Annotated in this window: 50 protein-coding genes, 1 tRNA gene and 1 riboswitch (2 of these 52 cut by a window edge); of the genes, 24 read left to right on the top strand and 27 right to left on the bottom strand. The window is 62.6% G+C overall.

The features are described 5' to 3' along the window. The 3 genes in view from KJQ96_RS13810 to KJQ96_RS13800 are tightly spaced (at most 12 nt apart) and all read left to right on the top strand, a layout consistent with a single transcriptional unit that may run on beyond the window. On the top strand, positions 1-930 hold the 3' portion of the coding sequence (locus KJQ96_RS13810) for an OpgC domain-containing protein (protein ID WP_213287119.1). It extends 330 nt beyond the left edge of the window; only the last 930 of its 1,260 coding nucleotides appear in the window; the start codon falls outside the window, past its left edge; it ends in the stop codon at positions 928-930. After that, entirely contained in the window at positions 927-1,688 is a 762-nt protein-coding gene (locus KJQ96_RS13805; protein ID WP_213287118.1) for an SGNH/GDSL hydrolase family protein, read from the top strand. Before KJQ96_RS13810 ends, KJQ96_RS13805 begins: the two co-directional genes overlap by 4 nt. Before the next feature lie 12 nt (positions 1,689-1,700). Continuing rightward, complete coding sequence (locus KJQ96_RS13800) at positions 1,701-2,732, top strand: SGNH/GDSL hydrolase family protein (RefSeq protein WP_213287117.1); 1,032 nt, start codon at positions 1,701-1,703, stop codon at positions 2,730-2,732. Positions 2,733-2,902: 170 nt separating this feature from the next. On the opposite strand, the gene KJQ96_RS13795 is transcribed toward KJQ96_RS13800, so the two are convergent. Beyond that, the gene (locus tag KJQ96_RS13795) at positions 2,903-4,096 is read right to left on the bottom strand and encodes an O-succinylhomoserine sulfhydrylase (RefSeq protein WP_213287116.1); all 1,194 of its coding nucleotides are present in this window, start codon (positions 4,094-4,096) and stop codon (positions 2,903-2,905) included. Between the two features lie 70 nt (positions 4,097-4,166). Next, positions 4,167-4,246, bottom strand: a riboswitch (SAM riboswitch). 119 nt (positions 4,247-4,365) lie between these two features. Here KJQ96_RS13795 and KJQ96_RS13790 point away from each other — a divergent pair. Then, the gene (locus KJQ96_RS13790) at positions 4,366-5,472 is read left to right on the top strand and encodes a 2'-deoxycytidine 5'-triphosphate deaminase (RefSeq protein WP_213287115.1); all 1,107 of its coding nucleotides are present in this window, start codon (positions 4,366-4,368) and stop codon (positions 5,470-5,472) included. Between the two features lie 22 nt (positions 5,473-5,494). Here the strand turns inward: KJQ96_RS13790 and KJQ96_RS13785 are convergent, their stop codons facing one another. The 5 genes from KJQ96_RS13785 to KJQ96_RS13765 form a co-directional block, all read right to left on the bottom strand. Then, on the bottom strand, positions 5,495-6,391 hold the full coding sequence (locus tag KJQ96_RS13785) for an alpha/beta hydrolase (protein WP_213287114.1): 897 nt from the start codon (positions 6,389-6,391) through the stop codon (positions 5,495-5,497). A gap of 14 nt (positions 6,392-6,405) precedes the next feature. Beyond that, a complete protein-coding gene (locus KJQ96_RS13780; protein ID WP_213287113.1) occupies positions 6,406-7,131 on the bottom strand; it encodes an ABC transporter ATP-binding protein in 726 nt (241 codons plus the stop codon). Beyond that, positions 7,128-8,261: an ABC transporter permease gene (locus tag KJQ96_RS13775; protein WP_213287112.1), complete on the bottom strand. Its 1,134-nt coding sequence runs from the start codon at positions 8,259-8,261 to the stop codon at positions 7,128-7,130. Before KJQ96_RS13775 ends, KJQ96_RS13780 begins: the two co-directional genes overlap by 4 nt. A gap of 11 nt (positions 8,262-8,272) precedes the next feature. After that, positions 8,273-9,502 carry an acyltransferase gene (locus KJQ96_RS13770; RefSeq protein ID WP_213287111.1) on the bottom strand — a complete coding sequence of 410 codons (1,230 nt, stop codon included), beginning with the start codon at positions 9,500-9,502 and terminating at the stop codon, positions 8,273-8,275. A 144-nt stretch (positions 9,503-9,646) separates the two neighbouring features. Then, positions 9,647-10,984 carry a sorbosone dehydrogenase family protein gene (locus KJQ96_RS13765; RefSeq protein WP_213287110.1) on the bottom strand — a complete coding sequence of 446 codons (1,338 nt, stop codon included), beginning with the start codon at positions 10,982-10,984 and terminating at the stop codon, positions 9,647-9,649. Between the two features lie 208 nt (positions 10,985-11,192). Here KJQ96_RS13765 and KJQ96_RS13760 point away from each other — a divergent pair, with 208 nt between their 5' ends. Continuing rightward, positions 11,193-12,632 (top strand): MATE family efflux transporter, encoded by a 1,440-nt coding sequence (locus KJQ96_RS13760; RefSeq protein WP_213287109.1) that lies wholly within the window; start codon positions 11,193-11,195, stop codon positions 12,630-12,632. 48 nt (positions 12,633-12,680) lie between these two features. Here KJQ96_RS13760 and KJQ96_RS13755 read toward each other — a convergent pair whose 3' ends face one another. From KJQ96_RS13755 to KJQ96_RS13730, 6 genes are all read right to left on the bottom strand, one after another. Next, positions 12,681-13,142, bottom strand: a complete 462-nt coding sequence (locus KJQ96_RS13755) for a hypothetical protein (protein ID WP_213287147.1) — start codon at positions 13,140-13,142, stop codon at positions 12,681-12,683. 103 nt (positions 13,143-13,245) lie between these two features. Next, a complete protein-coding gene (locus tag KJQ96_RS13750) occupies positions 13,246-13,782 on the bottom strand; it encodes a hypothetical protein (protein ID WP_213287108.1) in 537 nt (178 codons plus the stop codon). After that, on the bottom strand, positions 13,779-14,180 hold the full coding sequence (locus KJQ96_RS13745) for an SRPBCC family protein (RefSeq protein ID WP_213287107.1): 402 nt from the start codon (positions 14,178-14,180) through the stop codon (positions 13,779-13,781). The genes KJQ96_RS13750 and KJQ96_RS13745 overlap by 4 nt, the downstream gene beginning before the upstream one ends. Positions 14,181-14,241: 61 nt before the next feature. Then, complete coding sequence (locus KJQ96_RS13740; protein ID WP_213287106.1) at positions 14,242-14,601, bottom strand: VOC family protein; 360 nt, start codon at positions 14,599-14,601, stop codon at positions 14,242-14,244. A gap of 52 nt (positions 14,602-14,653) precedes the next feature. Beyond that, positions 14,654-15,493 (bottom strand): helix-turn-helix transcriptional regulator, encoded by an 840-nt coding sequence (locus tag KJQ96_RS13735; RefSeq protein WP_213287105.1) that lies wholly within the window; start codon positions 15,491-15,493, stop codon positions 14,654-14,656. A gap of 9 nt (positions 15,494-15,502) precedes the next feature. After that, a complete protein-coding gene (locus KJQ96_RS13730; RefSeq protein ID WP_213287146.1) occupies positions 15,503-16,081 on the bottom strand; it encodes a methylated-DNA--[protein]-cysteine S-methyltransferase in 579 nt (192 codons plus the stop codon). A gap of 143 nt (positions 16,082-16,224) precedes the next feature. On the opposite strand from KJQ96_RS13730, the gene KJQ96_RS13725 reads away from it, so the two are divergent. After that, a tRNA-Gly gene (locus tag KJQ96_RS13725) sits at positions 16,225-16,298 on the top strand. 61 nt (positions 16,299-16,359) lie between these two features. Here the strand turns inward: KJQ96_RS13725 and KJQ96_RS13720 are convergent. From KJQ96_RS13720 to KJQ96_RS13695, 6 genes are all read right to left on the bottom strand, one after another. Further along, complete coding sequence (locus KJQ96_RS13720) at positions 16,360-16,830, bottom strand: NUDIX domain-containing protein (protein WP_213287104.1); 471 nt, start codon at positions 16,828-16,830, stop codon at positions 16,360-16,362. Between the two features lie 25 nt (positions 16,831-16,855). Beyond that, positions 16,856-19,258, bottom strand: a complete 2,403-nt coding sequence (gene lon, locus KJQ96_RS13715; protein ID WP_213287103.1) for an endopeptidase La — start codon at positions 19,256-19,258, stop codon at positions 16,856-16,858. 9 nt (positions 19,259-19,267) lie between these two features. After that, positions 19,268-19,675 (bottom strand): Hsp20/alpha crystallin family protein, encoded by a 408-nt coding sequence (locus tag KJQ96_RS13710; protein ID WP_028351811.1) that lies wholly within the window; start codon positions 19,673-19,675, stop codon positions 19,268-19,270. A 420-nt stretch (positions 19,676-20,095) separates the two neighbouring features. Further along, positions 20,096-20,416 carry a cupredoxin domain-containing protein gene (locus KJQ96_RS13705; protein ID WP_213287102.1) on the bottom strand — a complete coding sequence of 107 codons (321 nt, stop codon included), beginning with the start codon at positions 20,414-20,416 and terminating at the stop codon, positions 20,096-20,098. Positions 20,417-20,425: 9 nt separating this feature from the next. Then, on the bottom strand, positions 20,426-20,947 hold the full coding sequence (locus KJQ96_RS13700; RefSeq protein ID WP_213287101.1) for a DUF4142 domain-containing protein: 522 nt from the start codon (positions 20,945-20,947) through the stop codon (positions 20,426-20,428). 90 nt (positions 20,948-21,037) lie between these two features. Next, the gene (locus KJQ96_RS13695; protein WP_213287100.1) at positions 21,038-21,721 is read right to left on the bottom strand and encodes an RNA polymerase sigma factor; all 684 of its coding nucleotides are present in this window, start codon (positions 21,719-21,721) and stop codon (positions 21,038-21,040) included. 244 nt (positions 21,722-21,965) lie between these two features. Here KJQ96_RS13695 and KJQ96_RS13690 point away from each other — a divergent pair, with 244 nt between their 5' ends. Next, positions 21,966-22,532 (top strand): thiamine pyrophosphate-binding protein, encoded by a 567-nt coding sequence (locus tag KJQ96_RS13690; RefSeq protein ID WP_057841186.1) that lies wholly within the window; start codon positions 21,966-21,968, stop codon positions 22,530-22,532. After that, a complete protein-coding gene (locus KJQ96_RS13685; RefSeq protein ID WP_213287099.1) occupies positions 22,529-23,128 on the top strand; it encodes a thiamine pyrophosphate-dependent enzyme in 600 nt (199 codons plus the stop codon). The genes KJQ96_RS13690 and KJQ96_RS13685 overlap by 4 nt, the downstream gene beginning before the upstream one ends. A gap of 7 nt (positions 23,129-23,135) precedes the next feature. Here the strand turns inward: KJQ96_RS13685 and KJQ96_RS13680 are convergent, their stop codons facing one another. Further along, positions 23,136-24,059: a LysR substrate-binding domain-containing protein gene (locus tag KJQ96_RS13680; protein ID WP_213287098.1), complete on the bottom strand. Its 924-nt coding sequence runs from the start codon at positions 24,057-24,059 to the stop codon at positions 23,136-23,138. A gap of 59 nt (positions 24,060-24,118) precedes the next feature. Here KJQ96_RS13680 and KJQ96_RS13675 point away from each other — a divergent pair, with 59 nt between their 5' ends. Beyond that, positions 24,119-25,351 carry a rhodanese-like domain-containing protein gene (locus KJQ96_RS13675; RefSeq protein ID WP_213287097.1) on the top strand — a complete coding sequence of 411 codons (1,233 nt, stop codon included), beginning with the start codon at positions 24,119-24,121 and terminating at the stop codon, positions 25,349-25,351. A gap of 61 nt (positions 25,352-25,412) precedes the next feature. On the opposite strand, the gene KJQ96_RS13670 is transcribed toward KJQ96_RS13675, so the two are convergent. Then, positions 25,413-26,129: a DNA-3-methyladenine glycosylase I gene (locus tag KJQ96_RS13670; RefSeq protein ID WP_213287096.1), complete on the bottom strand. Its 717-nt coding sequence runs from the start codon at positions 26,127-26,129 to the stop codon at positions 25,413-25,415. A gap of 306 nt (positions 26,130-26,435) precedes the next feature. Here KJQ96_RS13670 and KJQ96_RS13665 point away from each other — a divergent pair, with 306 nt between their 5' ends. The 6 genes from KJQ96_RS13665 (at position 26,436) to KJQ96_RS13640 (ending at position 32,778) form a co-directional block, all read left to right on the top strand. Then, entirely contained in the window at positions 26,436-28,334 is a 1,899-nt protein-coding gene (locus tag KJQ96_RS13665; protein WP_213287095.1) for a DEAD/DEAH box helicase, read from the top strand. 120 nt (positions 28,335-28,454) lie between these two features. Next, positions 28,455-28,844 carry a RidA family protein gene (locus tag KJQ96_RS13660; RefSeq protein ID WP_213287094.1) on the top strand — a complete coding sequence of 130 codons (390 nt, stop codon included), beginning with the start codon at positions 28,455-28,457 and terminating at the stop codon, positions 28,842-28,844. 4 nt (positions 28,845-28,848) lie between these two features. Then, positions 28,849-30,180, top strand: coding sequence for a (Fe-S)-binding protein (locus tag KJQ96_RS13655; protein ID WP_213287093.1), 1,332 nt, complete (start codon positions 28,849-28,851; stop codon positions 30,178-30,180). Continuing rightward, a complete protein-coding gene (locus KJQ96_RS13650; RefSeq protein ID WP_213287092.1) occupies positions 30,158-30,886 on the top strand; it encodes a Crp/Fnr family transcriptional regulator in 729 nt (242 codons plus the stop codon). Before KJQ96_RS13655 ends, KJQ96_RS13650 begins: the two co-directional genes overlap by 23 nt. A 50-nt stretch (positions 30,887-30,936) precedes the next feature. Beyond that, on the top strand, positions 30,937-31,224 hold the full coding sequence (locus KJQ96_RS13645; protein WP_213287091.1) for a DUF1330 domain-containing protein: 288 nt from the start codon (positions 30,937-30,939) through the stop codon (positions 31,222-31,224). A gap of 297 nt (positions 31,225-31,521) precedes the next feature. Next, positions 31,522-32,778: an aminopeptidase gene (locus KJQ96_RS13640; RefSeq protein WP_213287090.1), complete on the top strand. Its 1,257-nt coding sequence runs from the start codon at positions 31,522-31,524 to the stop codon at positions 32,776-32,778. Here the strand turns inward: KJQ96_RS13640 and KJQ96_RS13635 are convergent, their stop codons facing one another. Continuing rightward, the gene (locus KJQ96_RS13635; protein WP_213287089.1) at positions 32,779-33,831 is read right to left on the bottom strand and encodes an amidohydrolase; all 1,053 of its coding nucleotides are present in this window, start codon (positions 33,829-33,831) and stop codon (positions 32,779-32,781) included. A 102-nt stretch (positions 33,832-33,933) separates the two neighbouring features. Beyond that, positions 33,934-34,752, bottom strand: coding sequence for an MBL fold metallo-hydrolase (locus tag KJQ96_RS13630; protein WP_213287088.1), 819 nt, complete (start codon positions 34,750-34,752; stop codon positions 33,934-33,936). A gap of 208 nt (positions 34,753-34,960) precedes the next feature. Between KJQ96_RS13630 and KJQ96_RS13625 the strand changes: the two genes are divergently transcribed. Continuing rightward, complete coding sequence (locus KJQ96_RS13625; RefSeq protein WP_213287145.1) at positions 34,961-35,845, top strand: alpha/beta fold hydrolase; 885 nt, start codon at positions 34,961-34,963, stop codon at positions 35,843-35,845. Between the two features lie 118 nt (positions 35,846-35,963). Here the strand turns inward: KJQ96_RS13625 and KJQ96_RS13620 are convergent, their stop codons facing one another. Both KJQ96_RS13620 and KJQ96_RS13615 read right to left on the bottom strand, forming a co-directional pair. After that, positions 35,964-37,487, bottom strand: coding sequence for a permease (locus KJQ96_RS13620; protein ID WP_213287087.1), 1,524 nt, complete (start codon positions 37,485-37,487; stop codon positions 35,964-35,966). Continuing rightward, positions 37,484-38,236: an ABC transporter ATP-binding protein gene (locus KJQ96_RS13615; protein WP_213287086.1), complete on the bottom strand. Its 753-nt coding sequence runs from the start codon at positions 38,234-38,236 to the stop codon at positions 37,484-37,486. Before KJQ96_RS13615 ends, KJQ96_RS13620 begins: the two co-directional genes overlap by 4 nt. A 288-nt stretch (positions 38,237-38,524) precedes the next feature. Between KJQ96_RS13615 and KJQ96_RS13610 the strand changes: the two genes are divergently transcribed. The 6 genes from KJQ96_RS13610 (at position 38,525) to KJQ96_RS13585 (ending at position 45,405) form a co-directional block, all read left to right on the top strand. Further along, positions 38,525-39,400: a branched-chain amino acid ABC transporter permease gene (locus KJQ96_RS13610; RefSeq protein WP_028351790.1), complete on the top strand. Its 876-nt coding sequence runs from the start codon at positions 38,525-38,527 to the stop codon at positions 39,398-39,400. Continuing rightward, positions 39,400-40,551: a branched-chain amino acid ABC transporter permease gene (locus KJQ96_RS13605; RefSeq protein ID WP_213287085.1), complete on the top strand. Its 1,152-nt coding sequence runs from the start codon at positions 39,400-39,402 to the stop codon at positions 40,549-40,551. Before KJQ96_RS13610 ends, KJQ96_RS13605 begins: the two co-directional genes overlap by 1 nt. Further along, on the top strand, positions 40,548-41,306 hold the full coding sequence (locus tag KJQ96_RS13600; RefSeq protein ID WP_028351788.1) for an ABC transporter ATP-binding protein: 759 nt from the start codon (positions 40,548-40,550) through the stop codon (positions 41,304-41,306). The genes KJQ96_RS13605 and KJQ96_RS13600 overlap by 4 nt, the downstream gene beginning before the upstream one ends. 10 nt (positions 41,307-41,316) lie before the next feature. Beyond that, entirely contained in the window at positions 41,317-42,096 is a 780-nt protein-coding gene (locus KJQ96_RS13595; protein WP_213287084.1) for an ABC transporter ATP-binding protein, read from the top strand. Positions 42,097-42,276: 180 nt separating this feature from the next. After that, on the top strand, positions 42,277-44,115 hold the full coding sequence (locus KJQ96_RS13590) for a long-chain fatty acid--CoA ligase (protein WP_213287083.1): 1,839 nt from the start codon (positions 42,277-42,279) through the stop codon (positions 44,113-44,115). Between the two features lie 90 nt (positions 44,116-44,205). Beyond that, a complete protein-coding gene (locus KJQ96_RS13585) occupies positions 44,206-45,405 on the top strand; it encodes an ABC transporter substrate-binding protein (protein WP_213287082.1) in 1,200 nt (399 codons plus the stop codon). A 120-nt stretch (positions 45,406-45,525) separates the two neighbouring features. Here KJQ96_RS13585 and KJQ96_RS13580 read toward each other — a convergent pair whose 3' ends face one another. Beyond that, complete coding sequence (locus KJQ96_RS13580; protein ID WP_213287144.1) at positions 45,526-47,607, bottom strand: PQQ-dependent dehydrogenase, methanol/ethanol family; 2,082 nt, start codon at positions 47,605-47,607, stop codon at positions 45,526-45,528. A 346-nt stretch (positions 47,608-47,953) separates the two neighbouring features. Then, entirely contained in the window at positions 47,954-48,757 is an 804-nt protein-coding gene (locus KJQ96_RS13575) for a transglutaminase-like cysteine peptidase (RefSeq protein ID WP_213287081.1), read from the bottom strand. Positions 48,758-49,429: 672 nt separating this feature from the next. On the opposite strand from KJQ96_RS13575, the gene KJQ96_RS13570 reads away from it, so the two are divergent. Then, positions 49,430-54,235, top strand: coding sequence for a VCBS domain-containing protein (locus tag KJQ96_RS13570; RefSeq protein ID WP_213287080.1), 4,806 nt, complete (start codon positions 49,430-49,432; stop codon positions 54,233-54,235). Positions 54,236-54,335: 100 nt separating this feature from the next. After that, the gene (locus tag KJQ96_RS13565; RefSeq protein ID WP_213287079.1) at positions 54,336-56,564 is read left to right on the top strand and encodes a CHASE2 domain-containing protein; all 2,229 of its coding nucleotides are present in this window, start codon (positions 54,336-54,338) and stop codon (positions 56,562-56,564) included. Between the two features lie 242 nt (positions 56,565-56,806). Here the strand turns inward: KJQ96_RS13565 and KJQ96_RS13560 are convergent, their stop codons facing one another. Next, positions 56,807-57,355, bottom strand: partial view of an ABC transporter substrate-binding protein gene (locus KJQ96_RS13560; protein WP_249734021.1) — the end only. 1,065 nt of this gene lie beyond the right edge of the window; only the last 549 of its 1,614 coding nucleotides appear in the window; its start codon lies off the right edge, out of view — the gene reads right to left on this strand; it ends in the stop codon at positions 56,807-56,809.

Below are 57,355 nucleotides of genomic sequence, written 5' to 3'. Positions count from 1 at the left end.
ATGCGGCGCGTATGGCAGATCTACGTCGCCCACGTGTTCCTGTTCACGATCTTCCTGGCGGAAATATCCTACGTCGCCACCCGTTTCGAGAACCCGCTCTACAGCGAGGAAATGGGCATCATGGATTTCCTCAAGCAGCCTGATGTCACGATTGTCCAGGCGCTGCTGCTCAGATTCCGGCCCGTCAACATGGACGTGCTGCCGCTCTACATCGTGCTGATGCTGTTTCTGCCCGTCATCCTGTGGTTGATGAAGTGGCGGGCCGACGTCGCGCTGGGACTATCGGTGCTGCTCTACGCGCTGACCTGGCACTTCGACTGGTATCTCACGGCCTATCCGAGCGGCTTCTGGATATTCAATCCGTTCTGCTGGCAGTTGCTGTTCGTGTTCGGCGCCTGGTGCGCACTGGGCGGGGCGCAGCGCATGTCCCGTATCCTGTCGTCGCCGGTGACGATGTGGATCTGCATCACCTACCTGGTGGCGGCGTTCTTCGTCACGCTCACTTGGCACATTCCGCAACTCAGCTTCCTGATGCCCAAGCGGATCGAACAGTGGATGTATCCGATCACCAAGACGGATTTGGACGTGCTGCGGTTTGCCCATTTCCTGGCGCTGGCCGCGCTCACCGTGCGCTTCCTGCCCAAGGATTGGTCGGGCCTCAAATCGCGCTGGCTGCGACCATTGATCCTGTGTGGCCAGCACTCGCTTGAGATATTCTGTCTCGGCGTCTTCCTGGCCTTTGCGGGACACTTTGTGCTGGCCGAAGTCGGTGGGGGTGCCCTCACGCACGCCCTGGTCAGTCTTGCCGGTATCCTCATCATGTGGGGCATGGCGTGGGTGATTTCGTGGTACAAGCATTCGGCCGACAAGGGAGCCTCGAAAACGAAAAGCACGGCAATAAACGCCGATATGGCGGGAGGAAGCGCATGAGGCCCGGCTCGGGAACTGTGCTGGTCCTGGCGCTGCTTGCGGGTCTTGCAGCGGCCGGATTGGCTCGTGCCCAGGATGCCGCTCCCCAGGCTTGCGAAGTTCCCTCCTACCTCCTCTCCACCGAGAGCACGCTTCCCAAGGTGGCCGAGGCCGTCAAGAATGCCCGGCCGCTGACCGTCCTGGTGGTGGGGAGCCGCTCATCGACCATCCTGTCCTCCGAAAACAGCGCCTATCCGGCCAGGCTGCAGGCGGCGCTGAAGGAGAAGCTGCCCTCCACCCCAATCAACCTTTCGGTAGAACTGCACACCGGCAAGACCGCCGAGGAGGTGGACGCCGGCCTCGTTAAGCTGGTGGAAGCAAAAAGGCCTACCTTGGTCATCTGGCAGACGGGAACCGTCGATGCTATGCGATCCGTCGATCCCGACGATTTTCGCGGCGCTGTCGACGAGGGCGTTGCTGCGCTGCAAAATGCGGGAGCCGACGTGGTTTTGGTCAATCTGCAATACAGTCCGCGCACGGAAACGATGATTTCGGCACCGCCGTACCTAGATAATATGCGCGTGGTGGCGCAGCAGCATAATGTTCCGCTGTTCGATCGTTTCGCCATCATGCGCCACTGGAACGACGCCGGAGATTTCGATCTGTTCAGTACCTTTCATGGCACCGACATGGCCAAAAGAGTTCATGCCTGCCTCGGCCGCGCGCTGTCGAAATTCGTGCTCGATGCGGCCCGCCTCGATCAGGCGCAGCAGAATTAGGAACTAGCGTTAATGAGTTCTCACTGCCCTTTTCGTTTATCGATATTGCTGACTGTCTTCGCCGCGGGCCTGGCGCTGTTGATGCCTGCCTCGGTGGTGCCGCTGCATGCCCAGACGGCTTCGCAGCAAACCGGTCAGCAGGCGGCGCTGTCCGATGGCGCCAAGGCTGAAAACAACCCGGAAAACAAACCCTCGGCTGAAAGCGCCCCGCCCCAGGCTGCGCCGGCGGCCACCGGCAATCCGGCAGCGCAGAAGGGCGTCACCGGCAAAGCGATCGACAAGGTGAGGGAAGTCGCGAAATCGGCCGGCGACATCTTCAGCCGCGTTCCCTGCCTGCCGCCGAAGGGCGCTTCCAAATCGATGGGATCGCTGCCGCGTGTCGCGAACAAGCTCGTCGCGGGTCAGCCAGTGGTGATCGTCGCTTTCGGATCGTCATCGACCCAGGGGTACGGCTCCAGTTCACCGGAATTCACTTATCCGAACAGGCTCGCAGCGCAGCTACGCCGCAAATATCCGACGGCCGACATCTCCGTCGTCAATGCCGGCAAGGGCGGCGAGGACGCGCCGGAAATGATGAAGCGGCTGCAGACGTCCGTGATCGACTTGCGTCCGGATCTGGTGATCTGGCAGGTCGGCACCAATGCGGTGCTGCGCAACCTCGATCCGGCCGAAACCGCCAAGCTCATCGACGAGGGCATCGCACGCATTCAGGCTGCGGGCTCCGACATCGTGCTGATCGATCCGCAATATTCGCCGCGGGTCAACGAGCACGCCGAAAGCGCCGGCAAGATGATGAAGCTCTTGAACAAGACGGCCGAGCTTCGCAAGGTCGGCGTCTTCCCGCGCTTCGCGGTGATGAAGGACTGGCACGAGCGGCAGGCGATTCCGATCGAGAATTTCGTGATCGCCGACGGCCTGCACATGAGCGACTGGGGCTATGCCTGCTTCGCCCAACTGCTTGGCGACGACATCATCAAGTCGGTCGGCCAGATCAAGCTCGGCGTCGCCGTGCCGTCGGACGTGCGAGCCTATCGGCCGATGTAGCCGAAGCACGATCCACGCCGTCGTCCCTGCGAACGCAGGGACCCATACGCCGCGGCCCATTAGAAGCGGTGGTTGGTTGACGCCTTGCTTAACTCAACACATCCAGTGGTTATGGGTCCCTGCGTTCGCAGGGACGACGCTTGTTGTGCGGCTACGTGCGTAGCGCCACCTCACGCCTTCTCCAGCGCCTGCGCAAAATCCTCGATCAGATCATCCGCATGCTCGAGCCCGGCGGAGAAGCGAATAAAGCCCTCGCTGATGCCGAGCTCGGCGCGCGCCTCCGGCGTCAGCCGTTGATGGGTCGTGGTCGCAGGATGGGTGACGAGGCTCTTGCTATCGCCGAGATTGTTGGAGATCTGCGCAAGCTTCAACGCATTGAGGACGCGGAAGGCGGCGGCCTTGCCGCCCTTCACCTCGAAGCCGATCAGCGTCGAGCCGCCGCGCATCTGCTTCTTCACCAGCTCCGCTTGCGGATGATCGGCGCGGCCAGGATAGATCAATCGCGCAATCTTCGGATGGCTTGCCAACGCCTCGGCGATCTTCGCCGCGTTGTCGGTCTGCGCGCGTACCCGCACGCCCAGCGTCTCCAGTCCCTTGAGCAGGACCCACGCGTTGAAGGGAGAGAGCGATGGCCCGGTCTGGCGCATGAAGTTGTGAATGTGCTCTGCGATGAAGGCTTCGGACGAGAGAATGATGCCGCCGAGGCAGCGCCCTTGACCATCGATATGCTTGGTTGCGGAGTAGACCACGACATCGGCGCCGAGCGAAAGCGGGCTCTGCCAGATCGGCGTGGCAAAGACGTTATCGACGACCAGCCGTGCGCCGCTCTTGTGCGCGATCTCGGCAATCGCCGGAATATCGAGCACATCGAGCGTCGGGTTGGTCGGGCTCTCCAGGAAGAAGGTCTTGGTGTTGGGCCGCAATGCGCGCTGCCATTGGTCGAGATCGAGTCCGTCGACCAGCGTCGTTTCGATCCCGTAGCGCGGCAGGAGGTCCTGCACGACGTAGAGGCACGAGCCGAACAGGGCTTTCGAGGCCACCACATGATCGCCAGCTCTGAGCGGTGCGAGGATCGCGGTCGTCACCGCGGCCATGCCGGTGGCGGTGGAGCGAGCAGCTTCCGCGCCTTCGAGCTCGATCATTCGGCGCTCGAACATTGAAATCGTAGGATTGGAATAGCGCGAATAGATAAAGCCGGGATCCTCGCCCTTGAAGCGCGCCTCGCACTGCTCCGCGCTGTCGTAGACATAGCCTTGGGTGAGGAACAGCGCTTCCGACGTCTCGCCGAATTGCGAGCGCAGCGTGCCGCCATGGACGAGGCGGGTTTCGCGACGAAAACGCTTGGTAGAACCAACTTCAGACATGTGACCTCCGTCGTGACCACCGGAAAATGGTCACAAAAAACCGGCCTGGAAGAATTTCCACAGGCCGGGATCACACGTGTCCCCGGCCTGTTTAGCTACTTGTTTAACGTGGCTGCAAGCCGGCCGGCTCAAATCACCACGGGATAAGTCATGCTGATATTCGCTTGTGCCCTTTCAGTCAAGGCGGCCATCGGATAACCCCTAAAAGCCCATATTTACGAGGTTTGGATGACATTTAGGCATCCAGGGCCACCTCAGAGGACCGCGCCGTGTCGTTCACGCTTCCGCCCGACGGTAACGGAATTCTCCCCGACCGCATGATCGCGGCGATGGCGGATGCGGGCCTGATTCTGCCGGCCTATCCGTTTGTCGAGAGCCAGATCCAGCCCGCAAGCCTCGATTTGCGCCTCGGCGACGTTGCCTACCGGGTGCGCGCGAGCTTCCTGCCTGGTCCCGGCGCGACCGTCGCCGAGCGCATCGACGAATTGAAGCTGCATGAAATAAATCTCTCAGACGGCGCGGTGCTGGAGACCAATTGCGTCTATATCGTGCCGCTGCTGGAAAGCCTCGCGCTGCCGCCGGAGATCGTGGCCGCGGCAAACCCGAAGAGTTCGACCGGACGGCTCGACGTCTTCACCCGCGTGATTGCCGACGGCACCCGCCGCTTCGATATGATCGGCGCGGGCTATCACGGCCCGCTCTATGCCGAGATCAGCCCGAAGACGTTTCCGGTGCTGCTGCGCGAGGGGTCGCGGCTATCACAAGTGCGCTTCCGCACCGGCGACGCCATCCTCAATGCCGACGAACTCGACGCGCTGCATGGCGCCGAGCGCCTGGTCGATATCGATGACGCCGATCTCGCCAATGGCGTGGCGCTGTCGGTCGATCTCTCCGGCGAGAACACCGGCGGCTTCGTCGGCTACCGCGCCAAGCGCCACACGGGTGTGGTCGACGTCGACCGCCGCGGCGGCTATGCGATCGATGAATTCTGGGAGCCGATCCCGGCGCGATCAGACGGCAGCCTCATCCTCGATCCCGGCGAGTTCTACATCCTGGCCTCGAAGGAGGCCGTGCAGGTGCCGCCGGACTACGCCGCCGAAATGGTGCCGTTCGATCCCCTGGTCGGCGAATTCCGCGTGCATTACGCCGGATTCTTCGATCCCGGCTTCGGCTATGCCGGCGCCGGCGGGCAAGGTGCGCGGGCCGTGCTCGAAGTGCGCTCGCGCGAGGTGCCATTCATCCTCGAACACGGCCAGATCGTCGGCCGTCTGGTCTACGAGAAAATGCTGTCACGGCCCGATGCGATGTACGGCCAGCGCATCGGATCGAACTATCAGGCGCAGGGGTTGAAGCTCTCCAAGCATTTCCGGGTCTGACCGCCTGCGCCGCCGGACAGCCTCAGGCGCGCACGTCAGAGATAAACTCGCCGATCTGCACAATCGCCTGATGGGCCTCAGGCAACACCGGCACGAACAATTGCCAGACGTGCGGCATGCGCCGCCAGACCTCGAGTTTGCTGCGCGGATTGTGCGACCGAAGCTTCTCCACCATGCGGACAGCGTCGTCCCTGAGAATTTCATCGCTGCCGACCTGAATAAGCACCGGCGGCAATCCGGCGGGATCGCCGTAGAGCGGCGAAGCGTAGGGCGTACGCGGATCGGCTCCGCCGAGATAGAGCTTCGCCAGATCGGGAAGATCCTCAACATTCAGCATCGGATCGGCCGCTGCATTCGCCTTCAGCGAAGAGCTGGTGAGGGCAAGGTCGGTCCAGGGCGACAAGGCGACCGCCGCTGCCGGAAGCGGCTTGCCATCGTCACGGAGCCTCAACAGCAGGCCCAGCGCAAGGCCGCCGCCAGCCGAATCTCCCACTACGAACAACTGGCGACGATCGGGCGTGTGATCGACGAGCCAACGATAGCCCTCCACGGCATCCTCAAGCGCTGCCGGAAAAGCGTGTTCCGGAGCGAGGCGGTATTCGAGCGCCCAGACACGGGCTTGCAAAGCGTCGGCAATCCGCCAGAGGAAGTGCCGGTAATAGATCGGCGCGCCGGAAACATAGGCGCCGCCATGGAGATAGAGCACGTTACGTTCGGGCCGGGATGCCGGCGTGGTGACCCGGTGAAACCGCACCCGACCGGCCTCGATCTCGACCGTTGCGCTCCGGGCGGGCGGATGCGGCACAAACCGCTCCATCACACGCATGTTCCGCCGCCATTGCTCGACATCGAGACTCCCGCCGCGCCGCTTGAGCAACATGCGAATACCGATGCGCAAAAGTTCGGCTCGCAGGCTCATGGCGGCCCTTGCGCTCAGGCTCTGAACGGCACGGGTGTGGGCATGCGCGGGCGGTCGGCACGCTCTTGCACGATAAGACCGTCCTCGATCTCGACAATGCGATCGGCGTAGGGGACGACGCGCGGATCGTGGGTGACGACCAGCACCGCCCGCTCACGCTCATGGGCGGTCTCGGCGAGAATACGCACGATGCTCTGGCCGTTCTTTCCATCCAGTGCGCCGGTCGGCTCGTCGGCAAGAACGACGGAAGGGTTTGCGACGAGAGCCCGCGCGATGGCGACCCTTTGCTGCTCGCCGCCGCTGAGCTCTCCCGGCAAACTGTCCATCTTTTGCTCGAGCCCGACCATTGCGAGGGCCTCCCGCGACTTCTGCGCCGCGCGCCTGCCGTGCTCGCCACGAATATCCAGCGCCAATTGCACGTTCTGGGTCGCGGTCAGCGTCGGGAATAAATGATAGGACTGGAATACGAAACCAATATGCTCGCGCCGAATCCTGGCGAGCGCTTCCTTGTCGGCGTCAGCTGTCGGCGTCCCGCGTATGGTGACGCTGCCCGAACTCGGCGTCAGCATGCATCCGAGGACCAACAGCAGCGTAGTCTTGCCGCTCCCTGAAGGGCCCATCAGCAACGTCAGCTCGCCCCGCCGCAGCGAGAGGTCGATGCCGCGCAACGCGTGCACCTCGCCGGCGCCGCGACCCAGCTTCTTCTCGACCGACTTGGCTTCGACGACATGGTCATTCATCGCATGAACACCGTGGCTGGATCGATACGAACGACACGGATGATTGCCCCAATGCCGGATGCTACGCACATCACCACCGTCAGCGCGAACAGCGCCGCCATCAGCCATGGCGTGATGACGATCGGCAACGCGCTCTTGGCGGTCATCTGGACGACGATCGAGCCGATCCCGGCGGCGATCGCAAATCCGATCACGGCGTTGATGAGTGCCTGATAGATGATCACGGTATAGATATAGGCGTTCGAGGAACCCATCGCGCGCAGGGTGGCGAATTCGTTCAGATGATCCTTGGTGCTGGAGTAAAGCGTCTGCGCGACGATCACGGTGCCGACGATCACTCCGAGCAATGCGCCGGCAAACAGCGCGGCTCCGGCCCCCGTGCCAAATAGCCAGAACGACCGGCTGCGGCTGCGGAAATCGTCCGAGGTGAGAACCTCTGCCTCGCCGACCTCCGCGCGAATGGCGCTGAGCACCTTCTCCCGATCGGCATCGCCTTTCAGCCGAACCAGAACGCTGCTGGCGCGATCGCGCGGCGTTCCGGTGTAGTTGCGCGCGTTTTTCAAGTCCACGAACACGTACGGCGTCGTGGCGAACGAGCGGATGCCGTCGGTAACCGCGACCACGCGCACCTTGCGGCCACGGATTTCTGCCGTCGAGCCGACGCCGCTGACACCGAGCCGGTCAAAATAGGAGCGGTCGACCGCAACGTTCGCTCCTTGCGTCAACGCCTGCACGTTGCCGTCCGCCACGTTGAACGGTTGCAGGCTGCCGTCGCGCAGGTCGGCGCTCACAATGAAGACCGGCGTCACTTCGCCACTTTCCAGGCGCCAGTCCGAGAAGCCGATCACGAGCGGGACGGCCCAGCTAACGCCTTCCATGGTGGCGACGCGGTCGCGCAGCTTGACGTCGAGCAGGGAAGGATCCTCGAAGCATTTGGCGCCCTTGGGCAGGATCCACAAATCGGCCGAGGCGTGGTCGATCATCGTCGTGACCATTCGGCCGAACCCGAGGAACAGGCCCATCTGGATCATGACGAGGACGACCGAGAAGACGACTCCGACCATGGTCGCGACGAAGCGAAGCCGATCGTGGAACAGGTTGCGGGACGCAAGTGTCAGTACCAGCGACATGTCGGCATCCGTTATCGCGGTTGATTGGCGATGGCTCTCTCGTCTCGTGGCTCGGAATGACGCGAAACCAGCGCTCTCCCGCCGATCTTCATTCCGGCGCTTGCAGCCAGACTTATGGTGAGCGCAGCGGCAAAAACGATCGTCGCCTTGCCGATCGCGTTGAGATCGACATCAAGCAACGCGTATTGCAACCACACGACCACGGCGTAATGCAGCAGATAGATGCTGTAGGCATTGCTGGACAGGCTATCGAGCAGGCGGTCGCGCGATTGCAGCAGCCGAAGGCAGATCGCGAGCAGACACAGAGCGGCGGCCGCGGAAGCAACTGGAAACGCCAGCGCCGAAGCCAGTCGAAAGAGCGGCGCGCTCGCCTGCCACTCCGGTAAGGTCAGCGATGTGAGCCCGCCCCATACGGACATGCTAGCGATGGCGGCCGCCAGCCAGGCCAGCCAATGACGTGCAAGCGGACCATCGGGACGCAGTATGCTGTGCTCGGGGCCGTGGCTGCCAATCGCAAATCCGGCGAAGAAATAGACCACGTGGTGCAGCGGCCGGCTGAGCTGAAATGAAAATGGGCCGAGAAAAGTCCACTCCCACGGTGTGAAGGCCATCGCCAGCGGCACATAGGCCAGCGCAGAGAGCGCCGCCAGCCCAATGAAGAACATTAGCGGGCGATCGGCAACCCGGGCGACGAGCGCGCTCAATGCCCGAAGCCAATGCGGGGCGAACGCGTGGACGGCGGCCGCAACGGCGCCCAGCAGAAAGATCTGCCACAGAAACCATTGCGGCCCGGCAGGCCACATCGGAAGCGCGCGCCAATGTTGCCAAAAGGCGCTGAAGGAGGGATCGGCCGCGGTCAGCCGATAGGACGCGAAGTAGGCGAGAGGGCTGAGAATACCGACGGCAAAAACGAATGGCAGGCCGATCCGCCACGAGCGCTCCAGGGTGTAGGTGCGAGGCCCTTTGCGGCCAAGGCTGGACGGCGTGAACAGACCGGCCAGCAAGAACATCAGCGACATCAGGCTTACATCCTGCCATGCGCAGAACAGGTCGAAGCCGAACCAGCGCTGGCTATCGAGGATTGGGAATGCAATCCAGCGATAGGGCGGTGCGTCGAACGGAAAGGGGGCGGCCGGTTGAGATGCGAGATACGGCAGCACGGAGTGAAACGCGACCACGATGATGATGGTAATCGCGCGCAAGTTGCTGAGGGGCACGTTGACCTGCGATGACACGGCCATTCGTCCACGCTGCCATCCCACTGATTTGGGAACCGGCAGGGGGTCAACGTGGAGCCGGCGCGCTCGTTCCCGCTAACGTGCGGAACTCGCCCCTTCGGGAGCGTTGTCCCCCAACCGGGTCGGCCGTGGGAGACCGTGTGGCCTTTACCGCGATGCCGACCTCGCAGCCGGCGTCACGCGCCAGATCGTGTTGCCGACATCGTCAGCCACCAGCAGCGCGCCCTGCTTGTCGAGCCGCACCCCGACCGGGCGGCCCTGCGCCTGGCCCTTGTCGTTGAGGAAACCGGTAAGCACGTCCTGCGGCGGTCCGGATGGCTTGCCGTCCTTGAAGGGGACAAAGATCACCTTGTAGCCGGAGGGCGGCTTGCGATTCCAGGAGCCGTGCTGGCCGATGAAAGCGCCGCCCTCCATCTCGGCAGGAAACAGCTTGCCGGTGTTAAACGTCAGCCCGAGGCAGGCCGTGTGCGCGCCCAACGCATAATCCGGCGCCATCGCCTTCTGCACGAGATCAGGCCGCGGCGGCTCGACGCGGGTGTCGACATGCTCGCCAAAATAGCTGTATGGCCAGCCGTAGAACGCGCCGTCCTTCACCGACGTCATGTAGTCCGGCACCAGATCGTTGCCGATCTCGTCGCGCTCGTTGACGGCGACCCAAAGTTCGCCGGTGTGCGGATTCCATGCGGGACCGTTCGGATTGCGCAGGCCCGAGGCGAACACGCGCCATTGACCGCTGGCTCGATCGACTTCCAGTACGGCCGCGCGATCCTTCTCGGCATCCATGCCGTTTTCACCGACATTGCTGTTGGAGCCGACCGTTGCATAGAGCTTGGTGCCGTCGGGGCTGGCGGTGAGATCCTTCGTCCAGTGATGATTGCGGGTGCCGGCGGGCAGGTCCGCAAGCTTGACGCCGGGCCCGCCGATCTTGGTGTCGCCTTCGCGATAAGGGAATTTCATGATCGCGTCGGTATTGGCGACATAGAGCTCGTCGCCGACCAGCACCATGCCGAAGGGCGAATTCAGCCCGCTGATGAAGGTGCTTCTCAGCTCGGCAACGCCGTCGCCGTCGGCATCGCGCAGCAGCGTAATGCGATTGGCGCTGGGAACGCCGGCGCCCGCCCAGTTCTGCGCCTGCTTGTAGATGAAGCCCTTGATGCTCATGCCGCTGCCCTGCTTCGGCGGCGCGTTGCTCTCGGCGACCAGCACGTCGCCGTTCGGCAGCGTGTAGACGGTACGCGGATGTTCGAGGTCGAGGGCAAAGGCGCTGACCGTCATGCCGTTTGCGGCGGTCGGCGTGGCGCCGTTCGGCCAGCGCTTGACGGTTGCGATGTCCACCGTCGGAATCCAGGAATGTTCCGGTGGCGGCAGGTTGGGTGAGGGACCATAGGTCTGCGCCACGGTCGCGGTCTCCTTGGGTTCGCTACAGGCGGCCAGCGGCAGCGTCAACGCGCCGACGCAGATGGCCAGGAGGTGGGGCTTGCGCATGACAGGGTTCTCCGGGATATCGCCCGTACAATGCAGCGCCGGCCCGAACGTTCGTGTTCCAGCATGAATTCCCTGTGAAACGGCCGGCCGAAGGCCCGCCACGCAATCCCGCAGGCCCCCATTGCGCCGCGTGCACGTGGAATCAGGCTTCGCCATGCTAGGAAGCAGCGCGCCGCGGTTTGCCCAAGTCCGCGCGCTGGGAGCAGAAATGTCCGATCTCGGCGTCGCCGAAATTCCCGTAGACAAGGATGAGCGTCCGCTTCCGCGACCGGCGGCGCCGGCGAAAAACGCGCTGCTCGACGGCCCGATCCTGCGCACGCTGTTGTGGCTGGCCTGGCCGAACGTGATCGCGCTTACCGCAGGTACCTGCGTCGTCATCGCCGAGACCTCCTATATCGGCCGTCTGGGCGTGGAAGCGCTGGCCGCGATGGCGCTGGTGTTTCCAACGGTGATCCTGACCATGACCATGTCGGGTGGCGCCATGGGTGGCGGCGTGGCATCCGCGATCGCGCGAGCGCTCGGCGCCGGTGACCTCGACCGCGCCTCGACCCTTGCCGCGCACGCGCTGCTGATCGGCCTCTGCTTCGGGCTGGGCTTCATGCTGGGCATGCTGATCTTCGGCCCCAAACTGCTCGAACTGCTTGGCGGCCGCGGCGATGTGCTGAGCCAGGCGATCGCTTACACGCAAATCTTCTTCGGCGCCGCCGTGGTGCCGTGGCTGATGAACACGATGTCCGGCATTCTGCGCGGCACCGGAAACATGAAGCTGCCGTCGCTGCTGATGCTGTCGTCGGCGATTTGCCAGATCATTCTCGGCGGCGCGCTGGGCCTGGGTCTCGGCCCGATCCCGCAGTTCGGCATGCGCGGCGTCGCGGCCGGTTCGCTGATCGCTTACCTGATCAGCATCTCCGTGATGTCCTGGTATCTGTTTTCCGGCCGCGCGCGCGTCGTTCCCAAGGTCAGGGGCCTTCATATTCAGTGGTCGATGTTCATCGACATCCTGAAGGTCGGGGCCATCGCCTGCTTCTCGCCGCTTCAGTCGGTGCTGACGATCAGTATCTTCACCCACATGCTGGCGAGCTTTGGCACCGAAGTCCTCGCCGGCTACGGCATCGGCGCGCGGCTCGAATTCATGCTGACCTCGATCTCATTTGCGGTCGGCATCGCCTCGGTCCCGATGGTCGGCATGGCCGTCGGCGCGCAGCGCATCGCGCGGGCCCGCAAGATTGCCTGGACGGCGGGGCTCGTCGCATTCGCCTCGGTCGGCACATTTGCGACCTTCATCGCAATCTTCCCCGACATCTGGGTCAATCTCTTCACATCAGATGCGGCCGTGCGAGCCGCGAGCCGTCAATATCTTTCGACGGCGGCGCCGATGTACGCCTTCCTCGGCCTTGCCACCGCGATGTATTTCTCCTCGCAGGGCGCGGCCAAGGTGATTGGCCCGGTGATGGCGCAGACCGCGCGGCTGTTGTTCATCGGCGCCGGTGGCTGGTGGCTGTTGACGCACGACGCCACCGCGCAGAACTTCTTCATGCTGGCGGCAGTCTCCATGGTGCTGCTCGGCGTGCTCTCATGCGCGAGCGTGGTGCTGACGCGCTGGGGGCCGAAGCAGCGGGTGCCCGCGGTTAGCCCGGCGCTGTCGTAACGATCGTCATTGCTTCGTCGCTTGCGCTCCTCGCAATGACGGTGACGACTACCGCCGCGCGCGCCGCCGGCCATGACGGCCGCTGCCGACATTGGCCGTGCGCATCAGTTGCGGGACCATGCTCATCAGCTCGCCGCCGCCAGCGCCGCCGAGCATGCCCATGAAATCGCCGCCGCCGAAATTCATGCCACCAGCGTTCACGCCGTAACCCTCGGGAACGTAGCCGCCGCCAAAGCCGCCGGGGATACCACCGCCCATCATGCCGCCGAGCCCACCGCCGCCGCCTTCCATCATGCGGCCCATCGGGCCCATGGTCTGCATCATCATGGCAAAGCGGCGCTTGCCCATCTTTGCCTTCATCATTTCTAGCATCGGCGCCATCTGCGTCATCATGTCTGAGCCGTCGCCGCCGCCGAAGCCGGCAAATTGTGCCTTTGCCGGCATCAACGTCAGGGCGAACAGCAACGGCAGCGTGGCCGCCTGGCACACCACCTTGTCAGCTCCCGTCAGGTTCTACTCCTCATGCGCCGGCGGCCGCAGGCGCGGCGCCATTCGGACGCATAGGGGGAGGCTAGGAGCGAGACGGCTGTGCCATCTGTGCGAACGATCACATTCAATCCGATTGAGACCTGCGCCGGGCCGTGAACTCGGTGTTGATCCGCCAGCTCTCGCCATCGTCGGCCGAGACTTCGCCCTGCCAGAGGAAGGAGTCGTCGGTGATGTCCCTAAAACTCCACCGGGCTAGCTGGCCATCCGGCCGGGTGCCCAGTTGCACGATGTCGGTGCCCTCGGCGCGCCCGATCATCTGCAGAAAAGTCCGCGTCACCGGGTCGGTCCACTGGATGCGCCAGGCGTCGATATCGGGATCGTAGACCCGCAGCGTGGTGCCATAAGAATTGAATTTGGCCGCGGCATCGCCATGACGCAGTTCTCCGCGCGGCGGCACGATCCAGACGTCCTGGATCGCGCGCCCCTCCAGCGCCCAGCCGAAATGCCATTCGCCGGCGCGGCGCCGCTCGCGGCCATCTTCGGAAAACTGTCTGACATCGAGATCCCAGGAGCCGACGAAGCGCCCATAAAGATCCATCTTGCCAGCACGGTCGGCGGAGGGGCCATTCGCGCCGAGGGCATCGAGAAATGGCGAGGTCATGCCGCGCTCCGTCCCAGCGCTTTCTGGATGGCGCGCATGCCCAGATCCATCTGCGCGTCCATATAGGGTGCGATCTCGTTCGGCAGCACGTCGGCGATCCACACGAAGCGGGTGCGCCCGTTGGCATCATCGAACACCTGTGCCGAGGCGCTGTGCTGCTTGATACGTTCGCTGATGATGGCATAGACCAGCCGCCGCTTGCTGTCGTCGCAATCGACCAGGACTTCGCGCGCCACGGTGCCGTTCGAGAATGTCACGATGCGCGCGTCGCCGTCGAGCTTGGTGTCGGTGACGAAGCCCGGCACTAGCCGCGTATGCAGCGCACCGAAATCGCGCAGTGCGTCCCAGACGTCGGCAGGGTTCGCGTCGATGAGGATTTCCTTGTGAATGGAAGCCATGGTGATGAGTCCGTCCGTTGTTGGTTCGTGATTGTTGGATTCGTCCTTGCGAGGATCGGCGCTACGTACAAACCGCCTCGACATTGTTGCCGTCGGGGTCGATCAAAAACGCAGCGTAGTAGGTTGGGCTGTAATCCGCGCGCAGTCCGGCGCCGCCATTGTCGCGGCCGCCGGCCTTCAGGCCCTCGGCGTGGAATTTCTGGATCGCCGCATGATCCTTGGCGCGGAACGCGACATGCGCGGCGGAGCCTGAAGATCCCTTGTGCAGATGCAGCCAGAGCGCGGGCGCGCCCTTCGGGCCGAAGCCTGCGCCGGAATCATCCCGCGAGCACAGCACGAAGCCTAAGGGCGCGAGCACTGCCGTATAGAAGCGCACGCTGGCGTCGAGATCGCCGACGCGTAATCCGATGTGGTCGTACATGACATTCTCCAGCAAAAAATTGCCGCGAGCGCGCGGCCTGGAGAAAGCCTAGTCAGTGGAGGGCCAGCCGTTCTTGGAAAATCTTGCGCATGCCCCGCGAGGCCTGGCGGAATTTCAGCGGCGAGGCGCCGGCGGCGCGATGGAAGGTGCGCACGAAATTGGAGAGGTCGGCAAAACCGACATCATAGGCGATGTCGGTGATCGCGCTGTCGTCGTCAGCCAAGCGCCGCGCGGCATGGCGCAGCCGCGAGCGCACCAGATATTGGTGCGGGGTGACGCCGAGCGCTTGCGAGAACAGCCGCAGGAAATGGAACGGGCTAATCCCGGCCTCAGCCGCGGCGTCCTCCAGATTGATCTGACGGTGCGAATTGGCATCGATCCACAGCGCGGTTTCCACCGCACGGCGGCGGTCGCGCGCCGCATCAGGGCCGGATTTGCGCGGCCTGCCGGAAACCACCTCGACAAAGCGGCTCGCCAGCACCTGACCGATCTCATCGAGGCCGATGTCACTGCTGCCATCTGCTGCCGCTTGCGCCAGTTCGCCGAGCACGACGAGTTCCGGCAGCGGCGGCGCGGAGCCGATCTGCCATGGCGACCGGCTGTCGCCAATGGTTTCCACCAGCTCGGGCGCTAGGAAGAACGACAGGCACTCGTCGCCGCAGACATGCTCGTGGGTGCAGGTATATTCATCGCCGGGATGGCCGATCAGCACCGATCCCACCACCAGTTCGCTGCACTTGCCGCGGCTGCGCAGGCCGAAACTGCCTTTGCGCACATAGGAAATCGAATGTCCGCCATGCTGCTCCGCGAACGGCTTGTCGCCCGGTCCCGCGGTGCAGCGAAAGTCGAAGACGGATATGGATTTGCGTTCAAGAAGCGTGGTCGCGATCATCCCGCCTACTTAAGGATGCGGGCGCGGCGGTGCAACCGGCAGCAGCACGTCGAACAATGTCTTGCCGGAGGTCTGGCTGGCGCCCTCGATCGAGAGCAGCCGCCGCTTGGAGATCGCCCCGCCAAAGGCTGAGATCTTGTCGGCATAATTGCCGGCTTCGAGCACGCGATGACAGGGCACGATGATCATGAAGGGGTTGCGGCCGATCGCCCGCGCCACCGAATGGACCGCGCCTGAAGCGCGAAGGCTGGCGGCCACTTCCGCATAGGTCCGCGTCTCGCCGCGCGGGATCGCGCGCGTATAGGCATAGACGCGCTGGTTGAAGGCGGGAATGCCGGTCATATCGAGCGCAACATCGGACAGATCGCACGCTGCCCCGCGCGACAGCGCGATGATGCCCTCAATGGCGACCTGTACATTCGCCGGCGGGCGAAGCTCGCGGGCATCAGGATAGAGCTGATAGAGCCGCCGCCGCGTGTCGATTTCACGGACTTCCGGGAGCTGCACGCCGATAATGCCCGCCGGGCTCCATGCGATCCCGCAGCGGCCGATCGCCGTGTCGAAAATGCTGTACCCACGCCCCGTCATACGCCACCAGCCCCAGACGCGAATCATACCACCGGCCGCACGAATCGTATCTGGAATTTTTGGGGAAGTTGACAGCGAGCGAGACGGCTCAATGGAAGAGCTTGGCGGATCGCGCAAGGTCGGCTAATCATGGGGCAAGACCCGCGGGCGTAGTTCAATGGTAGAACGGCAGCTTCCCAAGCTGCATACGAGGGTTCGATTCCCTTCGCCCGCTCCAGATCCCTTGCCAGAACCTATGATAAGCGGTCGGCCTTCCAAAGAAGGTCGGCAAGAAGCGATTATTTTTCGGCTGCTTTTCCGCAAAGCCGTTCCAATCGATCGAGAAACGGCTGCTGGCTTGCGAGGATCTTCTGCCTAGCGGTGGACAGGGTAAACCACGCTGCCCGGTCAATCTCGGGAAAGTTGATGATTCGACCGCTTTGGGGAGGCCATTCCATCGCGACCTCGTTGCACTTGATGGAGCTGACATCGAGATCGCCTTCAAGCGCATAGCCCCAGACGATCTTGCCGGCACGCTGGCGTACCTGACCCAAGGACTGCAGGGGGCCGGAGGCTTCGATCCCGAGCTCTTCTGCGAACTCGCGCCGCGCTGCTGTCTCCGGGGGCTCTTCGCCATCCAATTCTCCCTTCGGGAGCGACCAAGCGCCCAAATCGCGGGTGCGCCAGAACGGTCCGCCGGGATGAACGAGAAGAACCTTGATACCGCCTCTGCGGCGGTACATCAGGATGCCAGCACTGGTGGCCGCCATCGAACGTAACCTACGAATATCCAAATCATTCCGCCGCTGCACTGGCCGTCTTGGCCTTTTCCTCCAGAACCGCCGCGATCGCGTCGTCGACCCGCTCGAGCCAGATGAATTCCAGTTTCGAGCGGGCGCTCGTCGGGATGTCATCGAAATCGCGGCGGTTTCTTGCAGGCAGCATCACGCGGGTCAGGCCAGCAGCCGCAGCGGCGACGACTTTCTCCTTGATGCCGCCAACAGGCAGCACCAGGCCGCGCAATGAAATCTCGCCGGTCATGGCGGTATCGCTTCGCACTGTGCGATTGGTCAGCAGGGACGCAAGCGCGGTGAACATCGCGACACCCGCGCTTGGTCCGTCTTTCGGTGTAGCGCCGGCGGGGACGTGAACGTGAATGTCGGACTTTCCAAGCTGCGCGGTATCGATGCCAAGCTGAGATGCGCGGTTCTTGACCAGGGTCAGAGCCGCCTGCGCACTTTCGCGCATGACCTCGCCGAGCTGACCCGTCAGGATCAGCGTTCCCTTGCCCGGCATTCGCGAGGCCTCTATAAAGAGAATATCGCCTCCGACCGGCGTCCATGCCAATCCGGTCGCCACACCGGGAATGCTGGTACGCATGGCGATCTCATTCTCGAACCGGGGCGCGCCTAAAATGGTGGCGATGTCGCTCGATGAGAGACGAACCCGATCGGTACTGCCTTCGGCGATCTGGACGGCCACGTTGCGAAGCGCCTTGCCAATCTCCCGCTCCAGATTGCGAACGCCGGCCTCCCTGGTATAGCTGCGGATAATCAATCTCAGCGCCTCCGGATCGATCTCGGCCTGCTCTGCCTTGAGCCCGTTAGCCTCCAATTGACGACGAACGAGATAGCGCCGGGCGATCTCGAGTTTTTCATCCTCAGTGTAGCCGGCGAGACTGATGATCTCCATCCGATCCAGAAGCGGGCCGGGAACAGTATCGAGCATGTTGGCGGTGGTCAGAAAAACAACGCGCGAAAGATCGAAGGGAACGCCGAGATAGTTGTCGCGGAACGTCGCGTTCTGCTCGGGGTCGAGCACTTCGAGCATCGCGGCGGAGGGATCGCCCTGAATGCCACGGCCCATCTTGTCGATCTCGTCGAGCATCATCACGCAATTGCGAGCGCCCGTCTTCTTGATCGCCTGGATGATGTTACCGGGCAGTGAGCCGATATAGGTGCGCCGATGGCCACGGATCTCTGCCTCGTCCTGAACGCCACCGAGGCTGACACGCACGAAGGGACGCTCCATGGCGCGCGCAATGGATTGGCCTAATGATGTCTTGCCGACGCCCGGTGGACCGGCAAAGCAGAGAATCGGCGCTTTGCCGCCAGGCGCGAGCTTTCTGACGGCGAGATATTCGATGATTCGGCTCTTGATCTTTTCCAGGCCGTAATGATCCTCATCGAGAATCCGTCTTGCCTCGGCGATGTCGATCGGCTTCTCCTCCGGCAGGCTCCACGGCAGTTCGATCAACCAGTCGAGATAGCTTCGCACCATCCCGGCCTCTGCAGCTCCGTCCGGCATCCGCTCGTAGCGGCGGAGCTCCTTTCGCGCCTGGTTTTCCGCCTCGGGTGGCATGTTGGCCTTGGCAATGGCCTCAGTCAGTTCCGCTATCTCCTGCGCCTTTCCATCGCCCTCGCCGAGCTGGCGCTGAATGGTTGCCATCTGCTCGCGCAGGATCGCTTCTCTCTGACGCTGATCGAACGTGGCCTTGGTTTGCTGGCCGATCTCGTTGCTCAGCCTGAGTACTTCGATGCGTTCTGCCAAATGGCGTGAGACCTTTTCCATGCGAAGGCCGAGGTCGACCGTCTCAAGAATTTCCTGTTTCTCCTGCGGTTTGATGTCCATGTATGAGGTCGCGAGGTCGGCGAGTGTCGACGGCGAGGTGGTGCCTTGCAGGACTGCAATCAATTCTTGCGGCGTCTGCGGCAGCAGTTGTATCGCCTCGATAGCCTGGCGCTGCAGATTGAGGAAACGAGCTTCGATCTCGGGTGAATCGGTCGTCGGCTCCGGTATTTGAAGTACGCGAGCTACCGGATACGGGGTGCCTGGAAGGAAATCCAGCACGCGCATTCGCTGCACGCCTTGGCAGACGATATGGTGGCTGTCATCGGGTCCTGTGATGTAGCGAACGATATTGGCGACCGTGCCTACGCGGTGCAGATCGTCAGATCCGGGATCCCCCAATTCCGGATCGCGCTGAAGCAGGATTCCGATCTGCCGCTGTTCGCGGATAGCCTGCTGTGCCGCCGCGATCGATTTCGGGCGCCCTATGGTGATCGGAACAACTACGCCGGGAAACAGAACCGTGTTTCGCACGGGCACGATGATGAGTGCGTCACTGGGGATAGGGAACGCCTGATCGGACGATGCAGGCGACGGATTGGGGCTGGTCGCTTCATTGTCTTGGGGCATGGCCAACTCTCAGGAGGATTTGGCAAGGCGCAGGCCAATGCAACCGTGGGCGGCGAAGCGGGTGATGGCGTAGCGGCCTGCCGGCAGCCGAATGCGGCGTTCGAACCGCCCTTGAGGCAGCTCAAGGCGTAGAATACGAGCGTTGCGCAGTTCTGCGGGAAGCGTGCGGCGTCCGCTCACTACCAGCATCCCGTTTTCGAGCAGTGCTTCGACTTCATTCGGATCGACCCCCGGCAATGCGATTAGAATGAGAATCTCGCGATCGGTCTCCAGCACATCGATGGGCGGCTCCCAACTTGGCTCTCGAACGCCAGCTAATGGCTGCAAATTTAGGAACTGCTGGTGAAGGCGTTCGGCCCGGGCGAGCGTCTCGATGGCGTCGGACAGCATCCAATTGATTGGATCTTTCTCCGGCATGGCGCTCCTCCGCTACATCGATTCAAAGATGACACTACATGCTGCTTTCAATCGGAAACAAGATAGTTGGCACCGCGCAAGCACGACGAAATAAGTCTCTGTCGCGGCTGCGGTTCCGAAATCGATGAAATGCCATCATCAAATGATTGCTGCACCCAAACCACAGCATGCCAGAACGGCCCGGATTCTGTATTTGCTTCTCCACCGCAAGCCCTCGACCGTCAGGGCACATGATCGCCTGTCCGCAAGACAAGCCGATGTGATCGCGATCGGTCGCGAGGCGCTGTTTTTGCCGGCGATGACGGCGAGGTGTTCGGCGGCTGGCCAAAGCAACATGGTGGTGGCTGGAACGGCGCGAGCTTGGGTTGCGCAGGCTCGAAGGCCCGGCGCTGCCGTTCCGGAAATTGTGAGACGCCCGTGTTACGGCGCAATCGTCAGCACCGCCTTCATGTTGGGATGATATCGGCAGTAATATTCGACGCTGCCGGCCTTCGTCAGCACCGAGGTCACCGTCTGCTTCGGCGGCGTGGCGACATCGAAATCGCCGTTGCGCGCGGTCGCGGTGTGGGCGAACACGTCCTTGTTGATCCATTCGACGGTGTCGCCGACCTTGGCAGACACCTCGGCCGGCGCGAACACCAGATTGTCAATCGTGATCTGGATCGTCGCTGCAGGCGCCGGGACGACCGCCGCGCCGAGCAGCAGGGCGGCGACGAGGAGCCGGTATCGTCCCGGACGCATGGCGGCCTCCTATTTCAGCTTGGCGGCGACTTGTTCGGCGTGCTGCTGGTGGCCTTGAAAAATCTTTAGGCCGGTTTGCAGCAGGCTCTTCAGCTCGGCATTGCTGGCTGACGGAATCAATTGCGTCTCCAGCGCGCTGTTGACGGTCTTGTGGTAGGCGACCTCGTTGGCGAGATAGGCCTTGTCGTATTCGGCGCCCTTCAACTTGTCGAGCTCCGCGAGCTTCTCGGTGGCCTGCTTCGACAGCGTCTTGCTGGTGTCGTTGTCCTCCGGCGTCACCTTCAGCTTCTTGACCAGGTCGAGCGCCTGCTTGTTCACGGCCTCATGGTCGCGCACCATGTCTTGCGCGAATGCCTTGACGTCCTTGTTGCTGGCTTTTGAGATCGCCTGTTTGGCTGCGTTGATGTCGATCACGCCAGCCGTGTAGGCGATATGTGCGATCTGGGGATCGGTGGGTTTTGCGCCTTGCGCCAGCGCGGCGCTGCCAAGAAGGCTCAATGCGGCGATCGCCGCGCTCAATCGTATGAACATGGTTTGACACTCCTGTGGCGCGCGGAACCAATGCCGCGCGTTGATGAACAGGAGTTGGATGGGCGTGGAGTGCAGAGGTTCCCGGAAAAGTTAATCGAAGCCCAGCCGCTTCAGCACAGCGTCCGTCAGGCGCTCGCAGCGCCGGCCGGCAAAGGGGAACGCCTCCATCACCACGGGACCGATCTTGTTCTCGACGATGTCGCGCAGCATGGTGCGGGCGCGGTGCAGTCGGGTCTTTACCGTCTCCGGCTTCAGCCCAAGAATTCCGGCGGTCTCTTCCACATTCATCCCCTCGATGACGCGGGTGATGAAGACGAGACGGAACGCTTCCGGCAATTCGTCGATGGCGTGTTCGACGACATGCTGAATTTCACGCTGGGCCATGGATTTTTCCGGATCGTCGGCGGCACGAGGAAACTGGATGATCTGGGCCTCCAGCGCGCCCTGCGGCAATGAGTCCAGTTCGACGGCGGGCCGCTGGCGGCGCAGCCGGCCGAGCGCCTCATTCATGGTGATCCGCGACAACCACGTCGACAGGCTGGAATCACCGCGAAAGCTTTCCAGATGGGTGAAGGCACGGACATAGGCCTCCTGCACGACGTCTTCGGCCTCGCCATCGTTGCGCAGAATGCCGCGGGCGAGCCGGTACAGCCTGCGATTATTCGCCTGCATGATCGCGCGCACCGCCGCCTCGTCGCGGGCCAGCGCGCGGCGCACCAATTCGGCGTCGTCGGTATTGAGGCGCGCGGTGTCCGGTATGTGGGCCTGGTGCATGATATCCACCAATAACAGGGTATTGGGATTGGATGCTGCGGGAGCCAGCAGGTTCCCGAAATAATTTCGGCTGCGTGGACGGGCCAAACGTCAGCGTACCAGTTATTCGATATGACGCTTTGGCTCCACCGAGCCTTTCAATTTTGCGATAGAAGCCATGTCCACATTCAAATTCCTCGAACCCTCGCCGCGATCTATTCTGCACGTCAATCAACCCTTGGAATCGCGGAGGAAATTGAGCCCGATGGCGGAAGCAGCAAAATCACGCGCCGAGGCCGCACCGGCGCTGCCGACGTGGCCGGACGAGATCTACCGCGTGCTCAAGGACGCCGGCATTCGCCAGGTCGCGATGGTTCCGGACGCCGGCCACAGCCGCCTGATCCGCTCCTTCGAGGCCGATCCCGAGACTCGCGTCGTGACGCTGACGACGGAGGAAGAGGGCGTAGCGATGCTGGCGGGTGCGTGGCTCGGCGGCGAGCGCGGCGTGCTGCTGTTGCAGTCGAGCGGCGTCGGCAATTGCATCAACATGCTGTCGCTGCCCGTCATCTGTCATATGCCGTTACTGATGATCGTCACCATGCGCGGCGACTGGGGCGAGTTCAATCCGTGGCAGATCCCGATGGGGCAGGGCACGCGTCCCTCGCTGGAGGCCATGGGCGTGATCGTGAATAAAGTGGACGAGCCTGATCTCGTCGCCTCGACGGTGCAGGGCGCGGCCAACCTCGCCTTCAACACCTGGAAGCCGGTGGCGGTCCTGATCGGCCAGCGCGTGCTTGGCGCCAAGAATTTCAAGGAGCTTGCCCGCAAATGAGCAATCCGAACGCGCTTCTGCATCGCCGCGACGTCGTCAACGAACTGTTGCGCGACCGCGCCGATCTCCTCGTCATCGCCGGGCTCGGCGCGCCGAACTGGGACGTCTCCGCCGCCGGCGACCATCGGAACAATTTTCCGCTCTGGGGCGCGATGGGCGCCGCCTCGATGATCGGGCTTGGGCTGGCGCTGGCGCAGCCCAAGCGCAAGGTGCTCGTCGTCACCGGAGACGGCGAGATGCTGATGAATATCGGCTCGCTCGCCACGATCGCGGTGGAGGCGCCGAAGAATCTCACGATCGCCGTTCTCGACAACGAGCGCTTCGGCGAGACCGGCATGCAGAAAACCCCGACCGCGTCGGGAGTCGACCTCGCCGCGATCGCGACCGCCTGCGGCATCCGTACCTCGCGCATTGTTCGCACGATGGCCGAGGTGACCGAACTGCGCGACCTCGCGCATGATGGGCGAGGAACGGTTTTCGCGCAGATCAAGATCAACCCCGAGGCGCTGGTGTTCGTGATGCCGCCTGCCGACGGCGTCATCCTGACGACGCGCTTCCGGCAATCGGTGTTGGGAGACGAGGCGCTGTATAATTGAGGCGCAGCTACGCCGTCATGCTGATCTTCCAAAGCCCTTCACGGGAAAGCTGTTGAATCTCCGAGACGATCAGGGTGGCGATCGTCGTCGTTGCGATCGACGGCGGGTGGGCGATCGGCGAGGCCAGAATCAATTCGCGCGACACGGCGGGACTGACGGCCGCCATCTCCAGCCGTTTCGCCGCCACCTCGGTGCGGATGGCGGAAGGCGGCAGCAGCGTGTAGCCGAGCCCTTCCTCCATCAGGCTGATCTGGGCGCGGTAGGAATCGACCTCGATCATGGCCTCTAACTTCAGTTTTTCGCGCGCCAGCGCTTTCTCCAAGAGCGCCCGCAGACCATGTGAGATGCTCGGCAGGATCAGCTTCTGCTTCACCAGCCACTTCAGATCGACCTGCTTGCGCTTGTTCAGCCCCGATCCCGGCGGCCCGACAGCGACGATATCCTCGCGGCCGATCGACTGGACCTGAAGATGGAGATCGACCGCCGGACCATAGATGATCGCGAGATCCATCTCGCCGCGGTGCAGCCATTCGACCAGGTGCCCGCCATAGCTCTCCACGATGCGCAGCGAGACGTCGGGAAATTCGTTGAGGACGCGGCGGGCAAACCGTCCGGACAGGACAGCGCTGACCGTTGGCACCAGCCCGAGGATGACCCGGCCCGACGGATTGCCGTTCGCCGATTTGAGGTCGTCGCTGACCTGCTCGATCTGGCGGATCAGGCCGGTGGTGCGGTCGAGCAGCATCCGGCCCGCGCTGGTCAAGAGCATGCCGCGCCCGTTGCGGACGAACAGCTCGACGCGAAGCTCATGCTCGAGCAGCTTGATGTGGCGGCTCAGCGCCGGCTGCGCGGCACGTAGCCGGTCCGCGGCCTTGCTCAGGCTTCCACGTTCGGCTACGGCCCGGAAAGTCCGCAATTGTTTGAGATCCATCGAGTGCCCAGAGTGCCTGTTATGCAAGCGATCATATGCCGTTTTCGGAATCTCCGTCCATGACCGTACCCTCGGTTGCCCCCTCGCTAGTCCGCGCCGCGCTGCTGCTGCGCGAGGAAATCGCACTGCTCGATGTCAGGCACGAGGCCGTGTTCGCCACCGGTCATCCGCTGTTTGCCGCCAACATGGCGGCCGACCGGATCGCACTCGAAGCCGAGACGCGGCTGCCGCGCAAGGACGTGCCGATCGTGATTTATGACGCCGGTGAAGGCCTCGTCACCGTAGCGGCGGACCGCCTGAAAGCGTTGGGCTACACCAATGTCCGCCAGCTTGACGGCGGGCTGCAGGGCTGGAAGTCGGCGGGCTATGAGGTGTTCGAGGACGTCAACTCCTACGCCAAGGCCTTCGGCGAACTGGTCGAGTCGCGCCGCCACACGCCGTCGCTCGCCGCGGAGGAAGTCGACGCCCTGATTGCGAGCGGCGCCAACATCCAGATCCTCGATGTCCGCCGCTTCGATGAATACGCCACCATGAACATCCCGGGCTCCATCAGCGTGCCCGGCGCCGAACTGGTGCTGCGCGCCGGCCGCGCCGCGCCGGATCCCGAGACCACCATCATCGTCAATTGCGCAGGCCGCACCCGCTCGATCATCGGCACCCAGTCGCTGATCAATGCCGGCGTCGCGAACAAGGTGCGGGCGCTGCGCAACGGTACCATCGGCTGGACGCTGGCCAAACAACATCTCGAACATGGCAGTGACAGGCGCGGCGAAGTCGGTGCCATCAAAGGCGGCGAGGCCAATGCTTGCGACGTCGCCTATCGCGCCGGCGTCCGGCACATCGGATCAGAGGAAATGGTGGCATTGCGGGCGCAGGCCAACCGCACGCTCTACTGCTTCGACGTCCGCTCGGAGGAGGAATACACGGCTGGCCATATCACGGGCTTCCGCCATTACGCCGGCGGGCAATTGGTGCAGGAAATCGACATGGCGGCGCCGGTGCGCGGCGCCCGGATCGTGCTGACGGACCATATGAGCGTGCGCGCCGACATGACGGCGTCCTGGCTGGCGCAAATGGGCTGGGAAACTTACGTGCTTGAAGGGGGCTACGACGCCTCGCTGGAAATCGGGCCACCGCGCGTGATCCCAAAACCCGATCCGTCACATCGCTATCGCCGGCCCTACGAGGGCACCGATGTCAAGGAAAGCGCGATGCAGGCTTATCTCGACTGGGAATACGGCCTCGTCGAGCAGCTCCGCCGCGACGGCACGCACGGATTCTTCGTGATTTGAGATCGCGCAGGCGGAGCGGACTTGTCTCGCCGCAGCTCGAAGAGCGAGGGGGCGATACCCATCATTCATCCGCGCCGAAACTGGCCAGCTTCTCCGCCGAATAATTCTCGCCGATCGACATCGCGCAAATCCGCGAAAGCTGTACATAAGGAAGGCCGGTCTCCTCCGCCCATTCGTTGAACTGCGCCTGCACCTTGGCGAGATCGCGCTTGGAGGTAACCGTCTCCGCAATGTCGAGCCCGGCATCGCGCAGGCACAGGACGACGTCTCTGGAGGTGACGAATCCGTCCCAGCCGAGGAAACGCAGCATCATCTGCCCGGTATTGCCGCCGAGCCGGCTGCCGCGCTTGGCCAGCAGTTCCAGCAATCCGGCCTGGTCCGACGACGGCCAGTTCGCAAGGAACTTGCCGAAACTGCCGTGCTCCTTCGCAACGTCGCGGACGAAACCGGCATTGGCGCGCACCGACATGATCTTGGCGCCGTTGCGCACGATGCGGGTGTCTTTCATCAGGCTGTCCCAGAAATCATCCGGCTGAAGCGTCAGCGGCCCGGGCTTGAAGCCGAGAAACGCTTCCTCGAAGCCCGGCCATTTGCTCTCGATCACGCTCCAGGCAAAGCCCGCGCAGAACACCCGCTTGGTCATTTCTGCGAGAATGCGGTCGTCGCCAAGCTTGGCGAGCGCCTTCGGGTCCGGCTTGGCCGGCAGCAGCTTGGCGAGGGTCTTCGGTCCGCCCTTGCGCTTCTCGGCGCGGGCGCGGATGGTCTTGAACGCGGTCACGGTGCATGGCCCCATATGCTTAAGTTGAAAACCGCGGCTGAAATACCCGGAAAGCGCTAGTGTAGCGGATCATCCGGGAATTCCCAGCGGGCAGCCTGGAAGGTTAACCGTCGCAGAAGTGATCGGCTGACCTGCAAAGAATGGATGGCGTCCTGGCTGGATTTCGCCTAAAGCATCCCCACCTCATTCAAATCCGTCAGGCCGTGCGGCTGCGCGTCGTCAATGCGCAGCTTTTTAAGTCATTTCGGTTCGAGGCGCCCTTTTTCATATTCCCGGCCGACAACACCAACCAAGGTCTGACATCTCGTGACATTACTGCCCGCAAATGCGCCGCTCGCCCGAGCTTTGGCGGAACGCAATTATGATCGGCTGACGCCGGTGCAGACGGCGGTACTGGCCGACGATGCCGATGGCCGTGACCTGCTCGTTTCTGCGCAAACCGGTTCCGGCAAAACGGTCGCCTATGGTCTGGCGATTGGAACGAACCTGCTGGATGGCGCCGAACGATTCGAGCGGGCTGCCGCGCCCCTTGCATTGATTGTCGCGCCGACCCGCGAGCTTGCGCTTCAGGTGCACCGCGAACTCGGCTGGCTCTATCAGCATGCGGACGCCCGCGTGGTTTCCTGCGTCGGCGGCATGGATCCGCGCCGCGAGCAGCGCGAACTGGCCGCGGGCGCCCATATCGTGGTCGGCACGCCGGGGCGGCTCTGCGATCACTTGCGGCGCGGTCGGCTCGACGTCTCGGAATTGAAGGCGATCGTGCTCGACGAGGCTGACGAGATGCTCGATCTCGGTTTTCGCGAGGACATGGAATTCATCCTGCAGGCCACGCCGGAGAGCCGCCGCACGCTATTGTTCTCGGCCACCCTTCCTCGCGGCATCATTGCGCTGGCGAAGGAATATCAGCAAGACGCCTTCCGCGTCGAAGTCGCCGGCGACGAAGGCGGTCATGCCGATATCGAGTATCGCGCGATCCGGATTGCCGCCGGCGATGTCGAGCACGCCGTCGTCAATCTCCTCCGCTATTTCGAATCGCCTGGCACCCTGGTGTTTTGCAACACGCGCGAGGCCGTGCGGCATCTGCAGGCAACGCTGCTGGAGCGCGGCTTCTCCGTGGTGGCGCTGTCAGGCGAGTTGACCCAGAACGAGCGAACGTTGGCGCTGCAGGCCTTGCGCGACGGCCGCGCCCGCGTTTGCGTTGCGACCGACGTTGCCGCGCGCGGCATCGATTTGCCGAACCTCGACCTCGTCATCCACGCCGATCTGCCGAACGATCCGGAAGTCATGCAGCATCGTTCGGGTCGTACCGGGCGGGCCGGTCGCAAGGGCGTCAGCATCTTGCTGGTGCCGCCGGCGCGGCGGCGTCGCGCGGATATGCTGCTCAAGCTCGCCCGCATCGACGCGGTCTGGGGCTTGGCGCCGCAGCCGGATGAAATCCGCAAGCTCGATCAGGAGCGGCTGTTGCGCGATGATGTGTTCGCAGGCGAAATAACTACAGAAGATGAGGCACTCGCACAAACCTTGCTTGCGGAACGGTCGTCGCAGGAGATCGCCACCGCGCTGGCACGGCTCTATCGCGCGCGATTGCCCTCTCCCGAGGACATCGTCGATCCCGGCGAGGAGCGCGTCAAATCTCGTGCCGAGCGCGCACGCGAGCGGACCGATCGCGAGGCTGGAAGGGGAGTGAAGCCAACGAAATCCTCGACGCGCCACCGCATGGCGGAGGACACCATGTGGTTCAGCGCCGCGATCGGTCGCCGGAAGAACGCGGAAGCGCGTTGGCTGCTGCCGATGTTGTGCCGCCGCGGCAGCATCAAGAAGGAAGATATCGGCGCCATCCGTATTCTCGACAGTGTCACCGAGTTCGAGATTTCCGCGCGCGTCGCCGACCGCTTCGCCGCGCGCATCCGCCGTCCCGACAAGGAAGACAGCATTCGCATCGAGGCGATGACGAGTGCCCCGCCGCGCGAAGAGGCGCGACCCTCGAAGCCGCATGGCAAAGCGCACAGCGGCAAGCCTCATCGCGAAACCAACAATGGATATGATACGCGACCCGACAAACCCGAGGCCGCTGACCGGGCGAATTTCGCCACCAGGGGTCAGCGTCGGGACAAGCCGGCCTACGCCAGAAAGCCACGGCAGGAAGGGGAAGCGCCCGTCAAGTCCGCCTTCGCGAAGAACAAAAAGAAGAAATTTCGCGGCTAACGGCCGCCATCGAGGGGCCGGACAAGTTTCCGCAGCGCGAATGCCGACTACTTAGCAGAGGTTTTTGCCCACCTGGACTAACCTTGCATCCATGTTTTGAAATGGATGCTGGGAGATTGCATGGCCAGGACAGCCCTGACGTTGGGAAAGCATTTTGAACGCACCGTGCCGTTTTCGCTGGGCGTGATTTCGTCCGGGCGCCTGCTGCACACCGCCGGGATTACCGCGCGCGACGCCGACGGTGGGGTCGTCGGCGAAGGCGACATGCGTGCGCAGGTCGCGAAGTGCTTTGCCAATCTGGCCGATATTCTCGAGCACGCCGCGACCTCGTTCGACAACGTGGTCAAATTCACCATCTTCACGACCGACATCGACCGCTTCAACCACGAGACCCGCGAGATCCGGTTTCCCCATTTTAGCGGCCGTCCTGCCGCGACGCTGGTCGAGGTGAGCAGGCTCGTCGATCCGCGCATGCTGGTCGAAATCGAAGCCATCGTTTGCCTGGATTGATGCGATGGAACGCTCTGCACCGCAGTCCCTGGCGAATTTCCTCACGGCCGAGGCGCAGGCCATCGCGGACCGCTGCACGAAATGCGGCCAATGCGTCAGCGTATGCCCGGTCATTCCGTATGGCGCCGCGGTGAATACGCCGTCAGGTCAGGTGGTCGGCGGCATCGTAGACTTCCTCGGCGGGCAGGAACAACTCGATCCGGCTTCGGACACGTGGGCGTCGACCTGCAACGGTTGTGGGCTCTGTATCCCCGTTTGTCCCGAGGAAATCAATCCGCGCAAGATGCTCGCACTCGCCAGTGCGAGATCGGCGTCGCGCGGGTCGAAAACCCCCGAGCTTTTCCGCCGCATGTCGCGCGCTATCAAGGTCATGGCCGCCATGCAGCTTATCCCAGAGGAATTCCGCCGCGTATTCGTGCCGCCTCGCAAGAGGCGCGCGCCGATCGTGTTCTATCTCGGCTGCAACGCGCTGCGAACGCCCCATCTGCTGTTCAACTCGATGGCCGTGCTCGACGCGCTGGATGCCGACTATGAAGTCGTCGGCGGTCCGTCCTCCTGTTGCGGCGTCATCGCCACCAAATGGGAGGGCGAAATCAGCACGGGTGAACGCGTCACCGCCAACGCGATCGATCGTTTCGAAGGGTTCAGTCCGGAACGGGTGCTGAACTGGTGCCCGACGTGCCAGTTGCACCTTGGCGAAACCCTCGAAGGCTATCGCAAGACCAGCTACGACTTCGACCATCTGACGGAGTATCTCGTCAGTCGGATTGACGAACTGCGGAAAAAATTCGTGATCCCGATTGCACGCCGCGTCATCGTTCATGCGCATGTCGGCCGCGCCGATATCTGCCGCAATGTCGATTTGCTGTTGCGCGCGATTCCGGGCCTCGAGATCATCGAAACCGTTTTTGAATCGGGCTACACCTGCGGCGGCTCCGGCTGCAGCAAGTCGCCGGAATTGGCCGCACAGGAACACAACGAGCTTCTTGCGCGCGCAGACGCGACGGGCGCCGATATTCTGGTTACGCTCTACCATGGCTGCCACGCGGTTTTCATCGGCGCGGAGGCTCAAGGAAAATTCCGCGTGCTCAATTACACCGATCTGCTGGTCGAAGCGCTTGGCGGCGTGCCTCATGCCGATCGGCTGAAGGAGTTTCGCCTGCTCGATGACTGGCGGATGATCGCCGAAGAAGGTCGTCCCTATTTGCAAGCCAATGGCCTGGACATCGATCCGGAATGGCTCAAGCAGCATGGACCTGCCATCTTCGCGTCGCTGGAATTCAAGGGGCAGCTTGATTGTTTCGAGAAAGGACATGCGCATGCAAACCCTGCCTGATGTGCAGGTTCCCGCCGGAACGCTGTCGCCGAAATGGAATATCGCGACCGAAGGATTGAGCGCGGCACAGCGTCAGACGATCCTCGATCGCATGAAGGCCGTGTCGTTCGATCCGAAGGAAATACTGTTCGATCAGGGCGAGCCGAGCGATACGCTGCTGCTCGTCACCGAGGGCCGTGTCAGGCTGTTCCAGACGTTGGAGAACGGCGAACAATTCACCTTCGGCATCTGCCTGCCCGGCACGATCCTCGGGCTGGCGGCAACCGTCACCGGACAGGGCCGCATCTTATCGGCCGAAGCGCTGGAATCGGCCACCGCGTCCATCATGACGCGCTCCGATTTCCTGCATTGCCTCGCGGAAATTCCGCCGTTCCACTGGAACATCACCCGGCTGCTCGCCATCCTCTCGATTGAGAGCATCGAACGCAGCGGGCCGATGGTGCTGGATCGCGCCTCGGTGCGGCTCGGCACGGTGCTCAAATCGCTGGCGCGGCCGGAGCCGGGTCATACGGCGCAGCAATGCCTCTCCGTGGTCGACCTGACGCAGCAGGAACTCGCCAGGATGATCGGCGTGAGCCGAAGCTGGGTCGCGATCGCGCTGTCCGAATTCGAGCGGCTCGGGCTGATCTCCAAGAGCCGCGGCAAGATCGTGATCCGCAATACTAAGCGCCTCGACGGCTTCATCGCCGAGGAACGCAATCACTAGCGCCGATCTCGCGCGGATACCTCAAACGGAAGTCCAATACAGGATAGTTCATGAGCGTCTACATCATCGCCCAGTTGAAGTTCACCCGCCGCGAACTCTACGATCGCTATCAGGCGCGCTTTATGGGCGTATTCCAGAAATTCCGTGGCAAGCTGCTGGTAGCGGACGCACATCCGGTCGTGCTGGAGGGCGAGTGGCCGCGCGACAAGGTGGTAATCATGGAATTTCCCGATGACGCCGCGGCAAAGGAATTTCAAAATTCGCCGGAGTATCAGGAGATCGCGGTCGATCGCAAAGCCGGCGCCGATGCCATCGTGCTGGCGGTGAGGGGTTTGTGACATGGCGCGGCGTTGAGTTGATCGCCCGGCGGTAACAAGCCGCGGCTGCCCACGGAAATAACGCGCCCGTCCGCGCCGGTCGCAAGGTATCTCGGGACACCCGGAATCAAGCCTGCCGGCGCCGGTTGCAGGTTCCGTACTCGCATTATTGCATTCCGGAACATCAACGAGGTTGGCTTTCGCCGGACCATTCTTGTGCTATTGCTGTCAGGCGCTTCGCTCGCTTTGACATGATTGCGCCATCATGGCCGAAGCTTGCGAAGCTCTAAAAATCCTTCAGCATTGGCCGAAAGAATCATGACCGCACCTGAGCGAAACGCTTCCGTCTCGATTGATCCCGTAAAGCTCGACCGCCTCGCCGAAGTCGCGGTCAAGGTCGGCTTGCGGCTACAGCCGGGGCAGGATCTGCTGCTGACCGCGCCCTCGGTCGCGCTGCCGCTGGTGCGCCGGATTGCCGTACATGCGTACAAGGCCGGCGCGGGTTTGGTGACCCCGTTACTGTCGGACGAGGCGATCACGCTGGCGCGCTACCGCTACGGCCACGAGGCCGGTTTCGATCGTGCCGCCGACTGGCTCTACGAGGGCATGGCGAAGGCGTTCGGCGCCAACACCGCGCGCTTGGCCATCGTCGGCGACAATCCGATGCTGCTGTCGGGCGAGGATCCCGTGAAAGTGGCGCGCGCCAGCAAGGCCAATTCGATCGCCTATCAGCCAGCGCTGGAGAAGATCGTCAATTTCGATACCAACTGGAACATCATCGCCTATCCGAGTCCGTCCTGGGCCAAACAGGTTTTCCCTGACGTCCCCGAGGACGTCGCGGTGGCAAAACTGGCGGATGCGATTTTTGCGGCGTCCCGCGTCGATCAGGATGGCGCCGTCGCCGCCTGGGAAAAACACAACGCCGTGCTGCGCGAGCGCACCGAATGGCTGAACGGCCAGCGCTTCCACGCGCTGAAATACTCCGGCCCGGGCACCGATCTGACGATCGGCCTTGCCGACGGCCATGAATGGGAAGGCGGCGCCTCGACCGCGAAGAACGGCATTACCTGTAACGCCAATATCCCCACCGAGGAAGTCTTCACCACGCCGCATTGCCGGCGCGTCAGCGGCCATGTCGTCTCCTCCAAGCCGCTGTCCTATCAGGGCACGCTGATCGACAACATTGCGGTCAGGTTCGAGGAAGGCCGCATCGTCGAGGCAAAGGCCTCGCGCGGCGAGGAGGTGCTCAAGAAGGTGCTCGACACCGACGAGGGCGCGGCGCGTCTTGGCGAAGTGGCGCTGGTGCCGCATTCCTCGCCGATCTCGAAAAGCGGGCTATTGTTCTTCAACACGCTGTTCGACGAGAACGCGGCCTCCCATATCGCGCTCGGCCAGTGCTATTCGAAATGCTTCGTTGGCGGCGACAAGCTGACGCCAGAACAGATTGCGGCACAGGGCGGCAACAAGAGCCTCATTCACATCGACTGGATGATCGGATCGGCCGAAACCGACATCGACGGCATTCATGCCGACGGAAGCCGCGTCCCGGTGTTCCGCAAGGGCGAGTGGGCGTAATTAGCTCAGCGTGAGCCTGTAGAAATCGGTCGCCGTCTTCAAAAACAGCGCCGTCTTCTCGGCCTCGCTGTATTGCGCGGCGATACGCTTGAACGCGTTGAATATCACCTGGTAGCTGCACTGCCCTTTGTCGGGCGGAAAATTGCTTTCGAACATGCATCGATCGGGTCCAAAGGCCTCGATGCAAGTTTCGACATAGGAACGCCAGGCCGTCGCGGCCTCCTCGGAAGACGGTGGCTTCGGCCGCAGGTGAAACTCGTAACCGAGCAGGCACATCGCGAGCCAGCCGAGTTTCACCGCGACGTTCGGGCATCGCGCGATTTCCTGGATCGAGGCCTTCCATTGCGGAAAGACTTCGTCGCGGCGGCCGGCAAAGCGGCCGATGCCGACCGGGCCGCCGCAATGATCGAGCACGATTTTGGTGTCAGGGAAAGCTCGGGCGAGATCGGTGAGTTCGCCGATCTGCGGATGAAACAGCCAGGCGTCGAAGCTCAGGCCCAATGGCGCTAGGCAGGCAAAGCCCCTGCGGAACGTGCTGTCGAGCAACAGCCCTTTCGGCCGTGTCGCATACATGCCGGCGACGTTGGGATCGGCATCCCACGCCGAGGAATGCCGGATGCCGCGGAAGCGGCCGTTGCCGGCAGCGATCTCCGCTTCCAGTACGGCCTTCGCGCCCTCGCCGAGCAGCAGGTTGACGTGGCTGACGATGCTGGCACAGATCGCGGCCTTGCCATAGCCGCCGCTCGCCGCCATCGCCGCAACGCCATTGGCGAACTCGACTTCGCCGACCGGGCGAAACGCTTCCGGCCCCTGCGCGCGATACATCGAGCGGCAATCGACATATACGGTCGCGACGATGTTGTGGCCGGAGGCGATGTCGGCAGCCATCTCCTCCATCATGTAGCGCAGACCGCCTCGGTCCCAGAGATGGTGATGCGGATCAACGATCGGGCGCGCAGGATCGATGATCTCTTCAGTGTGCTGCGCCAGCCAGTCTTCGCGCGGATCGGCGTAGAGCCCGCTTCTGGAGGCGGGTGCAGTGCTGGCCGCCATGAGTTTCGCTCCCCGTGATTGTTATTGTTCGTCATTGCGAGCCAACGGATCGCGCGAATGCGCGCCCGTTGGCTCGCAATGACGGCGTTACTAGCGATGCGCTTACACCCCCTCCAGAATGATCACCGTCGGCGTGCCCGGCAGCGTGTCGCGCGAAATCTTCAAGGTTCGCTCGCTCCGCTGATCAATCTGGAACTGCTGCCCAATCAGACGCATGAATTCATCGAGAGGAGTGGCGAAGCGGTGCATCGGCAGCACGATGGAGGAACGTAGCCGCCGGGTGATCTCCGAAACGCCGTCGAGCGACATCGTATAGGTGCCGTCGATCGGCACCATCACGATGTCGAGCCGGCCGATCGCCGCAAAATGCGTCTCGTCGAGTTTGTGGTGCAGATGTCCGAGATGGCCGATGCAGAGGCCGGCGACTTCAAAGATGAAGATCGAGTTGCCGTCCTTGATCATGCCTCCGCTGGAGCCCTCGCCATAGTAGCGGCGGATGTCGGTCGGCACGTTGCGGATATAGACGTCGCCGACGCGCGTTGAGATATGCGCCGCCTGTCCATTCTCGCCCCAGCCATGCAGGACGTGCGGAATTTTTGGATCAGGAAATAATGTGTAGTGGGTTGAATGCGCGCGATTCATGGTGACGACGTCGGGAAGTCGTCCGGTCCGGTAGGTGCCGTTGAAGTCAGTCCCGATCCGCACGCCGTCGGGCGTGTCGATGTAATAGGTGGAATGTCCGACATAGGTAATCGCGACCTCTTCCACCTTGGCGGCGGTGCGGCGCAGGCTGACCGGAACGGCGCGTGGCGGCGCATTCGCCATCGCGAGGCATTCGCTGCGTAAAGGCTGCTGTTGGGCGGCCGCAGGCTCAATCAGCGAACCGAGGAAGGCGAGGGCGACAGCAAGGGATCGCAACATGGCATGACCCGTCAGCGGTGAAGGCCGTGGGCGACACTGTATCGCCGAATTCGGGAGACGTCATGGCATTCGCGCACGGCAGCGCGCCGGATTTGCTTCATCGGGGCCGGGCTATGACATATTGTAAGAAACAACCTGGGAGTTCGCCGTGACTGAAGAAACCGCCGCCCCGGCCTCGCGTGCCCCGTCATCGAAGCGGCTGGAGCCGCTGCGGCACGTCGATGCCGGCCCGCTCAGCATCGCCTATTACGAGGCGGGTCCGGCGGATGGCCCCGCCGTGATGCTGATGCATGGCTTTCCCTATGACATTCATTCCTATGTCGACGTCGCGCCGCAACTGGCTGCCCAGGGCTGCCGTGTCATCGTTCCCTATTTGCGTGGCTACGGCCCGACCCGGTTTCGCCATGCCGCGACGCCACGCTCGGGCGAGCAGGCGGCGGTCGGCGCCGACATGATGGCGCTGATGGATGCACTTCATATCCGCCGCGCAGTGTTCGCAGGCTATGACTGGGGCGGACGGGCGGCCTGCGTCGGCGCCGCACTATGGCCGGAGCGCTGCCTCGGGCTCGTCTGCGTCAATTCCTATCTGATCCAGGATATTGCCAACGCTATGGTGCCGATGCGCCCCGAACGCGAGGTGGCGCTGTGGTATCAGTACTACTTCCAGCTCGAGCGCGGCCGCGCCGGCCTTGCCGCCAACCGGCGCGAGATCGCCCGAATATTGTGGACGCAGTGGTCGCCGAACTGGTCGTTCGACGATGCCTGCTTCGAGCGGACTGCAGTGGCCCACGACAATCCCGATTACGTCGATGTAGTGATCCACAGCTATCGCCACCGCTTCGGTCTGGCCGAAGGCGATCCGCAATATGCCGACATCCAGCGCAGGCTGGCGGCACTTCCTCGCATCACCGTGCCGTCAATCACGCTGGACGGCGCTGGAGATGGCGTGGCGCCCGCGAGCGATGGCACCGCCAGCGCGTCGAAATTCACCGGCCGCCGCGTCCATCGCGTGGTGCCGCGCGTCGGGCACAATCTGCCGCAGGAAGCGCCGGAGGCGTTTGCGGCGGCGGTGATGGAGCTGGTTCGCGGATAAGTCGAGGGAGATCAAACGCTGGGCTGACCTGAGCAGGCGGGGTTGGCGAGGCAGTAGGGAAGCAGCCTATGGTTTCCGTTTCCCGAAGACAGCTAGCACAAACGACCAACGTTGTCAGCTAATCCCGCCGTGGGCTGATCTTCCACGTCGCAGCCAAAATCGCCGTCGTGAGCGCGCCGCTGATCGCGGCGGCAACCGGGATGGTGACGGCGAGAACTGACGTCGCGGCCCAGCCGATCGAGCAGAAGGCTTCCGCGAAGGTCGCCAGGCGCGACGAAGTCTGGCGGCGACGGAACTGGGTGCGTTTGGCCTGCACGCGGAACCAAAGCTGGATCGCGGCGGCAGAGACGGTCGCGATAATGACGCCGAGCGCGGTGACGATCGCCTGCGTCAAGGAGGCAAACGCAAGGGCTGCGATCAGCGGCGTGAAGATGGCGCCGATGGCGATCAGCACCACTTCGACCTTAGCGCGGATCACGCGCGAGGGCGGCAGCGGTGCGGTTGCGACCAGGTCGGCGGCATCTTCTCCTGAGATCGTCAGCCAGGCGAGACCGCCGGCAAGCTGGCCCGCCGCCATCACGATCACCGGCGTGATCAGCACGATCGCGTCAGAGCTTTCCGAAAAACTTCGCCACAGCAACAGGGCCGGCGGCACCAGATACAGCAGTTGCATCAGGCTTTGCGACAGCAGCCACGGGTCGCGCTTCAGCAGCAGGAACTCCTTGGTGCGTAGCGCCCGTTGCCGCGAGCCGCCGCGAAACGCCGTGGCGCGCGGCCCGCGACGGACAGCGCGCGTGGTAGCGGCGACACGGACGACGGTACCGGCAAATCGCGGCGAAAAGACCGCCATCACGGCGCCGAGCAGCAGGAGCCCGCCGGCCAAGAGCCATGATAGCACCATGCCGTCGCCGATCGCCGCACGCGCCGGCCACCACAGCGGACTGTCGAGACCAGGCGCATAGGCTGAAGCGGCATCGGAGGTCAGCACGGCGAAGCGAGACAACGTACCGTAGGAAAGGATGGCCGCGACCTGTAGCGTGATGACGAAGCCCGCGCCGATGACGGCGGCCACGATCTGTGCGACGAGGCGGGTGCGGCTCGGGCCGATCAGCCTGAACAGCAGCAGGGTGATCGCGATCGCTACCGCTGCAGCCGAAAGGCCGATGGCGACGACGACGCCGAACGCCGAGAGCCAGCGCGCGCCGCCGCCGATCACGAGAACGTCGACAAAAGGCGTCGACAGCAGCAGCGCCATTCCGATGACGGATAGCGCGATCGCCGCGATCCGCACCGAGAACACGTTGGCGAGGTTCGCCGGCGACGACATCAGGAGGTCGAGATCGGCGCGGGCGTAAAACACCCGCGTCACTGACTCGATCGCCTGCGACAACATCAAGGCCCAGGCAAGAAAGATGGTCGCGGTGATGACGATCAGTTCCGGCTTGCCTAGCGGCGCCTGCAAATCCGCAAAGCGGCCGATCACCGCATAGGCTGGCAAGTGCATAATGGCAGCGAACACGACCAGGGCGATGATCGCGCGCTTTCGTTTTCCCCGGCTGCCGGTGATCATGGCCAGCCATTCGCGCCAGGCCAGCCGGATTTCGTGCCGGGCAAACCAGGTGAGCGCCGCGGCCGAACTCATGCGGCTGCCGCCCCGGCGTCGACGAGCGCGATGAACATGTCTTCGAGGCTGGTGTCGCCACGGCCGTTCTGCTGGCGCAGCTCGCTGAGCGTACCCTCGGCCACCAGCCGTCCCGCGGCGATGACACCGATCCGGTCGGCCATCCGCTCGGCGACTTCGAGAATATGCGTCGTCATGATCACGGTGCAGCCGGAGCGGACGCGCTCCTGCAGCAATCCCTTGACGTGACGCGCCGACAGCGCGTCGAGCCCGGTCAGCGGCTCGTCCAGGATGATCAGCCGGGGATCGTGAACCAGTGCGCCGGCGAGCGCCACCTTCTGCCGCATGCCCTTGGAAAATCCCTCGCAGCGTTCGTGCAGATGCGGCTCCAGTCCGAGCGACGCCAGAAGCTGGTGAGCGGAAGTTTCGGAAGTTGTGCGATCGATGCCCCACAGGCCGGCGACGAATTCGAGATATTCCAGCGGCGTCAGCTTGTCGTAGATCATGGGCTCGTCGGAAACCCAGGCCATGATCTGCTTCGCGGCGACGGGATCGGCAAGCGCATCGATGCCCAATGTCGCGACAGAGCCGGCGTCGGGCTTGAGCAGACCGGCGACCATGCGCAAGGTCGTGGTCTTGCCGGCGCCGTTGGGGCCGAGCAGGGCATAGAACTCGCCGGTGCGAACGGTGAGGTCGAGCGCATCGACCGCCGGGCGGTCAAAACGCTTCGTTAACCCTCGCACCTCGAGCGCCGATACATCCGCTTTCATGATTTCGGAACGATCCAGTTGTTCGTCGCGGACCATGAACCGAAGAACTTTCGGCGCGGTGAATCTGGTGGACCAAATCGCGCCGACCCCCGCAACTTCCCGGGCTGCGGCATTTCTCCGCAATTGTTAACGGCGCTGCTCGCAGCGCTTTGTTGACAGCGGTCGGCGCTTTGGGCTCAATGCAGCGGGACATATGCGGCTGCAGGCATCGTGGATGCGGGGCAGCGTGTAGACACAAGATGCGAAAGAGGCGATCGACAGAATCGCCCGGCATCGGGGAGGGAAATGATGCTGGACTTCGTTCAGCAGCTCGTGAGTGGCATCGCGCTCGGCTGCGTCTATGGCCTGATCGCGCTCGGTTTTGTGCTCATTTACAAGGCAACCGAGGTCGTCAATTTCGCCCAGGGCGATTTGATGATGCTGGGCGGATTCTTCGCCTTCACATTCATCGGCATGCTTGGTCTCAATTACTGGCTCGGATTCGCCGGTGCCGTCATCGCCATGGCCCTGTTCGGCATGTTGGCCGAACGCGTCGTCGTGCGCCCGATTCTCGGCTATCCGCAGTTTTCCATCATCATGGCGACGATCGGGCTCGGATATTTCCTGCGCTCCGTGGTCGGCATGATCTGGGGCACCGACGATTTCAAGATCGAGACGCCGTTCAGCGACGGCGTGCTGCGAATCGGCTCGCTGGTGCTGGCATACGACAAGCTGTCGGTGATCGCCGCCACCATCATCCTCTGCGCGCTGTTGTACCTATTCTTCAACCGTACCACGCTCGGCACCGCGATGCGCGCCAGTTCGGAGAATATGCTGGCTGCCTACTACATGGGCATTCCGGTCAAGCGCGTGGTGTCGATCGTGTGGGCGATCGCTGCGGCGGTCGCGACCGCAGCCGGCGTGCTGCTGGCGCCGATCACCTTCATTCACTCCAATGTCGGACTGGTGCTGGGTCTGAAAGCATTTCCCGCCGCCGTGCTCGGCGGCTTCGGCTCGATTCCGGGTGCCGTGGTCGGAGGCGTGCTGATCGGCGTGATCGAGAGCATGGCCGGCTTCTACCTGCCGCAGGGCTGGAAAGACGTCGCGCCCTACATCGTCCTTCTGGTGGTGCTGCTGCTCAAGCCCGAAGGCCTGTTCGGTGTTCACATGCGGAAGAAGGTCTAATGCGTTTTCTCTTCAAGACGGATTACGAAGACGACATCAAACTGTTTCCGCACAGCGGCTACGTCGTTTCCTACGGTATCCTGCTGGCGTTTCTCCTGATCGCGCCCTTCGTGCTTTCCAGCTACCTCGTCAGCCAACTGGTGTTCGTCTGCATCTATGCAACGGTCGGCGTGGGACTGATGATTCTCACCGGCTTCACCGGGCAGGCCTCACTCGGGCACGCCGCCTTTCTGGCGATCGGCGCTTACACGGCGGCCTATCTGCAGCAGTTCAACGTGCCGTTTCCGGTCTATTTCCTGGCCGGCGGCCTGTTGACCGGCGTGGTCGGCGCGCTGGTCGGATTCCCGGCGCTGCGGCTGACGGGCATCTATCTCGTCATCGCGACAATTTCCTTCGCCTTCATCGTTGAAGAGGTGCTGGCGCGTTGGGAAAGCGTAACCCACGGCAATGAGGGCATGCGGGTCAAGACGCTGAGCCTGTTCGGGCAGGCGGTGCCGCAAAACGGCCCGACCTTCTACTATCTCTGTCTTGCCGTACTGATCCTCACCATCGTGGGCACGCTCAATCTGCTGCGCTCGCCGACAGGACGCGCCTTCGTCGCGATCCGCGACAGCGAAACCGCGGCGCGCAGCATGGGCGTCAATGTGTCGCTCTACAAGGTGAAGTCGTTTGCGATCAGCGCGGCGATCACAGGTCTCGCCGGCGTGCTGTTCGCGCACAAGCTCTCCTTCATCTCGCCGGAAATGTTCACGCTGCAGCTCTCGATCGAGTTCATCATCGTGATCCTGATCGGCGGCGCCTTCAGCCTGCATGGCGCGGTGTTAGGCGCAATCTTTCTGGTCATGATCGATCCGTTCCTGACATACCTGAAGGACGACCTGCCCGGCATCATCGCCGGAATCGCAGCGACCTTTGGCGCCGACAGCATCACGGCCGGGAAAATTCACGGCAACGTCGCCGCCATTGCGTCCGCCAACGGCCTGAAGGGCGCCATCTACGGGGTGATCATCGTGCTGTTCGTGCTGTTCGAGCCGCTCGGTCTCTACGGCCGCTGGCTGAAGATAAAACTCTTCTTCCAGCTCTTCCCGCTCTACAAGCGCGCTACCTTCAAACGCCAGAAGATCTACGTGAAATCGGAGCGGAACCGATGAGCTATTTCCGTGCCGAAAACCTGTCTCTGCACTTCGGCGGCCTCAAAGCTGTCGATTCCGTCAGCTTCGCTGTGGAGAAGGGCGAGATACTCTCGATCATCGGCCCGAACGGCGCCGGCAAGAGTTCAATCTTCAACCTGATCTCGCGGATTTATCCGCCGACCTCGGGCAGGATCTTCTTCGAGGACCAGGATATTACCAATCAGCCGGCCTACGATATCGCAGGCCTCGGCATCGCCCGCACCTTCCAGAACATCGAATTGTTCGAGAATGCGACCATGCTGAGCAATCTGTTGGTCGGCCGGCACCGCCACTCCACCACGCGGCTCTGGCAGGAATTGCTGTTCCTGCCGAGCGTGCGCGCCGGCGAAAAGATGCATCGCCGCCGCGTCGAGCAGGTGATCGAATTCCTCGATCTCGAAGCCTATCGCGACAAGCTGATCTCGGGGCTGCCTTACGGCGTCCGCAAGGTGATCGAGCTGGCGCGCGCGCTGTGCTCCGAGCCGAAGCTGATCCTGCTCGACGAGCCGTCCTCCGGGCTCAATGTCGAGGAGACCGAGGACATGTCGTTCTGGATCCGCGATATGAAGACCGAGCTTGGCATCACCGTCTTGATGGTCGAGCACGACATGACGCTGGTCAACCGCGTCTCCGACCGTGTGATTGCGCTCAACTACGGTCGCGTGCTCGCGATGGGCTCGCCGTCTGAGGTGCAGCGCCATCCCGACGTCGTCGCCGCCTATCTCGGCGCATGAGGATGATGCCATGAGCGCTTCCGACATCATCCTCAAGCTCAGCAATATCGAGAGCTATTACGGGCCGATCATGGCCATCCGCGGCATCAGCCTGGAGGTGCCGCGCGGCCGCATCGTTACCCTGCTCGGCGCCAACGGCGCCGGCAAGACCACCGTGCTCAAGACCATCTCCGGTATTCTCGATCCGCAAAAAGGCTCGATCGAGTTTCTGGGCAAGCCGATCCAGCGCATGGAAGCCGACAAGATCGTTCGGCTGGGCTTGAGCCACGTGCCGGAGGGGCGCGAGGTGTTTCCGTTCCTCTCGGTACGCGAAAATCTGATGATGGGCGCCTACCCGCGCAAGGACCGGGCCGGCGTCGCCGAAGACCTCGAGCGCGTCTACGGCTATTTCCCGCGACTGAAGGAACGCATCAACCAGCCGGCCGGGCAGCTTTCCGGCGGCGAGCAGCAGATGCTGGCGATCGGGCGGGCGCTGATGAACCGGCCGACCCTACTACTTTTGGACGAGCCCTCGCTCGGCCTGTCGCCGATCCTGGTGAAGGAGATCTTCGCCATCATCAAGCGCGTCAACGAGGAGCAGGGCATGTCGATCCTGTTGGTCGAGCAGAATGCCAAGGTAGCGCTGGAGACCGCGCATTACGGCTACGTGCTGGAAATTGGTCGAGTCGTGATGAACGACACCTGCGAGCGGCTGATGAATTCAAAGGATATCCAGGAATTCTATCTCGGCGCCAAGGAAGAGGGCGCCCGCGGCGAACGGCGCTGGAAGAAGAAGAAGACGTGGCGTTAGAAGACTTGGCGTTAGAAGACTTGGCGTCAGAAGACCTGGCGTTAGAATATCTGGCGTTAACCGTCGCAGTCAAAAGCATGGCGTTAAGAACGAGTTAGAGCTAAATTCGAGCCTGCTTCGAAAACCAAGACCGGTTTGAACACCGGCACCGGAGGCAGGCGACAGAGGGAGGAGATGCGGATGGCCAGACCGGCAGTGCTGACGGTCGCCGACACGATCGCGAAGAGCTTCTTGCTGTCCGTGGAAACACGCGGCGACCGGCCGGCGATCCGCGAGAAGAAGTTCGGCATCTGGCAGCCGACCAGTTGGCGCGAATGGCTGCAGATATCCAAGGACGTGGCCTATGGTCTGCATGCCAGCGGGTTCCGGCCCGGGGACGTCGCCTCGATCATCGCCAACGCCGTGCCGGAATGGGTCTATGCCGACATGGGCATCCTCTGCGCCGGCGGCGTTTCATCCGGCATCTACCCAACCGACTCCTCGTCGCAGGTTGAATACTTGATCAAAGATTCCTCGACCAAGGTGATCTTCGCTGAGGACGAGGAACAGCTCGACAAGATACTCGCCTGCCGTTCGCGTTGCCCGACGCTGCAGAAGATCGTCGTGTTCGACATGGAAGGCCTGACCGGTTTCAGCGACCCGATGGTGTTGTCGCTGGCCGAATTCATGGCGCTCGGTCGCAACCACGCGCAGGGCAACGAGGCGCTGTGGGACGAGATGATCGCAAGCCGCAGCACAGGCGATCTCGCTATCCTTGTCTACACCTCGGGCACCACCGGCCCACCCAAGGGCGCCATGCATTCCAACCGCAGCGTGACGCACCAGATGCGCCACGCCAACGACCTGTTTCCGTCGACTGATTCCGAGGAACGGCTGGTGTTCTTGCCGCTCTGCCACGTCGCCGAGCGGATCGGCGGCTATTACGTCTCGCTGGCGCTGGGATCGGTGATGAATTTCGCCGAAAGCCCGGAGACCGTGCCGGACAATCTGCGCGAGGTGCAGCCGACCGCCTTCCTTGCGGTGCCGAGAATTTGGGAAAAGTTTTATTCCGGAATCACGATCGCGCTGAAGGATGCGACCACGTTCCAGAACTGGATGTACCGCAACGCGCTCGCCATCGGCAATCGGATGACCGAATACAAGCTGCAGGGCGATACGCCGCCACTGTCCTTGCGGCTGGCCAACCGCGTCGCCTATTGGCTGGTGTTCCGCAACATCCGCCGCATGCTCGGGCTCGACCGGTGCCGGCTGGCCTTTACCGGCGCGGCCCCGATCGCGCCGGACCTGATCCGCTGGTATCTCGCGCTCGGCCTCGACATGCGCGAAGTCTACGGCCAGACCGAGAATTGCGGTGTCGCGACCATCATGCCGCCCGATCGCATCAAGCTCGGGTCGGTCGGCAAGGCCGCGCCGTGGGGCGAGGTTGCGATCTCGCCGCAGGGCGAAATCCTGATCCGCGGCGACTTCCTGTTCATGGGCTATCTGAACCAGCCCGAGAAGACCGCCGAGACCATCGACGCCAAGGGATGGCTGCACACCGGCGACGTCGGTTCGATCGACAATGAAGGCTTCGTCAAGATCACCGACCGGATGAAGGACATCATCATCACCTCGGGCGGCAAGAACATCACGCCGTCGGAGATCGAGAACCAGCTAAAATTCTCGCCTTACGTTTCGGACGCCGTGGTGATCGGCGACAAGCGGCCGTATTTGACCTGCCTCGTCATGATCGACCAGGAGAATGTCGAGAAATACGCGCAGGACCACGATATTCCCTTCACTAATTATGCCAGCCTGTGCCGTGCGCAGGAGATCCAGGACTTGATCCAGCGTGAGATCGAGGCGGTCAACGCCAACTTCGCGCGCGTCGAAACCATCAAGAAGTTCTACCTCATCGAGCGTCAGTTGACTCCCGAGGACGAGGAACTGACGCCGACCATGAAGCTGAAGCGCAGCTTCGTGAATAAGCGCTACGCCGCCGAGATCGACGCCATGTATCGCGAACGGGCGGTGGCGTAGGCGGAGATTTGGAACCAAGTATTTGAAAACGGCGAAGGACTGAGAAGGCCCACCCTTCGCGCAACACGGGCCAAGGAAGAGGAGACTGCAATGTCGAAATCGTTCAAGGTGCTGGGCCTTGCGGTGAGCGCCCTTGCGCTGACCCAATTGCCGGCCGCAGCCCAAACCAAGGTTACCGATCAAGGCATCTCGGCCAATGAGATCGTCATCGGTACCCATCAGGACCTGTCCGGGCCGATCAAGTTCTGGGGCGTGCCGGTATCCAACGGCATGAAGATGGCCGTGGAGGAGATCAACGCCGCGGGCGGCATCCACGGCCGCAAGATCAAGCTGGTCATTGAAGACAGCGGCTACGATCCGAAACGCGCCGTGCTGGCGTCGCAAAAGATGGTCGAGCGCGACAAGGTGTTCGCCATGGTCGGTCCGATGGGCTCGCCCACCGTGCTCGCCGCGCAGGACATCCTGTTCGACGCCGGTGTCATGCAGCTCTTCCCGCTGACGGCGGCCGAATTCACCTTCAAGTTCGATCCGGCGAAGCCGCAGGAAAGGTTGAAGTTCAACAACCTGCTGCCTTACGTCGAGAGCACCCGCGCCGCCGTCAAGTACATGCTGGAGACCAAGGGTTTCAAGAAGCCCTGCATCCTGCATCAGGACGACGAGTACGGGAAGAACGTGCTTGATGGCTTCACGCAGCAGGTCAAGGCGATGAAGCTGGAGCCGGCTTCTGTCACGAGCTACAAGCGCGGCGCTTCCGACTTCAGCGCGCAGATCGCCAAGATGAAATCCGACGGCTGCGACATGGTCGTGCTCGGCACCGTCATCCGCGAGACCATCGGCGCGATGAGCGAAGCCAAGAAGCTCGGATGGGACGTGACCTTCCTCGGCGCCACGCCTGTCAACGTGCTTGAAGTGCCGGCCCTCGGCAAGGAAGCGGTCGAAGGTCTCTATGCAGCCTCCGGCTTCGAAATCCCGTACGAGGACACCGCCAAGGGCAAGGTCAAGGAGTGGCTGACCAACTATAAGAAGATGTTTGGCACCGACGCCAACACCCAGGCGATCATCGGCTACAACGCCGTCCAGACCTTTGCCTTCTATGCCAACAAGGCGGGCAAGGATCTGAGCGGGCAGAAGATGCTCGACGCACTGGAGTCAGGCGAGCAGTTCCGTGACATCTTCAATTCGCCGCCGACCAAGTTCTCCAAGACTGATCATCTCGCCACCACGATCACCCAGGTCCAGCAGATCAAGAACGGCCGCTGGGTGCTGATCAAGGAAGGCCTGATGTTCTGAGGGGCGCTTCGCTCTAACGGCAGGGCTTCAACGACAGAGGGCTGCGCGATCATCTCGCGCAGCCCTCCCTATTTGCGCATCTGAGGTCTGGTGCTTGCGCACCATCCCGGGATCACTTCGTCACTTCGGCCTTATCGCGTCCGCAGTGCCTTGGATGAAGGCCTGGATCTTCACTACGTCGGCTTCGGTCAGCTTGCCGGTGAAGTCGGGCATGCCCTGATCGCGGAACGGACCCTTGAACACAAAGTTCTTCAGGTTCTCGATGGTCTCCTTGGAAACGTAGCCGAGGTTCCTGACATTGCCGCCCTTGTCGACGCCCGGCACGCCATGGCATTGCGCGCAGGCGGTGACATAGAGCGCAGTGCCTTCGGGAACGTCCTTCGGATCGTACTTGACGCCGGCGAGCAGGCCTTCGGTCTGGTACTTCACGAAGGCCGGCGGTGGCGCTTTGCCGTCGAGCGCGAACGTGTAGACGGTACCCGGGCTCTGCAACTCGGTGGCGCGGGCGGCAATTCCGAACACGCCGCCCCAGCCGACCGCGATCGAGACATACTGCTTGCCGTCGACCAGATAGGTCGAGGCGGCCGCGACCACGCCGGTACCGACCGGCGTCTCCCAGAGCTTTTCGCCCGTCGTGGCGTTGTAGGCGATGAAGCGGCCGTCCGCAGTGCCCTGGAAAACGAGGTTGCCCGCAGTGGTGAGGGTGCCGCCGTTCCACGGCGCCACATACTCCGCGCGCCAGGCTTCCTTCTGCTTCACCGGATCCCAGGCGAGCAGGCGGCCGAATGGCGCGCTCTTCGGCGGTGTCGCGTTGAGCATGAAGCCGACGTTCCAGCCCGCCGCGGAAGCGAATTTGCCGGGCTCCTGTGCGTTGTGCTTGAACGCTGTTTCCGGCGTGAGGTTCACCGGAATGTTCTGCGCCGGCAGATAGACGAGGCCGGTCTGCGGGTTGAACGACATCGGATGCCAGTTATGGGCGCCGTATGGGCCCGGGATGCTGTCATACTGTTCCCTCCCGCGCGCCTCCTTCACCTCGATCGGCCGGCCGTTGGCGTCGTAGCCAGTCGCCCAGTTCACATCGACGAAGTTCTTGGCCGAGATGAACTTGCCATTGGTGCGGTCGACGACGAAGAAGAAGCCATTCTTCGGCGCATGCAGGATCACCTTGCGCGGCGTGCCATCGATGGTGAGATCGGCGAGGATCATCGGTTGGGTGGAGGTGTAGTCCCAGTGGTCGCCGGGCGTCTCCTGATAGTGCCAGACGTATTTTCCGGTGTCGGCGTTCAGCGCGACGAGCGAGGCCAGATAGAGGTTGTCGCCGCCGGACGGGCTGCGCACATCCCGATTCCACGGTGAGCCGTTGCCGGTGCCGATATAGACGAGGTTGAGGTCTGGATCGAAGGTGATGGTATCCCACGCCGTTCCGCCGCCGCCGTTGATCCAGTATTTGCCGGCGGGGTCCCAAGTCTTGGCGGCAGCCGCCATTGATTCATCTTCGAACGGTTTTGACGGATCGCCCGGCACCGTGAACCAGCGCCAGGCCTGGTTGCCGGTTTCGGCGTCGTAAGCGGTGACGTAGCCGCGGGCGCCGTATTCCGCGCCGCCATTGCCGATCACGACCTTGCCGTTGAACACGCGCGGCGCGCCGGTGATGGTGTAGGAATGCTCCTTGTCGATCAGCGTGTCCTTTTCCCAAACCACTGTGCCGGTGACGGCATCGAGCGCGATCAGCCGCCCGTCATAGACGCCGACGAACACCTTGCCTTTCCAGAGCGCGACGCCGCGATTGACCACGTCGCAGCAGCCTTTGTAACCCTTTGTGCGATCGACCTTCGGATCGTACGTCCAGAGCCGCTTGCCGGTGCGGGCATCGATGGCGTGCACCACGCTCCAGGACGCGGTCTGATACATGACGCCGTCGACAACGACCGGCGTCGCCTCGACGCCGCGGGAGGATTCCAGCGGATAGCTCCACACCAGTCCGAGCTTCTTCACGTTGTCGGCGTTGATCTGGTTGAGTTTGGAAAAGCGCGTCTCGGCGTAGTCGAGGCCGATGGTCGGCCAGTCGTTCGAGGTCGCGGTGTTGGCCTTGATCGATGCGCCGTCGACCGCCGAAGTAACCGCTTTGATATGCTCGGGCGATCCCTTGGCGGGTGTCTGCGCAAGGGCTGTGCTGCAGCCCAGCGTCAGGCCCAGCCCCATTGCGATCACGGCCTGCGCAAGGCGCGCCGGCCGACGGGAAGTAACGGCAATTTCAGAAAATAAAAGGCAAGCGGAATCAACGCGCGGCAAACGTGTCATCTCATTCCCTCCCAGTGATCTCTAGCGGATCTGGTGGAATGCTATGCCGGTGAGAAGGATCGCGTCAATCAACGCGATGCGCGAAACCAAAAGAGAAAACTTGTCTCGCGTGTTTTGAGCGAGCGCTTTCACTGAACGAATGCAAGCTGGCACGCCGGCTGCAGCGCACCATTGGCCGTGAGGCAGGAAAGATCAGATAAGGAAAGCAGATTGTTGCCTGCCGTCGCCGCGCAACAATTGCGCGCCGTCATTCCATTGGCACGTTCGAATGACCGGTCGGCGGAGCGGCCAGAGAGCTCACGACAAGCGGAGCCGCAAGCGTACTGCCAGAGGCATCGGCGAGCAGCGGAGCATCGGCATATCGCATCACGCCGTGCTGGCCGATGACGAATGTCGGCCGAAAGTTTCTGACGTCGACGTCCTCGATCATCGCCATGCCGCGGTTATCGAGCGTCAGCCAGCGCCCCTCCAGCCGCGCGGCAGCCACCGCATGGTCCTCGCCGCGGATGGTATCGTGCAGCACCACGATCCTGAGATCGTCGGGCGCGAGGCCGGCGCGGCGCAAGGCTATGAATTTCGCAATCGCATAATCCTCGCAGTCGCCGCCGCCGCGCGCGAACGTTGCGAGCGGCGGCGTCCAGACGTCGATCTGGCCGTGCTGGGCGAGATCGCGCATCGGCCGGATGGCGAGATTGACGGCTCGGTTGATTTCGCCGAGCCGCGCGCGGCCTTCGCGCAAGCGCGCGGCGTCGACAATATCGAGGAATTTCAGCGCGGCCGGAGACACGCAGCCGTCACGGTCGCCTTCGCAGAGCGCAAGCTGCACCATTTCGTCGTCGAGCCGGCGCTGCACGCCAAGCCATTTGTCGCGCAGTCCGCCGCCGGTGAGGGAAGATGCGGCAAGTCCGAACGGTTCGGCCGATCGCTGGATCATCTCCACCGGCGCGGATAGCTCGCCCGTCTCCGCGCGCAGGCCGGCTGGCCCGAACCAGGCCAGGCCGCACGCGACGATGCCCGCACGCCATGCGCGTGCATAGACTGCCAACCCCATCTGACACCCCTTGTCCGGGCATCGGCGGGCCTGCTCTGCCTGCTCGTACCCGGATCATTTCAGAACGGGCAGGATGCGCAACGGTGCTTTTGATCCGTTTAAATCTAGGGGAGGCCTATCGGAAGTTTGCCAAGCAGCGTGAACGCGGCCTTGCCGGTTTGCAGAGGATTTTATCGATCCACTCAGATCGGCGCTCATCGGGGCCGCTTGGCCATCCGAGACAGGAGGCGGACACGGCGCAAAAGTTTACGGGTTGCGGAAGGGTCACAGGTCACCGAATTAACCTTACCCACGGGATCGCTCGGTGCGCGATTGTAACCCGTCTCGGACGTCTTGAAGGCGATGACGGCTTCGAATGCATCCGCGAGGTGATCGGTCTTAAGACGACTAGGAAGCGGCATTCGCAGCGCCGCGGCAGCGATAAATGATTATGACTGCTTATCTTTATGCCGTGGGAGGCCGTGCCCATTTTTCGATCAGTCCGAGTAAGTTCCGGCCTTTTCCTTGCCATACTTTCGCCGGACACTTTTTCCGGACCTTTTCGGTCCTGTTGCCGACATACCCCATATCGAGGGTATTCGCGGCATGCCTGCTTTTGTGTTCCTTACCTGCGTGGTATGAAAACCCCGCAGGGAAATTTCATACTTCTTAACCATTTAGATTGGTGTTCCATTGAACTACGCCGGCAAATTCGGATCGGGCGACCTCGCCCCTTTTTCCGGCGCGGATATTGGCTCTGGGCCTCTGCTGTCATCGCACGGCCATCTTCCTTCCCACGGCAAGCTCCATGTCGACAAAGTTTCGACACATGCGCCGTCCGACGCCATAATTGTTCCTGATGCCCATCTGCTCTTCAGCGGCCATTTCAAGCGGTCGGGCGTCGACCTGATCCTCAGTAGCAGCGACCGCGAGGTCGTGCTGCGCGATTACTTCAAGGGCGAGAAGCGCGCTGCGCTGGCCTCGCCCGATGGCGCCCATCTCACCGGCGACATCGTCAACGCGCTGAGCGGGTACACCCAGTTCGCGCAAGCGGACGGCAGTCCCAGCGTCGCGCCGCCTGTGATCGGGCATGTTACCAAGCTGACGGGGAATGCGACCGCGATCCGCAACGGCGTCTCGATCATCCTGAACCAGGGCGAAACCGTCCATAAAGGCGACGTCGTCCAGTCCGGCTCCGATTCGACGCTCGGCATCACCTTCATCGACGGCACCGTGTTCGGTCTCGCATCGAACGCCCGGATGGTGCTGAACGAGATGGTCTACGACCCCGACGGGTCGGACAACAAGTCGCTGCTCAGCCTGGTGCAGGGCACGATCTCGTTCGTCGCCGGCGCCACCGCCAAGAAAGGCGACATGAAGGTCGACACCCCGGTCGCGACCATGGGCATCCGCGGCACCGCGGTGCTGGTCGAGATCGACTTCGAAGTGCCCGGCTCGGGTATCGCGCCGCCCGCGAAATTCCAGGTGCTGGTCGAGCCCGACGGCACCACCGGCTCCTACATCCTGTTCGACAAAACCACGCTGACGCCGATCGCGACCGTCAACCGGGCCGGCACGCAGACGATCATCAATGGGCAGGGCACGGTCAGCTTTCAATCGTCGGTGCAGCTATCGCCCGACGCGCAGAAGATCATCAGCGACGTGTTCTCGCTGAAGTTCACCGACCTGAACAACCCGAACACCAAGCTCACTACCAATTTTACCGATTCGATCATTCCGGAAACATTGTTCGTCAAGCTGGCCGGCGGGGAGTTCATTCCCGTGACGCTTCAGCTACTCAACATCCCGAGCGGGGCTACTCCCCCCGTGGATCCGGGACCGCCCCCCAGGCTCGTGCACATTCCCGGGCCGCCGCAGGCCGCGGCGTTCGGCGGTACGGTCAGCGAACGGATCGATGTGACCGCCAGCTCCGCGCTTGACAGCATCTCCGGCAGCGTCAACTACCTTGACATCAATCCCGGCGATACTCCGAGCGTCAGTACGCAGTTTTCTTCCTTCGCCTATCAGAACGCGCAGGGCGCCGACGTCACCGCCACGCTGACGGCGCAGCAGCAAGCGGCGATCAAAGCAGTCGAAGTGCCGCTGTCCGTAGTGCAGGATCCCAACGGCAAGAATTTCGGCACGGCGACCTGGACCTACAACATCGCCGACGGCGCGTTCGACTTCCTCGCCGCCGGCGAGACGCTGAAACTGACCTACATGGCGCGGGTCGACAACAACTACGCGCCGTTCAACGAGACGACATTTGTGCCGTTTACGATCGTCGTCACCGGCACCAACGACAAGCCGACGATCTCCGCGACCGGCGGCCAGATCACGGAGCGGATCGGCACCGGCAATACGGCGATCAATACCGTGTCCGGCACCGTCACCTTCGGCGATGTCGACCTGACCGACCGTCCCGTCGTCAGCGTGGCGATCTCGGCCACTGATCCGTTCCGCTACTATGATGCGCAAGACAACGACGTCACCGAGGCGCTGACGGCGGAGCAGATGGCGGCAATTCAGGCCGTCCTGGTGCCGCTGACAGTGGTGCAGGCGGCCGGAAACAGCCATAACGGCTCGGCGATGTGGACCTACAGCATTGCCGACAGCGCGTTCGACTTCATCGCCGACGGCGAAACGCTGAACCTCAACTATGTCGCGCGGGTCGACGATGGTCACGGTGGCATCATCTCGACGCCGGTCACCGTGTCGATCCATGGCGGGGAAGTCGTGGTCATCGGAACCAACGACGTTCCGACGATCGTTGACAATTTGACCACAGCCACTGGCGCGGTGACGGAGGATGAAGCGCCAACGCTGGTCGCCGGCGGCACCGTCACGTTCCAGGACCTCGACCTGACCGACACCCACGCCGCGACTTTTGTTCTCAAATCGTCCAATGCCAATGCCAATCTGCCGGGCTATTCAGAGGCGGCGCCACTCAGCGCGATCGGGACATTCGCACTCACATCGGTGAGCGAGAATCCCGGCGTCACCACTATTGGCTCGATCGGCTGGAGCTTCGCGCTTAACAACAACGATCCAGTGCTGCAGTCGCTGGCGGTCGGGCAAACCATCACTCAAGTCTACGCCGTCACCTTCGATGATCACCACGGCGGAACCGTTACGCAGGACGTCACGGTCACCATTACGGGTAACAACGATGCGCCGACCATCGTCGCGGGGGCGGCGACCACCGCGAGCGGGGGCGTCACCGAAGATATCGGCGTCGTTTCCGGCAACATCGGGACGTCGGGCACGATCGCGTTTAGGGACGTCGATCTAATCGATACCCACACCGCCGCCTTCGCATTGAAGTCGTCGGATGCCAGCGCCGATCTGCCGGGGTTTGCCGAGGGCAACGGTCCGGGTGCGGCGAAGATCGGAGCATTCGCGCTCACGATGGTGAACGAGGTCAACGACGACACGGTCAATACAGCTTCGCTGGGCTGGACCTTTACGCTCGACAACAACGACCTGACGCTGCAGTCACTGGCGCTGAACCAGACCATCACGCAAATCTATACGGTTACGGTTTCCGACGGCCACGGTGGTACGGTTCTGCAGGACGTCACCGTCACCATCACCGGCACCAACGACGCACCGACCATCGTCGCGGGGGCGGCGACCACCGCGAGCGGGGGCGTCACCGAAGATACCGGCCTCGTTTCCGGCAACATCGGGACGTCGGGCACGATCGCGTTTAGGGACGTCGATCTGATCGACACCCACACCGCCGCCTTCGCATTGAAGTCGTCGGATGCCAGCGCCGATCTGCCGGGGTTTGCCGAGGGCAACGGTCCGGGTGCGGCGAAGATCGGAGCATTCGCGCTCACGATGGCGAACGAGGTCAACGACGACACTGTCAATACCGCTTCGCTGGGCTGGACCTTTACGCTCGACAACAACGACCCGACGCTGCAGTCACTGGCGCTGAACCAGACCATCACGCAAATCTATACGGTTACGGTTTCCGACGGCCACGGTGGTACGGTTCTGCAGGACGTCACCGTCACCATCACCGGTACCAACGACGCGCCGACCATCGTCGCGGGGGCAGCGACCACCGCGAGCGGGGGCGTCGCCGAAGATACCGGCGTCGTTTCCGGCAAAATTGGGACGTCGGGCACGATCGCGTTTCAAGATATCGATCTGATCGACACCCACACCGCCAGCTTCGCATTGAAATCGTCGGATGCCAGCGCCGATCTGCCGGGGTTTGCCGAGGGCACCGGTCCGGGCGCGGCGAAGATCGGAGCATTCGCGCTCACGATGGTGAACGAGGTCAACGACGACACTGTTAATACCGCTTCGCTGGGCTGGACCTTTACGCTCGACAACAACGACCCGACGCTGCAGTCACTGGCGCTGAATCAGACCATCACGCAAATCTATACGGTTACGGTTTCCGACGGCCACGGTGGTACGGTTCTGCAGGACGTCACGGTGGTGATCACCGGCACCAATGACGCGCCGACGCTGGCCGACGTGACTACGGCTCCGTTCGTCGATACAGCAATCGATGACAGCTTCAGCGACCTTACGGGAACGCTGGCGGGCAACGATGTGGACAGCGGCGAAACCACGACGCTGAAATATGCCGCGATTGGTACAGCGGGCGCGACGAATTCTGCGGTCTCAGGCCAGTACGGTTCGCTAACGGTGGACCAGTACGGCAACTACATCTACGTCCCTGACGCCGATGCGATCAACGAATTGGCCGCCGGCACTACCGATGCCGATACGTTCACGATCCAGACGAAGGACGTACACGGCGCCGTTGGCACTGCGACGCTGACGGTGAAAGTGGAGGGAGCGAACGATGCGCCCGTGATCGGAACCGATGTCGTCGTCACAGAGCATGTTGATGAAACGACGACTTTTTCGGGCCTTTACGTCACGGATGCCGATGCTACCGGATCCACGTTTGCGATGTCAGCGACGACCGGTGCCAGCCCGGTAACCAGTGTGACACCGGCGAACGGCAGTGGCCTTGATTTTGAGGAAATCAACGCGACGCTGGACAGCGGTATCGCATACCTCCACGACACTGCGGAACCGCAGACCGACATGGTCACGCTCACGGTTGCCGATAGTTTTGGCGGCGCCGATACCGTCAATTTCATTTTCAACCACGCTGGAACAGGCCCGGAAGTCACCTTGAACGGCACGTCCGGCAAGGACGTCATTTTTGCGACCGGCTATGCCGATACGCTGACCGGTGGTGAGGGCGCTGACCAGTTTGTCTTCACGCCGGAAGTCAGTCCCAACACCGATACGATCATGAACTTCGCGCCGGGACGGGACCATATCGATCTGCGGGCGTTTGCCGCGGTGGACTCGTCCACTGTCAGTAATTGGCTAGCTAATCCGCTGAACCAGATAAATTCTACTGACGTTCGGTTCACACTCGACACCAACGATACTGTCATCCTCAAGAATGTCGTCCTGGCCAATCTGCATGCGAGCGACTTCATCGTGTCGCCGCACTAAGCCCTCTGGAATGGTGCTTGCCGAGCCGCGCTAGCTTCCTGACATCGGTGCCACCTTCCGGCTTGCGTGGCGCTGGCAGTTAGGCGAACAATCGAAAGCCATGAAGCGATTAGGGGCTTTACCCAGGTGGTTCAAACGGCGCATCGGCTATGCCCGGCTGCTGTGCCTTGCGCTCCTGATCGGGTTTGCCGCGCTTCGCGTCGCCGATCCGGCGCCGGTTGAGGAAATCCGCGTCAGGACCTTTGACGCCTTCCAGCGCATCGACCCGCGCAAGAAGACCGCTCGGCCGGTCACCATCGTCGATATCGACGAAAAGAGCATGGAAAAGTTCGGGCAGTGGCCGTGGCCGCGCACCCGGCTTGCTGACCTCATCACCGAACTGACCCAGCTCGGCGCGGTCGTGATCGCGTTCGACGCGGTGTTCCCGGAGCCCGACCGTCTCAACCCCGCCTTGGCGGCGGACACCTTCCGCAATCTCGACGAGGAAACCCGCGCCAGGCTGCGCGCGCTGCCGAGCAACGACCAGATCTTCGCCGATGCCATCCGGAAATCGCGCGTGGTGCTCGGCGAATCGGGCCTGCCGGAGGAAATCGCGACCCTCGACAAGACGCTGCCGGTCACCGGGCTCGCGATGCTGGGCGAGGAGCCGCAGCGCTTCATGTTCGAATTTCCCGGCCTTCTTCGCAACGTTCCGGTGCTGGAACATGCCGCCGCCGGGCGCGGCCTGTTCACCATCAGGCCCGAACGCGACGGCATCGTGCGGCGGGTGCCGATGATCATGCTCGCGCAGGGCCAGACCATGCCGTCGCTGACCTTCGAGATGCTTCGGGTGGCCACCGGGTCCGGCACCATCCTGATCAAGGCGGAGAAGGCCGGCATCAAGAGCCTCGGCATCAAGGGCGTTCAGATCCCGACCGACCATAACGGCCAGCTCTGGGTCCATTATGCCCGCAACGATGCCTCAATCTACGTCCCCGCGATCAATGTGCTGGAAAAGAACGTCGCCCCCGACATGATCGCGGGCAAGCTGGTGCTGATCGGCACCTCCGCGGTCGGCCTCAACGACATCAAGACCACTCCGGTGTCCCGCGCCATGCCCGGGGTCGAAATCCACGCCCAGGTGCTCGAAAGCGCGCTGACCGGCGCGGTGATCTCGCAGCCGAACTATGGCATCGGCATTGAATTCGCAGCAGCGATGTTGCTCGGGCTTCTCGTGATTGTGTTTGCGCCCCTGTTTGGTCCGGTCTCGCTGGTCATCTTCGGGGGCGCGTTTGCATCCGTGCTGGTCGGAACGTCGGCATACTTTTACGCCCAGCATCGCCTTCTGATCGACTTCACCTATCCCCTGATGTCGACCACGTCGATCTACCTCACGCTGATCTTTTCGGCCTTCGTGCGCGAGCAGGCGCAGCGCCGCCAAATCCGCTCCGCCTTCGGCCAGTATCTGTCGCCGGCCTTGGTCGAACAGCTTGCGCAGTCGCCGGAAAAGCTGGTGCTCGGCGGCGAGGAGCGCGAGATGACCATCATGTTCTCCGATATGCGCGGCTTCACCTCGATCTCGGAGACCTACAAGAACGACCCGCAGGGCCTCACGGCGCTGATGAACCGCTTCCTGACGCCGCTAACCAACGCCATCCTCGACCGCAAGGGTACCATCGACAAATATATGGGCGACGCCATCATGGCGTTCTGGAATGCGCCGCTGGACGACAAGGACCACGAGCTCAATGCCTGCGAAGCAGCGCTCGACATGCTGGACCGTGTTGACGAGCTCAACCAAGCGCGCGAGCAGGAGGCCAAGCAAGAGGGACGTCCGTTCATTCCGCTCAATGCCGGCATCGGGCTCAATACCGGCCTCTGCGTGGTCGGCAACATGGGTTCCGACCAGCGCTTCGACTATTCGGTGTTCGGCGACAGCGTCAATCTCGCCTCGCGCCTCGAAGGGCAGTCGAAAGAATATGGTTTTCCGATCATTGTCGGCTCCAAGACCGCGCTCGCGGTCAAGGACAAGTTTGCCATTCTCGAGCTCGACTTCATCATGGTGAAGGGCAAGAAGGAGCCGGAGGTGATCTACGCCATCGCCGGCCGCGAGGACACCGCGCAGTCCGGCCGCTTCCAGCGCCTGCGCAACCTGACGATCGAGATGCTCGCCTGCTACCGCAACCGCGACTGGGACGGCGCGCTCGCGGTCATCGCGCGCGGCCGCAAGACCGACGAGGCAAACGCGCTGGAGTTGCTCTACAACCTCTACGAAGCGCGCATCCGCGGCTACCTCGAAGACCCGCCGCCGGAAGACTGGAACGGCGCCTTCGCGCTGCTGACGAAGTGAAAGAACGTAGGATGGGTGGAGCGAAGCGATACCCATCAAATCCCTGTGCCGACGTGTGATGGGTTTCGCTGCGCTCTACCCATCCTACAGACCGATCAAATAAGTCTCTGTCGTCCCTGCGAACGCAGGGACCCATACCACGTGATCTAGCTATTTTACGCTGGACCTAGTTGTTTCTCACCAACTCAATCTTGTGGTTATGGGTCCCTGCGTTCGCAGGGACGACAGGGAGATCCTTTCCCTCACTCCAGTCCGATCTGCGTCAAATCCTGGAACCAGTGCTGCGCCTGCACGAACTTCTTCACCTTCGGCGACAGCGCATGCGGGTTGGTGTCGTGCACGACCCATACCAGCGTGGCGTCGTCGACAATCTGCGCGTGCGCCTGCGCCAACAGCTCGTCCTGCCTGGCGACATCAAAAGTCTGCTTGGCCTCGTCGATCAGCGCATCGACCTTCGCACTTCTGTAGCCGCCCCAGTTGACGCCGACAGGCGCGATCTGGCCGGAGTGGAAGAAGCGGACGATGGCGTAGAGCGGGTCTGACGTGACATAGGCGATGTTGTTGGAGGTGATGCCGGCGTTCATCTCGTCGGCCGCGCCCTTGCGCCAGGCCGTGTATAACGTCTCGAGCTCGACCACCTTGAAGTCGATCTCGATGCCGATCTCCTTGAAACTCTGCTGCAGAAATTCGTTCATCGGCAGCGACAGCATCTGTCCGGTGCCGCCTTGCGCGATGACGAAGGTGGTCTTCAGCGGCTTCTCTTTCGAATAGCCGGCCTCCTGCACCAGCTT

It is taken from the genome of Bradyrhizobium sp. sGM-13 (assembly GCF_018398875.1).
Taxonomy (GTDB): domain Bacteria; phylum Pseudomonadota; class Alphaproteobacteria; order Rhizobiales; family Xanthobacteraceae; genus Bradyrhizobium.
Note: the sequence above shows the minus strand (reverse complement) of the source record. Positions and strands in the feature narration are given on the sequence as shown.

Bases quoted from the DNA above. Each gene is read 5' to 3' on its own strand.
- KJQ96_RS13685 (WP_213287099.1), top strand. From the start codon at position 22,529: ATGAGCAATCCGAACGCGCTTCTGCATCGCCGCGACGTCGTCAACGAA.
- KJQ96_RS13675 (WP_213287097.1), top strand. From the start codon at position 24,119: ATGACCGTACCCTCGGTTGCCCCCTCGCTAGTCCGCGCCGCGCTGCTG.
- KJQ96_RS13770 (WP_213287111.1), bottom strand. From the start codon at position 9,502: ATGGCCGTGTCATCGCAGGTCAACGTGCCCCTCAGCAACTTGCGCGCG.
- KJQ96_RS13690 (WP_057841186.1), top strand. From the start codon at position 21,966: ATGGCGGAAGCAGCAAAATCACGCGCCGAGGCCGCACCGGCGCTGCCG.
- KJQ96_RS13595 (WP_213287084.1), top strand. From the start codon at position 41,317: ATGAGCGCTTCCGACATCATCCTCAAGCTCAGCAATATCGAGAGCTAT.
- KJQ96_RS13590 (WP_213287083.1), top strand. From the start codon at position 42,277: ATGGCCAGACCGGCAGTGCTGACGGTCGCCGACACGATCGCGAAGAGC.
- KJQ96_RS13610 (WP_028351790.1), top strand. From the start codon at position 38,525: ATGCTGGACTTCGTTCAGCAGCTCGTGAGTGGCATCGCGCTCGGCTGC.
- KJQ96_RS13630 (WP_213287088.1), bottom strand. From the start codon at position 34,752: ATGTTGCGATCCCTTGCTGTCGCCCTCGCCTTCCTCGGTTCGCTGATT.
- KJQ96_RS13635 (WP_213287089.1), bottom strand. From the start codon at position 33,831: ATGGCGGCCAGCACTGCACCCGCCTCCAGAAGCGGGCTCTACGCCGAT.
- KJQ96_RS13780 (WP_213287113.1), bottom strand. From the start codon at position 7,131: ATGAATGACCATGTCGTCGAAGCCAAGTCGGTCGAGAAGAAGCTGGGT.
- KJQ96_RS13795 (WP_213287116.1), bottom strand. From the start codon at position 4,096: ATGTCTGAAGTTGGTTCTACCAAGCGTTTTCGTCGCGAAACCCGCCTC.
- KJQ96_RS13655 (WP_213287093.1), top strand. From the start codon at position 28,849: ATGGAACGCTCTGCACCGCAGTCCCTGGCGAATTTCCTCACGGCCGAG.
- KJQ96_RS13700 (WP_213287101.1), bottom strand. From the start codon at position 20,947: ATGTTCATACGATTGAGCGCGGCGATCGCCGCATTGAGCCTTCTTGGC.
- KJQ96_RS13765 (WP_213287110.1), bottom strand. From the start codon at position 10,984: ATGCGCAAGCCCCACCTCCTGGCCATCTGCGTCGGCGCGTTGACGCTG.
- KJQ96_RS13710 (WP_028351811.1), bottom strand. From the start codon at position 19,675: ATGCCGGAGAAAGATCCAATCAATTGGATGCTGTCCGACGCCATCGAG.
- KJQ96_RS13720 (WP_213287104.1), bottom strand. From the start codon at position 16,830: ATGGCGGCCACCAGTGCTGGCATCCTGATGTACCGCCGCAGAGGCGGT.
- KJQ96_RS13640 (WP_213287090.1), top strand. From the start codon at position 31,522: ATGACCGCACCTGAGCGAAACGCTTCCGTCTCGATTGATCCCGTAAAG.
- lon (WP_213287103.1), bottom strand. From the start codon at position 19,258: ATGCCCCAAGACAATGAAGCGACCAGCCCCAATCCGTCGCCTGCATCG.
- KJQ96_RS13645 (WP_213287091.1), top strand. From the start codon at position 30,937: ATGAGCGTCTACATCATCGCCCAGTTGAAGTTCACCCGCCGCGAACTC.
- KJQ96_RS13615 (WP_213287086.1), bottom strand. From the start codon at position 38,236: ATGAAAGCGGATGTATCGGCGCTCGAGGTGCGAGGGTTAACGAAGCGT.
- KJQ96_RS13660 (WP_213287094.1), top strand. From the start codon at position 28,455: ATGGCCAGGACAGCCCTGACGTTGGGAAAGCATTTTGAACGCACCGTG.
- KJQ96_RS13695 (WP_213287100.1), bottom strand. From the start codon at position 21,721: ATGCACCAGGCCCACATACCGGACACCGCGCGCCTCAATACCGACGAC.
- KJQ96_RS13620 (WP_213287087.1), bottom strand. From the start codon at position 37,487: ATGAGTTCGGCCGCGGCGCTCACCTGGTTTGCCCGGCACGAAATCCGG.
- KJQ96_RS13805 (WP_213287118.1), top strand. From the start codon at position 927: ATGAGGCCCGGCTCGGGAACTGTGCTGGTCCTGGCGCTGCTTGCGGGT.
- KJQ96_RS13745 (WP_213287107.1), bottom strand. From the start codon at position 14,180: ATGGCTTCCATTCACAAGGAAATCCTCATCGACGCGAACCCTGCCGAC.
- KJQ96_RS13750 (WP_213287108.1), bottom strand. From the start codon at position 13,782: ATGACCTCGCCATTTCTCGATGCCCTCGGCGCGAATGGCCCCTCCGCC.
- KJQ96_RS13800 (WP_213287117.1), top strand. From the start codon at position 1,701: ATGAGTTCTCACTGCCCTTTTCGTTTATCGATATTGCTGACTGTCTTC.
- KJQ96_RS13605 (WP_213287085.1), top strand. From the start codon at position 39,400: ATGCGTTTTCTCTTCAAGACGGATTACGAAGACGACATCAAACTGTTT.
- KJQ96_RS13705 (WP_213287102.1), bottom strand. From the start codon at position 20,416: ATGCGTCCGGGACGATACCGGCTCCTCGTCGCCGCCCTGCTGCTCGGC.
- KJQ96_RS13575 (WP_213287081.1), bottom strand. From the start codon at position 48,757: ATGGGGTTGGCAGTCTATGCACGCGCATGGCGTGCGGGCATCGTCGCG.
- KJQ96_RS13735 (WP_213287105.1), bottom strand. From the start codon at position 15,493: ATGATCGCGACCACGCTTCTTGAACGCAAATCCATATCCGTCTTCGAC.
- KJQ96_RS13680 (WP_213287098.1), bottom strand. From the start codon at position 24,059: ATGGATCTCAAACAATTGCGGACTTTCCGGGCCGTAGCCGAACGTGGA.
- KJQ96_RS13730 (WP_213287146.1), bottom strand. From the start codon at position 16,081: ATGACGGGGCGTGGGTACAGCATTTTCGACACGGCGATCGGCCGCTGC.
- KJQ96_RS13775 (WP_213287112.1), bottom strand. From the start codon at position 8,261: ATGTCGCTGGTACTGACACTTGCGTCCCGCAACCTGTTCCACGATCGG.
- KJQ96_RS13650 (WP_213287092.1), top strand. From the start codon at position 30,158: ATGCGCATGCAAACCCTGCCTGATGTGCAGGTTCCCGCCGGAACGCTG.
- KJQ96_RS13600 (WP_028351788.1), top strand. From the start codon at position 40,548: ATGAGCTATTTCCGTGCCGAAAACCTGTCTCTGCACTTCGGCGGCCTC.
- KJQ96_RS13565 (WP_213287079.1), top strand. From the start codon at position 54,336: ATGAAGCGATTAGGGGCTTTACCCAGGTGGTTCAAACGGCGCATCGGC.
- KJQ96_RS13740 (WP_213287106.1), bottom strand. From the start codon at position 14,601: ATGTACGACCACATCGGATTACGCGTCGGCGATCTCGACGCCAGCGTG.
- KJQ96_RS13585 (WP_213287082.1), top strand. From the start codon at position 44,206: ATGTCGAAATCGTTCAAGGTGCTGGGCCTTGCGGTGAGCGCCCTTGCG.
- KJQ96_RS13580 (WP_213287144.1), bottom strand. From the start codon at position 47,607: ATGGGGCTGGGCCTGACGCTGGGCTGCAGCACAGCCCTTGCGCAGACA.
- KJQ96_RS13785 (WP_213287114.1), bottom strand. From the start codon at position 6,391: ATGAGCCTGCGAGCCGAACTTTTGCGCATCGGTATTCGCATGTTGCTC.
- KJQ96_RS13760 (WP_213287109.1), top strand. From the start codon at position 11,193: ATGTCCGATCTCGGCGTCGCCGAAATTCCCGTAGACAAGGATGAGCGT.